Source organism: Thioclava sp. 'Guangxiensis' (assembly GCF_045348365.1).
Taxonomy (GTDB): Bacteria; Pseudomonadota; Alphaproteobacteria; order Rhodobacterales; family Rhodobacteraceae; genus Thioclava; species Thioclava kandeliae.
Map to the genome: position 1 here is coordinate 1140001 of NZ_CP155822.1, position 54748 is coordinate 1194748.

General features: G+C 60.4%; 56 protein-coding genes, 1 tRNA gene and 2 rRNA genes (2 of these 59 running past the window's edge). 26 read left to right on the top strand and 33 right to left on the bottom strand.

Features of this window, described 5'->3' with window-relative positions; genetic code table 11:
• The 3 genes from ABEB22_RS05645 to ABEB22_RS05655 all read left to right on the top strand — a co-directional run.
• Positions 1 to 1674 (top strand): 23S ribosomal RNA (locus tag ABEB22_RS05645); it begins 1157 nt to the left of the window's first position.
• 78 nt (positions 1675 to 1752) lie between these two features.
• Positions 1753 to 1867, top strand: a 5S ribosomal RNA gene (gene rrf / locus ABEB22_RS05650).
• 58 nt (positions 1868 to 1925) lie between these two features.
• Positions 1926 to 2002: transfer RNA gene (locus ABEB22_RS05655), tRNA-Met, on the top strand.
• A gap of 193 nt (positions 2003 to 2195) precedes the next feature.
• On the opposite strand, the gene ABEB22_RS05660 is transcribed toward ABEB22_RS05655, so the two are convergent.
• The 6 genes from ABEB22_RS05660 to ABEB22_RS05685 form a co-directional block, all read right to left on the bottom strand.
• Positions 2196 to 2504, bottom strand: coding sequence for a hypothetical protein (locus ABEB22_RS05660; protein WP_406871018.1), 309 nt, complete (start codon positions 2502 to 2504; stop codon positions 2196 to 2198).
• Positions 2494 to 3678 carry a recombinase family protein gene (locus tag ABEB22_RS05665; protein WP_406871019.1) on the bottom strand — a complete coding sequence of 395 codons (1185 nt, stop codon included), beginning with the start codon at positions 3676 to 3678 and terminating at the stop codon, positions 2494 to 2496. The genes ABEB22_RS05660 and ABEB22_RS05665 overlap by 11 nt, the downstream gene beginning before the upstream one ends.
• Positions 3675 to 3875 carry a hypothetical protein gene (locus tag ABEB22_RS05670; protein ID WP_406871020.1) on the bottom strand — a complete coding sequence of 67 codons (201 nt, stop codon included), beginning with the start codon at positions 3873 to 3875 and terminating at the stop codon, positions 3675 to 3677. Before ABEB22_RS05670 ends, ABEB22_RS05665 begins: the two co-directional genes overlap by 4 nt.
• A gap of 395 nt (positions 3876 to 4270) precedes the next feature.
• Positions 4271 to 4708 (bottom strand): hypothetical protein, encoded by a 438-nt coding sequence (locus ABEB22_RS05675; protein ID WP_406871021.1) that lies wholly within the window; start codon positions 4706 to 4708, stop codon positions 4271 to 4273.
• Positions 4705 to 5247, bottom strand: a complete 543-nt coding sequence (locus tag ABEB22_RS05680; protein WP_406871022.1) for a type II toxin-antitoxin system PemK/MazF family toxin — start codon at positions 5245 to 5247, stop codon at positions 4705 to 4707. Before ABEB22_RS05680 ends, ABEB22_RS05675 begins: the two co-directional genes overlap by 4 nt.
• A gap of 620 nt (positions 5248 to 5867) precedes the next feature.
• On the bottom strand, positions 5868 to 6464 hold the full coding sequence (locus ABEB22_RS05685) for a hypothetical protein (protein ID WP_406871023.1): 597 nt from the start codon (positions 6462 to 6464) through the stop codon (positions 5868 to 5870).
• A 123-nt stretch (positions 6465 to 6587) separates the two neighbouring features.
• Between ABEB22_RS05685 and ABEB22_RS05690 the strand changes: the two genes are divergently transcribed.
• Positions 6588 to 7562: a hypothetical protein gene (locus ABEB22_RS05690; RefSeq protein WP_406871024.1), complete on the top strand. Its 975-nt coding sequence runs from the start codon at positions 6588 to 6590 to the stop codon at positions 7560 to 7562.
• A gap of 22 nt (positions 7563 to 7584) precedes the next feature.
• Here ABEB22_RS05690 and ABEB22_RS05695 read toward each other — a convergent pair whose 3' ends face one another.
• A complete protein-coding gene (locus ABEB22_RS05695) occupies positions 7585 to 8421 on the bottom strand; it encodes an Eco29kI family restriction endonuclease (protein ID WP_406871025.1) in 837 nt (278 codons plus the stop codon).
• On the bottom strand, positions 8421 to 9629 hold the full coding sequence (locus ABEB22_RS05700; RefSeq protein ID WP_406871026.1) for a DNA cytosine methyltransferase: 1209 nt from the start codon (positions 9627 to 9629) through the stop codon (positions 8421 to 8423). Before ABEB22_RS05700 ends, ABEB22_RS05695 begins: the two co-directional genes overlap by 1 nt.
• A gap of 209 nt (positions 9630 to 9838) precedes the next feature.
• Here ABEB22_RS05700 and ABEB22_RS05705 point away from each other — a divergent pair, with 209 nt between their 5' ends.
• Positions 9839 to 11221, top strand: coding sequence for a Pre (Mob) type recombination enzyme (locus tag ABEB22_RS05705; protein ID WP_406871027.1), 1383 nt, complete (start codon positions 9839 to 9841; stop codon positions 11219 to 11221).
• A gap of 141 nt (positions 11222 to 11362) precedes the next feature.
• Positions 11363 to 11728 (top strand): hypothetical protein, encoded by a 366-nt coding sequence (locus ABEB22_RS05710; protein ID WP_406871028.1) that lies wholly within the window; start codon positions 11363 to 11365, stop codon positions 11726 to 11728.
• On the opposite strand, the gene ABEB22_RS05715 is transcribed toward ABEB22_RS05710, so the two are convergent.
• From ABEB22_RS05715 to ABEB22_RS05730, 4 genes are all read right to left on the bottom strand, one after another.
• Positions 11641 to 12291: a DNA-binding protein gene (locus ABEB22_RS05715; RefSeq protein ID WP_406871029.1), complete on the bottom strand. Its 651-nt coding sequence runs from the start codon at positions 12289 to 12291 to the stop codon at positions 11641 to 11643. The two genes, ABEB22_RS05710 and ABEB22_RS05715, sit on opposite strands and share 88 nt — an antisense overlap.
• A gap of 243 nt (positions 12292 to 12534) precedes the next feature.
• Complete coding sequence (gene lpxK, locus ABEB22_RS05720) at positions 12535 to 13512, bottom strand: tetraacyldisaccharide 4'-kinase (RefSeq protein WP_406871128.1); 978 nt, start codon at positions 13510 to 13512, stop codon at positions 12535 to 12537.
• Complete coding sequence (locus ABEB22_RS05725) at positions 13512 to 14699, bottom strand: glycosyltransferase N-terminal domain-containing protein (RefSeq protein ID WP_339113852.1); 1188 nt, start codon at positions 14697 to 14699, stop codon at positions 13512 to 13514. Before ABEB22_RS05725 ends, lpxK begins: the two co-directional genes overlap by 1 nt.
• A 9-nt stretch (positions 14700 to 14708) precedes the next feature.
• Positions 14709 to 14966 carry a DUF4170 domain-containing protein gene (locus ABEB22_RS05730; protein WP_339113851.1) on the bottom strand — a complete coding sequence of 86 codons (258 nt, stop codon included), beginning with the start codon at positions 14964 to 14966 and terminating at the stop codon, positions 14709 to 14711.
• A gap of 117 nt (positions 14967 to 15083) precedes the next feature.
• Between ABEB22_RS05730 and zapE the strand changes: the two genes are divergently transcribed.
• Positions 15084 to 16181, top strand: coding sequence for a cell division protein ZapE (gene zapE, locus ABEB22_RS05735; RefSeq protein WP_406871030.1), 1098 nt, complete (start codon positions 15084 to 15086; stop codon positions 16179 to 16181).
• Between the two features lies 1 nt (position 16182).
• Positions 16183 to 17112, top strand: a complete 930-nt coding sequence (locus tag ABEB22_RS05740) for a hypothetical protein (protein ID WP_406871031.1) — start codon at positions 16183 to 16185, stop codon at positions 17110 to 17112.
• On the opposite strand, the gene ABEB22_RS05745 is transcribed toward ABEB22_RS05740, so the two are convergent.
• From ABEB22_RS05745 to ABEB22_RS05760, 4 genes are all read right to left on the bottom strand, one after another.
• Entirely contained in the window at positions 17109 to 18146 is a 1038-nt protein-coding gene (locus ABEB22_RS05745) for an LLM class flavin-dependent oxidoreductase (RefSeq protein WP_406871032.1), read from the bottom strand. The two genes, ABEB22_RS05740 and ABEB22_RS05745, sit on opposite strands and share 4 nt — an antisense overlap.
• A 103-nt stretch (positions 18147 to 18249) precedes the next feature.
• The gene (locus ABEB22_RS05750; protein WP_406871033.1) at positions 18250 to 19521 is read right to left on the bottom strand and encodes a bifunctional folylpolyglutamate synthase/dihydrofolate synthase; all 1272 of its coding nucleotides are present in this window, start codon (positions 19519 to 19521) and stop codon (positions 18250 to 18252) included.
• 134 nt (positions 19522 to 19655) lie between these two features.
• A complete protein-coding gene (gene accD / locus ABEB22_RS05755) occupies positions 19656 to 20624 on the bottom strand; it encodes an acetyl-CoA carboxylase, carboxyltransferase subunit beta (RefSeq protein ID WP_406871034.1) in 969 nt (322 codons plus the stop codon).
• 73 nt (positions 20625 to 20697) lie between these two features.
• Positions 20698 to 21582 (bottom strand): CPBP family intramembrane glutamic endopeptidase, encoded by an 885-nt coding sequence (locus tag ABEB22_RS05760; protein WP_350938446.1) that lies wholly within the window; start codon positions 21580 to 21582, stop codon positions 20698 to 20700.
• A gap of 142 nt (positions 21583 to 21724) precedes the next feature.
• Between ABEB22_RS05760 and ABEB22_RS05765 the strand changes: the two genes are divergently transcribed.
• The gene (locus tag ABEB22_RS05765; protein ID WP_339113844.1) at positions 21725 to 22483 is read left to right on the top strand and encodes a TSUP family transporter; all 759 of its coding nucleotides are present in this window, start codon (positions 21725 to 21727) and stop codon (positions 22481 to 22483) included.
• Here the strand turns inward: ABEB22_RS05765 and ABEB22_RS05770 are convergent, their stop codons facing one another.
• Positions 22484 to 24367, bottom strand: a complete 1884-nt coding sequence (locus ABEB22_RS05770) for an acyl-CoA synthetase (protein ID WP_406871035.1) — start codon at positions 24365 to 24367, stop codon at positions 22484 to 22486.
• 298 nt (positions 24368 to 24665) lie between these two features.
• Here ABEB22_RS05770 and ABEB22_RS05775 point away from each other — a divergent pair, with 298 nt between their 5' ends.
• The gene (locus ABEB22_RS05775; protein WP_339113842.1) at positions 24666 to 25190 is read left to right on the top strand and encodes an invasion associated locus B family protein; all 525 of its coding nucleotides are present in this window, start codon (positions 24666 to 24668) and stop codon (positions 25188 to 25190) included.
• Here ABEB22_RS05775 and ABEB22_RS05780 read toward each other — a convergent pair.
• Entirely contained in the window at positions 25150 to 26250 is a 1101-nt protein-coding gene (locus ABEB22_RS05780; protein ID WP_339113841.1) for a Hint domain-containing protein, read from the bottom strand. The genes ABEB22_RS05775 and ABEB22_RS05780 overlap by 41 nt on opposite strands.
• A 214-nt stretch (positions 26251 to 26464) precedes the next feature.
• Here ABEB22_RS05780 and rlmN point away from each other — a divergent pair, with 214 nt between their 5' ends.
• The 4 genes from rlmN to ABEB22_RS05800 all read left to right on the top strand — a co-directional run bounded on the left by rlmN (position 26465) and on the right by ABEB22_RS05800 (position 29846).
• On the top strand, positions 26465 to 27646 hold the full coding sequence (gene rlmN, locus ABEB22_RS05785; RefSeq protein WP_350938440.1) for a 23S rRNA (adenine(2503)-C(2))-methyltransferase RlmN: 1182 nt from the start codon (positions 26465 to 26467) through the stop codon (positions 27644 to 27646).
• A 119-nt stretch (positions 27647 to 27765) separates the two neighbouring features.
• Entirely contained in the window at positions 27766 to 28095 is a 330-nt protein-coding gene (locus ABEB22_RS05790) for a DUF3140 domain-containing protein (RefSeq protein WP_339113839.1), read from the top strand.
• A gap of 63 nt (positions 28096 to 28158) precedes the next feature.
• Positions 28159 to 29133, top strand: coding sequence for an amidoligase family protein (locus tag ABEB22_RS05795; RefSeq protein ID WP_406871036.1), 975 nt, complete (start codon positions 28159 to 28161; stop codon positions 29131 to 29133).
• Positions 29130 to 29846 (top strand): gamma-glutamyl-gamma-aminobutyrate hydrolase family protein, encoded by a 717-nt coding sequence (locus ABEB22_RS05800; protein ID WP_406871037.1) that lies wholly within the window; start codon positions 29130 to 29132, stop codon positions 29844 to 29846. Before ABEB22_RS05795 ends, ABEB22_RS05800 begins: the two co-directional genes overlap by 4 nt.
• Positions 29847 to 29853: 7 nt before the next feature.
• Here ABEB22_RS05800 and ABEB22_RS05805 read toward each other — a convergent pair whose 3' ends face one another.
• Positions 29854 to 30702, bottom strand: coding sequence for an LOG family protein (locus ABEB22_RS05805; RefSeq protein ID WP_339113836.1), 849 nt, complete (start codon positions 30700 to 30702; stop codon positions 29854 to 29856).
• Between the two features lie 140 nt (positions 30703 to 30842).
• On the opposite strand from ABEB22_RS05805, the gene dapD reads away from it, so the two are divergent.
• Positions 30843 to 31670 carry a 2,3,4,5-tetrahydropyridine-2,6-dicarboxylate N-succinyltransferase gene (gene dapD, locus ABEB22_RS05810; RefSeq protein ID WP_339113835.1) on the top strand — a complete coding sequence of 276 codons (828 nt, stop codon included), beginning with the start codon at positions 30843 to 30845 and terminating at the stop codon, positions 31668 to 31670.
• A 75-nt stretch (positions 31671 to 31745) separates the two neighbouring features.
• Here dapD and ABEB22_RS05815 read toward each other — a convergent pair whose 3' ends face one another.
• Positions 31746 to 32354, bottom strand: coding sequence for a hypothetical protein (locus ABEB22_RS05815; RefSeq protein WP_406871038.1), 609 nt, complete (start codon positions 32352 to 32354; stop codon positions 31746 to 31748).
• A gap of 194 nt (positions 32355 to 32548) precedes the next feature.
• Between ABEB22_RS05815 and ABEB22_RS05820 the strand changes: the two genes are divergently transcribed.
• The 4 genes from ABEB22_RS05820 (at position 32549) to ABEB22_RS05835 (ending at position 35303) form a co-directional block, all read left to right on the top strand.
• Positions 32549 to 32800, top strand: coding sequence for a GlsB/YeaQ/YmgE family stress response membrane protein (locus ABEB22_RS05820; protein WP_339113833.1), 252 nt, complete (start codon positions 32549 to 32551; stop codon positions 32798 to 32800).
• Between the two features lie 105 nt (positions 32801 to 32905).
• Complete coding sequence (locus ABEB22_RS05825) at positions 32906 to 33289, top strand: hypothetical protein (protein ID WP_350938429.1); 384 nt, start codon at positions 32906 to 32908, stop codon at positions 33287 to 33289.
• 170 nt (positions 33290 to 33459) lie between these two features.
• The gene (locus tag ABEB22_RS05830) at positions 33460 to 34692 is read left to right on the top strand and encodes a lytic murein transglycosylase (RefSeq protein WP_406871039.1); all 1233 of its coding nucleotides are present in this window, start codon (positions 33460 to 33462) and stop codon (positions 34690 to 34692) included.
• 35 nt (positions 34693 to 34727) lie between these two features.
• Positions 34728 to 35303 carry a DUF4202 domain-containing protein gene (locus ABEB22_RS05835; RefSeq protein WP_339113830.1) on the top strand — a complete coding sequence of 192 codons (576 nt, stop codon included), beginning with the start codon at positions 34728 to 34730 and terminating at the stop codon, positions 35301 to 35303.
• 26 nt (positions 35304 to 35329) lie between these two features.
• Here the strand turns inward: ABEB22_RS05835 and ABEB22_RS05840 are convergent, their stop codons facing one another.
• From ABEB22_RS05840 to ade, 4 genes are all read right to left on the bottom strand, one after another.
• Positions 35330 to 36241 (bottom strand): DMT family transporter, encoded by a 912-nt coding sequence (locus ABEB22_RS05840; RefSeq protein WP_406871040.1) that lies wholly within the window; start codon positions 36239 to 36241, stop codon positions 35330 to 35332.
• Between the two features lie 76 nt (positions 36242 to 36317).
• On the bottom strand, positions 36318 to 36605 hold the full coding sequence (locus ABEB22_RS05845) for an HU family DNA-binding protein (RefSeq protein ID WP_339113828.1): 288 nt from the start codon (positions 36603 to 36605) through the stop codon (positions 36318 to 36320).
• A gap of 172 nt (positions 36606 to 36777) precedes the next feature.
• Positions 36778 to 38253, bottom strand: coding sequence for an AMP nucleosidase (locus tag ABEB22_RS05850; RefSeq protein WP_339113827.1), 1476 nt, complete (start codon positions 38251 to 38253; stop codon positions 36778 to 36780).
• Complete coding sequence (gene ade, locus ABEB22_RS05855; RefSeq protein WP_406871041.1) at positions 38250 to 40043, bottom strand: adenine deaminase; 1794 nt, start codon at positions 40041 to 40043, stop codon at positions 38250 to 38252. Before ade ends, ABEB22_RS05850 begins: the two co-directional genes overlap by 4 nt.
• Before the next feature lie 89 nt (positions 40044 to 40132).
• Between ade and ABEB22_RS05860 the strand changes: the two genes are divergently transcribed.
• The 4 genes from ABEB22_RS05860 (at position 40133) to ABEB22_RS05875 (ending at position 42757) form a co-directional block, all read left to right on the top strand.
• Positions 40133 to 40435, top strand: a complete 303-nt coding sequence (locus ABEB22_RS05860; protein ID WP_339113825.1) for a SelT/SelW/SelH family protein — start codon at positions 40133 to 40135, stop codon at positions 40433 to 40435.
• On the top strand, positions 40432 to 41307 hold the full coding sequence (locus ABEB22_RS05865; protein ID WP_406871042.1) for an SDR family oxidoreductase: 876 nt from the start codon (positions 40432 to 40434) through the stop codon (positions 41305 to 41307). The genes ABEB22_RS05860 and ABEB22_RS05865 overlap by 4 nt, the downstream gene beginning before the upstream one ends.
• 76 nt (positions 41308 to 41383) lie before the next feature.
• A complete protein-coding gene (locus ABEB22_RS05870) occupies positions 41384 to 42079 on the top strand; it encodes a phosphatase PAP2 family protein (RefSeq protein ID WP_406871043.1) in 696 nt (231 codons plus the stop codon).
• A 21-nt stretch (positions 42080 to 42100) separates the two neighbouring features.
• Positions 42101 to 42757: an outer membrane protein gene (locus tag ABEB22_RS05875; protein WP_406871044.1), complete on the top strand. Its 657-nt coding sequence runs from the start codon at positions 42101 to 42103 to the stop codon at positions 42755 to 42757.
• 30 nt (positions 42758 to 42787) lie between these two features.
• Here ABEB22_RS05875 and ABEB22_RS05880 read toward each other — a convergent pair whose 3' ends face one another.
• The 6 genes from ABEB22_RS05880 to ABEB22_RS05905 all read right to left on the bottom strand — a co-directional run bounded on the left by ABEB22_RS05880 (position 42788) and on the right by ABEB22_RS05905 (position 50100).
• Positions 42788 to 44020, bottom strand: a complete 1233-nt coding sequence (locus ABEB22_RS05880; RefSeq protein WP_339113821.1) for an MFS transporter — start codon at positions 44018 to 44020, stop codon at positions 42788 to 42790.
• A 128-nt stretch (positions 44021 to 44148) separates the two neighbouring features.
• Positions 44149 to 45324: a TIGR03862 family flavoprotein gene (locus tag ABEB22_RS05885; RefSeq protein WP_406871045.1), complete on the bottom strand. Its 1176-nt coding sequence runs from the start codon at positions 45322 to 45324 to the stop codon at positions 44149 to 44151.
• The gene (gene holA, locus ABEB22_RS05890; protein WP_339113819.1) at positions 45321 to 46343 is read right to left on the bottom strand and encodes a DNA polymerase III subunit delta; all 1023 of its coding nucleotides are present in this window, start codon (positions 46341 to 46343) and stop codon (positions 45321 to 45323) included. Before holA ends, ABEB22_RS05885 begins: the two co-directional genes overlap by 4 nt.
• Before the next feature lie 30 nt (positions 46344 to 46373).
• Entirely contained in the window at positions 46374 to 46871 is a 498-nt protein-coding gene (lptE, locus tag ABEB22_RS05895) for an LPS assembly lipoprotein LptE (RefSeq protein WP_406871046.1), read from the bottom strand.
• Positions 46858 to 49413, bottom strand: a complete 2556-nt coding sequence (leuS, locus tag ABEB22_RS05900; RefSeq protein WP_350938411.1) for a leucine--tRNA ligase — start codon at positions 49411 to 49413, stop codon at positions 46858 to 46860. Before leuS ends, lptE begins: the two co-directional genes overlap by 14 nt.
• A gap of 150 nt (positions 49414 to 49563) precedes the next feature.
• Positions 49564 to 50100, bottom strand: coding sequence for a DUF3576 domain-containing protein (locus tag ABEB22_RS05905; RefSeq protein ID WP_339113816.1), 537 nt, complete (start codon positions 50098 to 50100; stop codon positions 49564 to 49566).
• Positions 50101 to 50426: 326 nt separating this feature from the next.
• On the opposite strand from ABEB22_RS05905, the gene ABEB22_RS05910 reads away from it, so the two are divergent.
• The gene (locus tag ABEB22_RS05910) at positions 50427 to 51368 is read left to right on the top strand and encodes a porin (RefSeq protein WP_406871047.1); all 942 of its coding nucleotides are present in this window, start codon (positions 50427 to 50429) and stop codon (positions 51366 to 51368) included.
• Between the two features lie 127 nt (positions 51369 to 51495).
• Positions 51496 to 52152, top strand: a complete 657-nt coding sequence (locus ABEB22_RS05915; protein ID WP_406871048.1) for a YggS family pyridoxal phosphate-dependent enzyme — start codon at positions 51496 to 51498, stop codon at positions 52150 to 52152.
• Here ABEB22_RS05915 and ABEB22_RS05920 read toward each other — a convergent pair.
• Positions 52149 to 52679, bottom strand: a complete 531-nt coding sequence (locus ABEB22_RS05920) for a L,D-transpeptidase (RefSeq protein WP_406871049.1) — start codon at positions 52677 to 52679, stop codon at positions 52149 to 52151. The genes ABEB22_RS05915 and ABEB22_RS05920 overlap by 4 nt on opposite strands.
• Positions 52679 to 53752 (bottom strand): GTP cyclohydrolase II, encoded by a 1074-nt coding sequence (ribA, locus tag ABEB22_RS05925; protein WP_406871050.1) that lies wholly within the window; start codon positions 53750 to 53752, stop codon positions 52679 to 52681. Before ribA ends, ABEB22_RS05920 begins: the two co-directional genes overlap by 1 nt.
• Before the next feature lie 184 nt (positions 53753 to 53936).
• Here ribA and ABEB22_RS05930 point away from each other — a divergent pair, with 184 nt between their 5' ends.
• On the top strand, positions 53937 to 54623 hold the full coding sequence (locus ABEB22_RS05930; protein ID WP_339113811.1) for a response regulator transcription factor: 687 nt from the start codon (positions 53937 to 53939) through the stop codon (positions 54621 to 54623).
• A gap of 84 nt (positions 54624 to 54707) precedes the next feature.
• Here ABEB22_RS05930 and ABEB22_RS05935 read toward each other — a convergent pair whose 3' ends face one another.
• On the bottom strand, positions 54708 to 54748 hold the 3' end of the coding sequence (locus tag ABEB22_RS05935; protein ID WP_406871051.1) for a hypothetical protein. It continues 922 nt past the right edge of the window; 41 of the gene's 963 nt are visible here — the last part of the coding sequence; its start codon lies off the right edge, out of view; the stop codon is at positions 54708 to 54710.

The following is a 54748-nucleotide window of genomic DNA, read 5'->3' on the forward strand; positions in this document are numbered from 1 at the left end:
ACGGGGCTCAAGCCACGAGCCGAAGCTTTGGATGCACTGTGAAGTGCGTGGTAGCGGAGCGTTCTGTGATATAGAACGCTGCCTCCTTATCTCCTTCGGGAGTATTGGAGGCAATGTTCTGACTGTGAAGCCGGGCTGTAAGGCATCCGGTGGAGTGATCAGAAGTGAGAATGTTGACATGAGTAGCGACAAACAGGGTGAGAGACCCTGTCGCCGAAAGTCCAAGGGTTCCTGCTTAAAGCTAATCTGAGCAGGGTAAGCCGGCCCCTAAGGCGAGGCCGAAAGGCGTAGTCGATGGGAACCAGGTTAATATTCCTGGGCCGTGAGATGGTGACGGATCTGAACCGTTGTTCGACCTTATCGGATTGGTCGGGCAGCCTACAGGTCCCTGGAAATAGCCTCTCTATAAGACCGTACCCGAAACCGACACAGGTGGACTGGTAGAGAATACCAAGGCGCTTGAGAGAACCACGTTTAAGGAACTCGGCAAAATGCCTCCGTAAGTTCGCGAGAAGGAGGCCCCATCTGTAGGCAACTATAGGTGGGGGGCACAAACTAGGGGGTGGCGACTGTTTACTTAAAACACAGGGCTGTGCGAAGCCGTAAGGCGACGTATACAGTCTGACGCCTGCCCGGTGCCGGAAGGTTAAAAGGAGGGGTGCAAGCTCTGAATTGAAGCCCCGGTAAACGGCGGCCGTAACTATAACGGTCCTAAGGTAGCGAAATTCCTTGTCGGGTAAGTTCCGACCTGCACGAATGGCGTAACGATCTCCCCGCTGTCTCAAACGTGGACTCAGCGAAATTGAACTGTGTGTCAAGATGCACACTACCCGCGGTTAGACGGAAAGACCCCATGAACCTTTACTACAGCTTCACACTGGCATCAGGATTGTGATGTGCAGGATAGGTGGTAGCCTTTGAAGCCGGAACGCTAGTTCCGGTGGAGGCATCCTTGAGATACCACCCTTCGCACTCTTGATGTCTAACCGCGGTCCGTTATCCGGATCCGGGACCCTGTGTGGCGGGTAGTTTGACTGGGGCGGTCGCCTCCCAAAGAGTAACGGAGGCGCGCGAAGGTGGGCTCAGACCGGTCGGAAATCGGTCGTTGAGTGCAATGGCAAAAGCCTGCCTGACTGCGAGACTGACAAGTCGAGCAGAGACGAAAGTCGGCCATAGTGATCCGGTGGTCCCAAGTGGGAGGGCCATCGCTCAACGGATAAAAGGTACTCTGGGGATAACAGGCTGATGGTGCCCAAGAGTCCATATCGACGGCACCGTTTGGCACCTCGATGTCGGCTCATCTCATCCTGGGGCTGGAGCAGGTCCCAAGGGTACGGCTGTTCGCCGTTTAAAGAGGTACGTGAGCTGGGTTTAGAACGTCGTGAGACAGTTCGGTCCCTATCTGCCGTGGGTGTAGGATACTTGAGAAGAGTTGCCCCTAGTACGAGAGGACCGGGGTGAACGGACCACTGGTGGACCAGTTATCGTGCCAACGGTAGTGCTGGGTAGCTATGTCCGGACAGGATAACCGCTGAAAGCATCTAAGCGGGAAGCCCCCTTCAAAACTAGGTATCCCTTGAGGGCCGTGGAAGACCACCACGTCGATAGGCTGGAGATGTAAGTGCAGTAATGCATTCAGTTGACCAGTACTAATTGCCCGATTGGCTTGATTTGATCCAGTAGTAGACAGACACTCCTACAGATCAAAATCATGCATACGAACACAACTTGACTTGGACGCTCTTTATTCGGTTTGGTGGTCATAGCGCTGGCTATACACCCGGTCCCATTCCGAACCCGGCCGTTAAGGGCCAACACGCCAATGGTACTGCGTCTCAAGACGTGGGAGAGTAGGTCACCGCCAAACCTAATAAAGAGCGTCAATCATCTCTATAACGATACCCCCCCAATCAGACACATCCTTACGCGGGATGGAGCAGCCCGGTAGCTCGTCAGGCTCATAACCTGAAGGTCGTAGGTTCAAATCCTACTCCCGCAACCAGCTTTAGCGAACGAGAGTTCGATACATAGCCCGCCTCTCCGGCGGGCTTTGCTTTTATAAGCATCTCCAACAGCTTGCCTGATACGTCCAGCTCATGATGCTGCTGCTCCGCGTCCCAAGTGACGACGACCCGGTCGATCAAGCCATGCAGTTCATCCGCCGCAGGCCCCGAAACCGTATCATCCATCAGGGTCTAGGATAGGTTGTCGACATAACGCCGATAATGGGCAGGAAGGTCCGGCGGCAGCGTTACCGGTACGGGGACAAGGCTGTCGCGCGCGGTGCGTAGCGTTTTGAGATCCTTAGCCGCGCTGTCGAGTGCGTCGGCGATGGATTCCGAGTATCTGCCGTTCTTAACTGCCTTGAGCAGGTTTGCGTGCTCTTTCTCCAGATCCTTGATCTTCCTGTCATGTGCCTTCAGCGCTTCGCGGGTCTCTTTCTGGCCCTTTAGCAGGTGCGCTTCGAACTGTGTCGCAAAGCGTTCATAGGCTTCATCCTGCATCAGCCCATGCCGCAATCCGCTGAGCAGCGCTACGGCCGCAGAAGCTTCCTTGACGCCGGGCATTCCGGTGCAGACGGACGCGCCCTTCTCCTTGGCGTTGGCACAGTAGTAGCGACGCCGTTCGCCTTTGCCGGCAACGGGTCATATTGCCCCCGCATTGGCCGCAAGTGAGCAAGCCGGACAGTAGATACTTCCGCCGACGCGCCGCCTGCGCAGCACCGGCCCCGCGTTTGCCTGTCGCTTCCGCCTTGGTGCGACTATTGTCGATCAGGTCTTGCTGTCCCTTCACGCGCTCCCAGAGATCTTTCTCGATGATCCGCAGATCGGGCTGTTCGGTAATGATCCATTCCTCACGCGGGTTCGGTTTGGACACACGCCGACCTGTCTCCGGATGCTTGTGATAGCTGAGCCGGTTCCAGACCTGATGGCCGATGTAGAGTTCGTTGTTCAGGATGCCGGTGCTGCGGGACCGGTTGCCATAGATGGTATTGGTCCTCCAATGGCCGCTCCCTGCGCCGCTTCCACGCGGGGAAGGGATGCCACGGAGATTTAAGTTCGCTGCGATCTCGCGTGGGGACTTGCCTGAGGCATAGTGCTCGAAAATCTCGCGGACGATCGCCGCTTCAGACGGGACGATCTCCATCACGCTGCCGGTACCTTTACCGTTAACCTCGGGCAGGGGGACGGAGCGGTAGCCATAGGCGCGACCCCCGGTATTCTTGCCCGCTTCGACGCGACCTTGGAGGCCGCGGCGGGTCTTCACCTTCAACTCTTCCAGGAAAAGTTGGGCAAAGGTACCGAGGATGCCGATATCAAAGAGGCTAAGCTGGCCGCGATGCAGTTGGTGGAGCTCCACGCCTGCGTAGCGCGCGCGCTTGTCGAAGGTCATCAGGAATTCCAGGTCACGGGCCACGCGGTCAAGGTGCTCGAAGAGCACGACATCACATTCCCCGCGCGCCACGAACTCTACCAGTGCATCAAAGCCGTGGCGGTCCTTGATGGCACCGCTAATTGCGACGTCATCAAAGACTTGTACCACGACCCATCCGTCCTGCCGATCCGCGTAGCGGCGGCATTCGCGGGTCTGATCCTCAATCGAGGTCGGCTTTTGGTGGTCGCTGGAGTATCGCGCGTAAATTGCCACGCGCTTCGGGGCAGAGAAATGGCTCGTCATGCAAAATCCTTCTCCGGGCACGGCCGGTGTTGCAGGTATAGACGCTTAAAAAGCTTACGAAATTCTTGTGGCCAGACAGGGGATGTCGCGTCATGTTGGGACATCGCTTTTGGCGTTGCTTCTTTTGCTTCCCGTTCCTGGATCAGCTTGCGGGCAGCGGCTTCGGCGATCAGCTCGATAAGTCTGTCGAGGGGCATCGGCGGCGTCCTATCCTGTTGGGGGCATGAACATTCCGACACGGCGGACACCCACCCGGGGCCATCGACACTGTCCCGACCGAACAGGCCCGCAGGTACGCCCTGCGGGCCTTTATGATTTAGTGAAAGAGTAGAGCAAGATGCACCAGCAGCAGTGCCGTCAGCGCGACGCGGACTGTCAGGTTCGGGTTGCGCAGGAGCGTGGCTCGTAGGCGCAGGAAGAGTGTGATCATCGGAAATGGCTTTCGGGAAAAGGGGGAGGGCGCGCCGGTAGGGACAAGCAGCAAGCGGAGCATGTTGGCACCGGCGCGCCAGAAGGATGGTGATCCAATCCGTCCCTCTCGGGCCCAGTAGACCCTCAAGATGAAGCGCCCCGAAATGGGGCGCTGTAGTCGTCAGTCGTCGATGGTGAGGCGCGCGCTGATGCGTTGCGCTTCGACCGCATCGAGGACGCTGTGGATCGTACTGTAGAGCGCCCGGATGCGTTCCAGAGCCTGATTGAGGCGTTTGGCCTTCGGCGACAGGATCACTTCCATATACGCGCGATCAGGGTGGCCCTCATGTGGCTGACAAACCTCATAGGACCCCTCGGAGATCTCGGAATTTAACTGTCGGATCAGGGACTCGAGATCGTCGAGGACGTGGGTCGTAAACAGGCTCCGGGATCTGAGATGGCGCAGCACATGTTCACCGCAAAGGCGCCGCGTGGGCGGCAGCTCGGGAATGACGATATCGCTGAGGCTCTCGGCGCAGAGACGGCTCTGCCCGAGAGCTCGTGCGACAAGCTCTGTCACTCGGTCGGCGGGCGAAAGGATTGAGGTTTGGTCGGTCATGCGACGTCTCCTTTGATAATAGTTTTGCGGCGGGGGGTGCGGTGTTCGACGGAAAAACTGTTGCGCCGCTCGCGGCGGCGTTCTTCTTGCCGGTCCCGGGCCATATCGCGATCGGCTTGAATGCGGGCGCGAACGTGCAACAGGCGCTCTGCGGGTTGACCTGATAAGCGGCCAAGGACGGGGGAGCAGGTCTTGCGGAAGCTGTCGAAGGACGGATTGTCGAGAGCGACCATGATCGTTCGTTTGCCAATGAAGCGGGTCGTACGATCGAGCCCGAAGCGCGTGTAATCCTCGGGCTGGAAGGCATGCACTTCGTAGCCCGAATTTGCTTTGCGGGGCGAGCTCGTGCCGTATGCGAGAAGGGCGAACTGTTTGCCTGCCCATTCTTCGACTTCGATGACCAGACATGGACGCGGCTTCGGCTGTTCGCTCTCGTTGGCTTTCCGGATCGGGAAGCGGAAAGTTACGATGTCGCCGGGCGAAATGTGGTCCTGCCAGGCAGACGTCATCGTCAGCGGCAAGTTTGGATTGTCGAACATAGTCGGGTCCTTTTAATATTGTTGGGATACCGACGCGCCAACCTCCCTTCCTCTTTCTCGGCCGGGATCGTCTGTCATGCGCGTCACAAAGCGCGCGCATGACTGAGGAGCCTGGCCCTGCTCCTATGCCTGATGATCTACGGATATGTGCTGCCAGAGCGCGGAGATGGGTTCGGGAAGAGAGGCGCTACGCTCTTCCCGGGAGCGGGGGAGGTTCGGAGGCGAGCGCGGAGCGGCCCTCCGAGAACTGGGGGTCTCGGGGAAGTGTGGAACGTCACCCCGAGCCCGTCGGGCAGACGCCAGCAGGGGTGCAGGGGATCGTGGCGAACATTCCCCTGCCTTGGGAGTCCAGAGGGGCAGGGCACCCTCAGGTCCGGCTGAAGGCCCCGGGCGGGTTCGGGAGGGCGGAGCACATCCCGAGCGGCGCGCAAGCGTCGCCGGGGTTCGGGGGCTGTGCCCCCGACGAACGCGTAGCTGGAGCAAGGACCGAAGGGACTATGCGCCAGCTACTTAGTGAGTAAAGGGAGGGAGAATATATACCGGGATAAGCTCTTCGGTGGAAGTAAGGTCCTAAAGGGCACTCGTCAGCACCAAGAGAGAACTCTGGGGGACGCTGCGAGCTAAATTTTCAATTGGGAGGCGGGAACAATTGTGAAGCTATGATTTTCATTGCTCACGTCCGCAGGATACATGAGCAACCAAGCAGCAAGCATAATAAAAACAATTGTGACTATAAATGCCGCGCGTTTTATAAAGAGATATGATGCCTCGCCGCGCTTTACTCGCTTCCACTCAAGTTTAAGCAGTTTGCTGGCATCGCGGATGAAGTCGTCCTCAATTTTTCTGATATTTTCAGGGGTTAAATCGCCTCCTGACATGGCTAATTCTTCAAACCGTGCCATGGAAGCAAGGATTTCCTTCGCAGGTGCTTCAGTCTCGTTTATTCTGAAGCGTATCCCGTGATTGGCGCTGTTTAGTTTTATATGTAGATCAAGCTGTTTGTCTGGCGCGATTGTATTGCCTTTATTTTTAAGTCGAGTCGCGTCACAAACTGCATTAATCTGCACGAGGTAATCTGAGAGGCATTGACGCAAGTCATTAATCCATGCCTGCCGAAACTCAGAGATTTTTTGCTCTTTGCTGATTACCAAGCCTATTATAGAGATGAGCCCTGCAATAATAGCAGCTCCCACGGCTCCTACACTTATTTCCCCCATCGGATATATCTTAGCTCCTCGATCTTAAGCTGCTTGGCGATTGTGTCTCTGATTATCTTGTTGCTAATGCACTAATATTTCTGACTATTATTTTTTAATTGAAATGGCTTAGGGTTTGATTCGGTGCGTAAGAGAAAGTTAACTTTCCATTTTGAAGGCTCATTGGCTGACCAACATACAATGAATTTTTATGAGGTAGCGCGTTTTCAGTATGCTGCTTCACGTCTTCTCGTAAAGCTTGACCACTTTCGTCGTACGGGTAAGGTGCCTGACCGCATCACCGACACCGGCAATGCGGCAATCAATGTGATGCCTCATTCTGCTGGGTCATTCAATATTGACGTCTCCGATATGTGCTCAGATACCGAAGAGAAGTTTATCGATGCAGGGTTAGATGAGCTACTTTCCTATTTAGGCGAGCGGCTCGTGGGAAAGGTTGATGAGGATACGCTTAAGAACTCTACAGTTAAAGACATGCCTGTTTTATCCAGTCAAACATCAAGAAGTGAAGTGGCAATTGACGATATTGCACATGCCTTGATTTCTAAAGAGATTAGCATGTCCGACGTGCCTGATATGCTTCATGACCTGCTTAGAAAGCGTGTCGCAGAAATCTGCAGGGATCAGATGTTGACTAAAAGAAGTAAAATGGTTTCCAAAATTGATGAGAGCCATGAGCAAAAATTGGTAGGAATGGCCGCTCCCTTGGTAAAAGAAATGGCGGTTGCGCTTCGTAGAAGTGCTGAGACATTAGAAGTTGTCAGTCACTCAAATGGGAAGTCAAATTCAATAATATATCTCGACGCGGATATGGCGAAAGATATTGAGGCAGCAAGGGTTGATCAGAAAATAACCACCCTGCTTTGTGATGTCATTCAATTTAATAAGGACAATGGCTGGGGCAAGGTGAGAATCGAGGGCGGCACTAAGACTGTGAGCTTCAGTATTCCTTCAGACTTGCTGCCAAAAATTAAACAGCAACTTATTGATACCATGAAAAAAGATGACGTTAATCTCCAAGCCTATATCGTCAGAGATCGGAATCAAGAAATAAAGAGACTCATCGTTGCGGGAATTATTAAGACGCCGAAAGTATAAGTATGATTTCCAAGCCGGATTGTTATTCAATCATAGTTCTATCTGCTCGCCTGATGCCGTCTGCAAATGCCGAGAATACGTTCTCGGTAGATTGGAATATATGGGATCTTTCAAAATGCGCCGTGACCTCGGCGTAAATCGTATCAATCGTTTTAGCCTCAGGGTTACCCACAGCCCACTTTCTGCCAGGATGTACTGTATCCCAAGGAGATTTATTATTGGAACGTGTCGAGGCCGCGTCACCATGCTTGCCTAAGCCGAAGAGTATCTTCGTTTCATTGTTCCAGATCGGTCGAAATAGGTTGATTAGATGACTCTCTGCGGCGGCTTGATAGCCGCTTTGGACGGCCAATGCACGATATTCAAAGTCTGCGAGATTTATTCCGGCGACTTTATCGATATTTTTTCGGTGTTCATTTAGTCTGCCATACAGTTTAGTCTCTTGCGCTGTGATTGTCGCAGCTCCGGCAGGAGGGTCCGCCTTGCCTACGTAAATCGGTGTTTCTGTACTTGATATGGGGGCATACAGCCCTTCTGGGCCAGTATAGTAAATTGCATAGACGCCAGAGCCATAAAATGGCTCGATTGAATCAAGGCGCTTGCGTTCTTGAGAAATCAACGCCAATGCAACAAAGTGCCCAATGAGCCGTGGTTCAGATGGGTCAAAAAAAGCATCGGGCAGCTTGACTGGATCAATGTTTCGTTCAAGTGCGTCAAGCTTATCTCTTAAAGTGGAGATGGCCGCCAGTACTCCCTTTCGCGAGTAGGTTGTCATCTCAGCTGTACGCACTTCTGTGGAGAATTGGTCTAATCTCTCGACAGTGATTTCTGCTGATCTTAGTTCGGGACGTTTTGCCATTACGCTGCCTCAGAACTTTCCAAACGCAAGGCTACGCTTTCTCCCACAACTCGTGCGAGCTCTGCAGGCACAGCGTTACCAAGTTGGCGCATGCATTCCGACCAAGCTCCATGGAACTTATAAGTATCTGGAAAGGTCTGGATTCTCGCGCTTTCTCGGATAGTAAAATAGCGAACTGATCCATCCGCTCGACGCAACATGTTCTCACCACCTGGAACTCCATGCACTCCAGCCTTTAGTGTCTTGGAGGGATCATCGAGGTAGCTTCCAGTGTGTCCAGGATAGGTTCGAGCATTCGGCTGGAATCTATGGTTCGAGACGAAGTTTTCTGTTTCAGGATCTGGTAGATCGCTAATTGCGTCACGCGTGGTTCGCCAAGGGAGTGTGTCGGGCTTTTCTGTCACGGATAGGCGTTTTGATATCTGTAGCGAACGTCCTTCCAGAACACGATCTTTTAAAGCAACCTTATGTCTGTCCCAATAATCTCCGTAGAGTTGATCCCAAACCAAAGCTTCTTGGGTGTAATCTCCGGAATCAAACGACCAGCGCGCATCGACATCATCTCGAAAGCCCACGAAAAGAACACGTTCTCGTTTTTGAGGCACTCCGTAGTTTGCGGAGTTTAGGAGTTTAGTCACCACGCGATAGTGTAAGTCTGGGCGATTTGTGGAAGTATGGTGCTGTTCAAGCCGCCGTAGGTGATCCTCCCACGCTTCATCAGCAAGAGCAACGAGCTCTGGGTGCTCCAGTTGCAGCTTCACATACTCGAAATATGGCAAGAAAGAAGCTCGGGTCAGTCCCTTAACATTCTCAAACACGAAAGCCTTTGGCTTTGCCTCGCGAACCGCTCGAACTGCCTGTGGAAACATATCCCGAGCGTCATCATAAGCGCGGTGCCTCCCTCCGAGTGAGAAGGGCTGACAAGGAGGACCGCCGCTTACGAGGTCCAATTTGTTTTCAAATGGACGAAAGTCGACCAGGCGAACGTCACCTTCCTGCACTTTCCATGGATGTTGGCTTTCCGATGTGTCGTCATCGAGAAGAACAGTATGGTTTTCTCTCAGTGTATCGCAGCACCATTTATTGAACTCGACCACCATTTCCGGCACGAAACCGGCCTGCGCTAAACCTATACCAAGGCCGCCAGCGCCAGCAAATAGCTCGACGGATTTTCTTGTTTTTATAGAAGAAAATTGCTGCTCGGGCATTTTGATCTCAGTTGCTTTGGTTTTGTTTTCTTTAGCACAAGTGCCATGTGTAAACGCAAGAACGAAGTGATGACAGTCTCAATGTCTCTGTAGGAGGATGATTGCAGAGATGGCTTGACGCAATTTTCTTTTACGTCCTTGCTAAAATTTTCGACGCGATCGTTTCGATCAGACCCAATTCCTGACCTCCACCATCAAGGAGGTCAAAAATGGATGGATCACCCTCACCGAAATACCCTGTCGTACTGCGCTTTGCGGGGATGTTTCCCCACCAGCTCGGCAAGTTCCAGATGCACGGTCGCCGTGAGGGCGGCGACCTTGGGCATATCGATATGTCCCGCTTTGATCCCAACCGGCCGCCGCTGATCGGTGGCGTCGACTGGCTTGAAAAGGCACATGCCGAGGTTGAATGGATGCGTACTGAAAACTTTGCAGACGAATTGGCATCGCTCGAAAAACGTAGGCGCAAGGCTGACGTCATTAGACGGACGAGCGAGGGCCCCAAGGACCCTTGGCGCGCATCAAGGCATGGGCCAATGCGTGAGGTGATCTTGACCGCCAACAAAGAATTCTTTGGCGACGGTCTGGAGAATTTTTTTGGCGAAACTTCTAACGTTGATAGCTTTCGCGAGCTTGCGGTCAGTTGGCTAAAGGAAAACTTCGGCGAAGACTGCATCCATGCGCGAGATGATCTCGACGAAGAAGCCTACCATATTCACGCCATCATCATGCCCCGCGTCAATGAAGTGATGACCCGAAAAGCTAAGAATGGTGAGGTGCAGAATATTGCGTCTCGATATATGCTTCAACCTTCCAAACATCCGTTGATCAAAGATTACGAGGCCGCACAGGACAGTGTGGGTATCTGGTTTTCTGGCATCGGTCTGGTGCGCGGAGAACCGCGAAAGAAAGCGTGGCGTGACGCGGTGGCGAAAGGGGAGGAACCGCCAAAGAAGCGACAGCATGTAAAGCCGCGTGTCTGGCGTGAGCAGGAAGAGGCGCGTCTGGATGCCAAGCGTACAAGGGCAGATGAGAGAAAGGCGGAGCTTGATCAGCAGCAGCGGATCACGGCGCAGCGTATCGAGGCGGTCACGCGGCGGGAGACGCAGGTTGCCGAGCGGGAAGCCGATGCCGAGGCCATCCTGACAGTTGCCGAGGCGGTCGCGCAGGGAGCGATGCAAGTAGATGAGGCGGGGGCGGTGAAATGGCGACCCTCTGAAAGGTCACGCCCCGAGGTTGCTTCAGCTATTGCAGCCGGCCAGCGGCGTCCGAAGGCGGTAAAGCGGTTGTTCGCAACCCTCGGCAAAGCCGTTGCGCGAATGCGCGGAGATCTCGCGACACAGATAGAAGCGGATGTGCGCTCTGAATATCAGGATGGGTTCGATGCTCTGTCTTCGGCACGCGAGGTCGCGGTTGATCTTGTGGCTACTCTTGAGCCAAGCCTCCGGCCGAGAGCTCAAAGTAAGCTGACCCTGCTCAAACAGCATCTCTCGGCGGCTGGCCACTTCGCCGCGCGTGTTATTGTCCGACGCGATCGTCAGGCTGAAAAGGGTCCACGCGCTACAAATGAAGATAAAAGAGATGATTTATAACAGTGTGTTATGCGTTTTCCGAAAAAACTTCGTCCATCTCGTTAGGTATTGATTTCACTCGAAGGCATATAATTTCCGAAGCCGGTGAATACGGCTTCGCTCCGCTAAAAAACAGGTTTTAAACCATTCAAGGATCACAGAATGACAAATACCAATCCGAGCGTTGACCAACTGAAAACCGCTGCTACAAACCGTGCGTTCGATACCTTTTTGCGAGCCGCACATAAGGAGTCGTGCAAGCTGAGCAAGGCAGGAGCCGAGTGGCAAAAGGCGTTCGGCGCGACCATGCCTACCTTTCTTGAAACGCTCGACGAGGAGGCGCTTGCGACTGGTCCGAACCGCCGTAAAATCGCGAGTTATCCGCTTCGCCCAAATGCTCTGATCGCACAATTGGATGCGGAGGCTAAAAAAGCTGGGGATCAGGAAGGTTTGGGCGGATCGCCCTTGGACAAAGGAATTTCCGGAAAGCCTTCCACAGGTGAAGCCGGTTCCACGGATCTCTCCTGACAGCCTTCGACTTGTAGTTGCTTGACGAGCTCCACCAGGTCATCGCGTTCTGCCAGACGCGCGGTCTTGTCCCGGAGCTTCTCGCGCAATTCTTCGGCCTCCATTTTAGCCTCTGAAAGCTGGACAATAAGTGCACCATTCTCGTTTTTCAGTTTTGTGACTTCATCGGTCAGGCTTTCTACACGGGCAGCTTCTTCGGCTAAATCCTCTTCATAAGCCTCGATTTCGGCACGGAGCGCGTTCAGTCGCGCCTGATAGCCGCTCCTCTCGTTATCTGCCGTCTGATCGGCTGCTTTCCAAGCCGCTTCCCAGATTTCTATAAGTAAGGGCTGCAATGACTCCGGAAGTGGAGGCATTGCAGCCCTTTCGCGTTCTTGCTCTGCAAGTTGGGCCTTCAGCCGTCGAACTGGCTCGGTCAGCAAATTCGGCGAAACACCGAGCTTCCCGCGGATATTGCGCAGCGACTCTGTCTTCCCTTCGGCCTTCAGCTCCTTCAGTGCTTTTACGATACGTGCTTCGAGCGCAGCGTCCGTGGGCGCTTGTTTCTCAGGATTTTCTGACATTTTCTCGCCAATCAGTACTAAATAACACTAATAACGATGATATCGGTTATTTTTAGGTTATTTTATCGAGTGAAATGCAGAAATCGCCAATGAATTAGCGCGATTCCACGGAGCGGAAGGGGATGGGTATCTGAGTTGTTCGCCAAAGGCCAATTCGAGCTCCCGCAACCAAATAAAAAAGCCGTCTCATCAGAGGCGGCTTCTCGCATTCTTGACACAGCAAAAATAGACCGGAAAATCCGCTCAGAAGAGCGAATGAAGACGGGCATCAAGAGCCTCCGCCTGCAAAATCTCCAGACGCACAGGCAATGTCAGCACCTCACCACGCAAGGATGAAGGCAAACGCGCAGCGTCCTTCTCCGTCGTCACAAGCTGTAAACCATCCGCCTGCGCATCATGCCAAAGACGCGACAACAGCGCAGCCGTGAAAGGCTGGTGGTCACCAAGTGACTCCGTCCGAACAACCGACGCACCCAAGCCTCGTAGCGTATCGAAAAACTTCTCTGGATAACCAATCCCCGCAAACGCCAAACACCGCAATCCACGCCAGTCCATACCAGTCGGCAACGGAGCCAGCTGGCCAGTAAAATGAGGGCAGGGAAGATAAGCGCCCCAGCGCGACGCAAAACGCTCTTGCGCCGCAGCCTCTCCGATCGAAACAACAAGATCAGCCCGCGATAGACCCGCAGATACAGGCTCCCGCAAAGGACCCGCTGGAAGGCAAAGCCCGTTCCCAAAACCACGACCCGCATCCACGACCACAATGCTCAGATCCTTCACAAGCGCAGGGTTCTGGTGACCGTCATCAAGCACAATAACATCCGCCCCCGCAGCACAGGCCGCAACACCGCCCGCCGCACGGTCCTTCGACACCCAGACAGGCGCAAAGGACGACAACAAAAGGGGCTCATCCCCGACAGCCGATGCATCATGCACACGCGCATCAACCCGCACAGGACCAATCAACCGCCCACCATGCCCGCGAGAAACAATATGCGGTGCATGACCGAGCGCCTGAAGGCGCTGCACAACCGCCATAACCGTCGGGGTCTTCCCCGTCCCGCCCGCATTGATGTTACCAACGCAGATAACCGGAATATTCAAACGCAACCCCTCACGACAAACACGACGAGAAGTCGCATAAGCCGTCAGGCAGCCGAGCGGGGACAAAGCAAGTGACAAGACAGAGAGCCTAGACCCCCAGAATAACGGAGCACGCATCAAGGCGATTTCAGACACTGGCACAATGAGGACACAAGATCCTCGAAGGCCCCCGCGCCCGCGGTTTCGATATCCCACGCATTATAGCTCAGGAATGCGGAGCGGTGGGGCGCAAGAAATTCGGTCACCGCTTCGGGGAGATCCTCGGGCTGCTGGAGCCGTTTACTTCCTTGGACTGCCTGCAACGACTGGTAGAGCGCCGGGTATCGCCCCGCCTCCGGCCCGTGTAGAATAGCCGAACCGAGAGACGCCGCCTCGTAGGGCGAGCGCGCACAGCCCGCAGCGGCAAAGCTCCCCCCGAAATAGGTCACCGGCGCAAGGCGGTACCATAGCCCGTAATCCTCGGCGTCATCGGCGATGAAAATCTGCGTATGCTGGTCCGGCTCGCCCTCGAGAGAGCGTCGCGCCACATGCCAGCCCTCCTCCGTGAGACGCTGCGCGAGATCGATCGCGTCGCCACTGGCTTCGGGAGCAAGGATCAGCAGCAGACGGTGGGCCTGCCGTAAAGCCTGCCGATGTGCCGTCAGAACAATCTCCAGCTCGCTTTCGGGAACCGAGGCCGCGAACCATGTCGGACGGTTCTGTAACAGGCTGCCCATTGCCGCAAGTTCCGCCCCCGAGCAGGGCAGAGGTGCGGGCGGCAGGGTGAGAGGGCCGCTCGTGATCAGCCGATTGGGGGGCGCGCCACGCGCGATCAGGCGCAATGTCTCGGGGCGGTCCTGTGCCAGAATAGTATGGAAAAGACGCAACAGACGGCCCGCATAGGGCGCATCCTCGGCACCTGTGCAGGCGGCAAGCATCACCGGAATGCCTGCAGCTTGCGCGCCGGAGATCAATCCGGGCGGCAAGGCACGCCCCAGAAGCAGCACGAGCGCTGGCTTCCACACTCCAAGCGCTGCGTGAATATCGCTGGCGGTATCGGCGGGATCAGGCAGCGGGTGGCAATCGCGCGGGAGCGCCAGGCGCTCGACCAGTGCGGCCGGACCCGTCACCACGAAAGGATGCTCGGGCAGGCGGGTGCTCAGAAGCTGCAGGACAGTTTCGATATCATGCTCGGGGGCGGCCTCCGAGACGCGGATCCAGATCGGCGCTGCCGGGCGGTCTGCGATGGGCGGCAGACGTTCCGGCAGGGCAGAGGGCCGGTTCAGCCCCGATAATTTCAGGTGCAACCAGAGCGGAACCGGCATGATAGGCGATCAGAATCCCAGTTCAGCGGTGGGGGCCGCTTCCATTTCCTCGTCGCGCAGACGGTGAAGATGCGCGATGAAATACCGCATATGGGCGTTGTCCACGGTGCGTTGCGCTTCGGATTTCCAGGCGTTGAAGGCTTCCGCATAATTGGGATAGATCCCGACGATGTGGATATCTTTGACGTCGCGGAATACGGTCTTCTGCGGGTCGATGAGTTCGCCGCCGAAGACGAGATGCAGACGTTGCGTCGGAGATTTGGGCATTTCGATGAACCTCTCTTGTGAGAATGTCGCGACCCTATGCCACATGGCGGGGTTTCTCAAGCTATGGGTTGCATTTGGCCGCTTTTCAAATGCGTGAGCAGGGGCTACCTAATTGCCATGACACAGACACTTACCCAGATCTACGAGGCCCGCGTGGCCGAGGGCGCTCTGCGTGGCGATGACGCGCAGCGGGCCGTTTTGCCGCTTCTGGAGCGCGTTCGCCGCGATCTGGAAACTCCTGCCGCCGCACCGCAGAAAACCGGTTTTTTTGCGAAATTCGCCAAGAAAGCCACGCCCGAGCGGATCAAGGGGCTTTATCTTTGGGGCGGGGTCGGGCGCGGGAAATCCATGCTGATGGATCTCTTCTGCGAGGCGGTAACGGTGCCCAAGCGGCGTGTCCATTTCCATGCCTTCATGCAGGAAGTGCAGAACGATATCGAGAAAGCCCGCAAGGCCAAGGTCGAGGATGCCATCCAGCCGGTCGCGAAACGAATCGCATCCGAGCTGAAGCTGCTGTGTTTCGATGAGATGCAGATCACTGATATTGCAGATGCGATGATCGTGGGGCGCCTGTTCGAGCTGTTGTTCGAGGCCGGTGTCGTTGTGGTGACCACCTCCAACCGCGTGCCGGAAGATCTTTATAAGGACGGGCTCAACCGCCAGCTTTTCCTGCCCTTTATCGCGATTTTGCGTGACAGACTGGAGGTGCACGAGATCACCTCGGTCAATGATTACCGTCAGAACCGTCTCTCCGGGAGCCAGGTCTATTTCACGCCCGCAGACCGCGAGGCGAAGGCGCAGATGGATGCGCTCTGGGATGAGCTGACGGGCGGTGCCGGCGAACCGCTGTCACTGGCCTATAAGGGCCGCGAGATCACGTTGCCACAATACCACAATGGCGTGGCGCGCGCGTCTTTCTGGGATCTCTGTGCCGCAAATTTGGGCGCAGGGGACTATCTCGCAATTGCAGAAAATGTTCGGGTTTTGTTTCTTGACGCGATTCCGCGTCTGGATTCATCGAACTTTAACGAGGCTAAGCGTTTTGTAACCATGATCGATGCACTCTACGAGGCAAAGGTCCGGTTGATCGCTTCTGCGGCAACCGAGCCGGAGCACCTCTATAACGAGGGCACCGGCAGTTTCGAATTTGAACGCACCGCCTCCCGTTTGCGCGAAATGCAGGCCGCGGATTGGGGGAAAACCGACGGAGACTGACATGCAGGCCCTAGAGCGCGATATTTCACAGATCGAAGAGATCGAAGCGGTTGCCCGTGATCTGAAACGCGCTCTGGAGCAGTTGCCCGGCTGGGCGGGTACCCGTGTGGAAGAGGTGCTGCGCCTGACGCCCGAACGGGCCGTGGTGGTCATCCGTCGTCGCGACGAATATTTCGTGCTCAAGCAGTTCTTCGGCGAGAAAGGTCCCGCAAGGGCGACGCTGATGGCCGAGGCGCTGGGGCATGCCGCGCATATGCAGGACGGCGCGTATCGGGTCGTGCCGCTGGTGGCCTCATATGCCACACAGGGCATTGTTATCATGGCCCGCACGCCGGGGCTACGGATGGACCGTATTCTGGCGGATGCCGTGTCCGAGACGCGGCTGCGGCTGGTGGGGGCGGCAGGTCACTGGCTGGCGCGCTATACCGAGCCCACCCGTGCCGAGGGGCGCTTCTATGCGACCTTCTGGCTACGCCAGATCGAGGATCTGCCGCATCGCCATATGCAGGGCGATGCGCGCGAGTTGTCCTTCCAGATCCTCGACAAGATGGCGCGCATGGCACCCGATCTGAACGGGCGCGCGGTAATTCGCGCCCGCAGCCATGGCGATTTCGTTGACCGTAACCTGAACGTTGCTCCCGATGGCGAAACACTCTGGGGTTTTGATATCGACCGCTATCCGCTGCAACCTGTGGCGCGGGACGCGGCGCGCTTCCTCACTTGGCGGGCGACCGACGGGATCGGGCATCCAGCAAAAGCAGGGCTGCCCAGAGACGAGGTATCCGCGATGGCCGCAACCGATCTGCTGCCGCAGGAAGAATGGCACGATATCGTGCCGTTCTTTGCAGGCGAGACCCTGATCCGGCGTTTTGCCGACCGCATGAGCGACATGGACCGGCTGGTCCCTGCCGCCCGCGCATGGCTCGCTTAAGCGGGCATCTCGGCGAGGATCTCGCGCACGCGCGGGATCACCTGCGTGCCATATAGCTCGACATTGCGCAGGATGGCCGAGGCTTTCTGCGGACCCGAGCTGTATTTCAGCTGGAACCGGCCCAGCCCGAGCGTAGCCACCGTCGAGGCGATCTTGGCGGCAACAGTTTCGGGGGAGCCCACATAGAGCGAGCCATGCTCGATCTCGCGCAGATAATCCTCGCGCCGCAGCGGCGGCCAGCCGCGCGAGGCGCCGATGGCGGCATGCATCTTCTGATAGCCTTCGAAATAGGTCTCGCGAGCGATCTCGTCGGTTTCGGCCACAAAGCCCGGGCTATGCACACCCACCTCTTTTGGTGTGGTGCCCATTTGCGCATGCGCGCGGCGATAGAGGTCCACAAGCGGTGCAAACCGCGCGGGCGAGCCGCCGATAATCGCGATCAGCAGCGGCAGGCCATGCGCCGCCGCCGAGATGATGCTATCGGGCGAGCCGCCCACACCGCGCCATGTGCGGATCGGCATCTCGGGGCGCGGATGGACCGTGGCGTTTTTCAGGTTCGGGCGGAAGCGGCTCTCGAAGCTCACTTTCTCGTCACGGATCAGCTTCACGAACTGCTCGAATTTCTCCTCGAACAGCGCCTCGTAATCATCGAGCGCGAAGCCGAAGAGCGGGAAGCTCTCGGTAAAGGAGCCACGGCCGAGGGTGACCTCGGCGCGGCCCTGCCCGAAGGCGTTCATCGTGGCAAAGCGCTGGAACAGGCGGATCGGGTCATCCGAGCTCAGCACCGTGACCGAGGTCCCGACCCTGATGCGCGAGGTCTGCGCCAGAATGGCGGACATGATTGGCTCGGGGCTCGAGATCGCGAAATCGGGGCGGTGATGTTCGCCCAGACCGATGAAATCCGCGCCTGTTTCTTCGGCCAGAATGCCCTCGGTAACAGTATTGCGGATCACTTGCGCGGGCGACAGGCGCGCGCCGGTATCGTCGGTGGTGATGTCCCCGAAAGTGTCGAGGCCGAGTTCGAGATGGGTCATGGGTTGGCTCCTTCGCTTGGCCGCAATCTATGCAAAAAGGGGCCGGTTCCCTAGCCCCTCCCAGCGCACAAGACCTGTTCGGCCCGAGAGATCAGCCGAGAGATCAGCCGTTCTCGCGCAGGATATTGCCCGCTAGATAGAGCGAGCCGCAGATCAGCACGCGGGAATGGGGGGCTTTTGCAAGGATGCGCGCCAAGGCCTCGGTCACACTCGCCGCCTGTGCGACATGGCCGAACCCCGCCCGTGTCGCGGCCTCTGCGGTGGCCTGCGAGGGCAGTGTGTTCGCCTCATTGGGGATCGACACGGCGGTCAGGCTTTCGGCGCGCTTGGCCAATGGGCGCAGATAGCCCACAATATCCTTGGTGTTGAGCATGCCGCAGATCAGGTGCGTCGGGCGATTGCCCATCCGGTCGAGCGTCGCAGCGATCATCTCTCCGGCGGCAGGGTTGTGCCCGCCATCGAGCCACAGCTCCGCATCCTGTGCAGCCTCGACCAGCGGGCCGGTCTTCAGGCGTTGCATCCGCGCGGGCCATTCGGCACGGGTGACAGCCGCCTCGCAGGCCGCCTCGTCACAGCCAAGGAACCGCAGCGCTGCCAGAACGGTACCGGCGTTCATCACCTGATGGGGGCCGGGCAGATTGGGCAGCGGCAGATCCAGAAGGCCGGTCTCGTCCTGATAGACGAGCCTGCCGGCTTCCTCGCGCACATGCCAGTGCTGGCCATAGGCCAGAACCGGCGCACCCAGACGCGCCGCGCGGGCCTCGATCACCTCCAGCGCCTCGTCATGCTGCGGGCCTACGATCACCGGCACCCCGCGCTTGATGATACCCGCCTTCTCGCCCGCAATCTCTGCCAGAGTCTCGCCCAGATACTGCTGGTGATCGAGATCCACCGGCGTGATGATCGACAGCGCGGGCGTGATCACATTGGTCGCATCGAGCCGCCCGCCGAGCCCCACCTCCAGCAAGGTGTAATCGGCCTGATGGCGCGAGAAGGCCAGAAACCCCGCGCAGGTGGTGATCTCGAAGAAAGTGATGTTTTCGCCGTTATTCTTGGCCTCGCATTCATCGAGCATGGCCGACAGCTCCGCCTCGGAGATCAGCTCTCCGGCCAGACGGATGCGTTCGTGGAAACGTGCCAGATGCGGCGAGGTATAGGCATGGACGGATTTGCCCGCCGCATCGAGCCCCGCGCGGATCATGGCCTGGGTGGAGCCCTTGCCATTGGTGCCTGCGATATGGATCGCCGGCGGGATCTTGGTCTGCGGCTCGCCAAGCGCGGTCAGCAGACGCTCCATCCGGTCCAATGTCAGGTCGATGATCTTGGGATGCAGCCCCATCAGACGCTGCAGGATGATATCGGACGTGTCACTCATGGAAGCCCCCTAAGGCATAGGCAATCAGGGTGCGCCAATGGCGCATCCCTGCGCGGGGGCGGGGGCTCGATGCCCGCGGCGCCGCGACCCGCCGATATCGTCACAACTGTGCCGCGTCGCTACGGCACGAACCCTCAGCTTCTGGCTGCGGCTTTGGCAGGTGTCTCGGCAGGGGCCGCCGCTGCAGGCGCGGGCGCCGCCTCGGGGATGTCCGCCTTGATCTCGGGCGCGGGCAGGTCGGCTGCCACAGCAGGCGGCATGTTCATCATCATGCGGATGATGGTGATCAGCTCCTCGCGCAGTTCCTTGCGCGGCGTCACGCGGTCAAGCATGCCGTGATCCAGCAGATATTCGGCGCGCTGGAAGCCCTCGGGCAGCTTCTCGCGGATTGTCTGCTCGATCACGCGGGGACCGGCAAAGCAGATCAGCGCATTGGGTTCGGCAATCTGCACATCGCCCAGCATCGCGTAGGAGGCGGTCACACCGCCGGTTGTGGGATGGGTCAGCACGACGATATAGGGCAGGCCCGCCTCGCGCAGCATATCCACGGCCACGGTCGTGCGCGGCATCTGCATCAGCGACAGGATCCCTTCCTGCATCCGCGCGCCACCGGCGGCCGAGAACAGCACCAGCGGGCGGCCCAGTTTCACCGCGCGCTCGGCGGCGGCCACGATGGCATTGCCGACATACATCGACATCGAGCCACCGATGAAGCTGAAATCCTGACCGGCAGCCACAATAGGCGTGCGGCCGATCTCGCCCTCGACGACCAGCATGGCTTCTTTCTCGCCGGTCTTCTTCTGGGCAGATTTCATCCGCTCGGGATATTTCTTCTGGTCCTTGAAATGCAGCGGATCGACGATCGGCTCGGGGACTTTCACCTCGGTGAAGATACCGCCATCAAACAGCGCCTCGAACCGCTTGCGCGGGCTGATCGCCATATGGTGGTTGCAATTCGTGCAGACATTCAGGTTCTGAGCCAGTTCGCGGTGAAACAGCATCGACCCGCATTCCGGACATTTGGTCCAGAGATTTTCCGGCGTGTCCCTACGCGAGAAAAGCGAGTTGATCTTCGGGCGGACGTAGTTCGAGATCCAGTTCATGTCTTTGCGGCCCCTTTGGCTCCTATTGCGGTCCAGATAAGACGGGTCGAACAGAAATGCAATCAACGAGCGTTCAAACCCGCAGGCTGAGCCGGATCAAAAGCCATGAAACCGTAATTGACGCACCATCGACCAACATAAGCGGGGCGATTGTGTTAAAATCTTGGAGATTTGCGACCACACTGAACAGCGAGATCCCGTCGAGATGGCCGTAATAGCTGATCAGCAGGATCGCCGAGAGGTTATTGACGAAATGGAAGGCCAGCGCTGCCCCCAGATTTCCGGTGCGCGCTGTCAGATCGGCCGCCAGCAGCCCGTAGAACGCCGCCCAGACCACCGGCCAGAAGGACATCGCGCCAAAAGTCGTCCCGTCATAATGAAGCGCCCCGAATAGCAGCGAGGGCAGGCCCATCGTGATCCACAGATTATTGCCCGACCACGCGCCCAGCTGCTGCATCAGATAGCCGCGGAATAGCACTTCCTCGGCGCCGATCTGGAGGAAGACCAGCGGGATGATAAGCGGCCACCAGGGTAATGCCGCCGAAAGCGCTGTGGAATGGCCGACATCGGGGGCCATCGAGGTGAACCATGCCAGAATGATGGTGAGCGCGAGAAGCGGCCAGAAGGCACGACGGAAATCCGACCCCGTGCCCTTACCCAGAAGGCTGCGGGGCGTGCGTTTGCCCAGATATTGCGTGACGGTCATCACGCCCGCCACCAGCGGCAGGAAGCTGCCCAGCAACACTGCCACACCAAAGGGGCTCGAGCCGTTCGCGATCTCCTGCAGCCGGAACATCCGCGCCAGCCCGCTGGTGTGGGCGAGGCTCGTCCCCACCAGTATCGAGGCACCCAGCCCGTAGATCACCACGATCGCGATCAGCCCGATCAGCGTCCGCCACAGGGCACAATGGGCACGGGCCGGTGCAGTGAAGCGGTCAAGAAGCGGGTAATGCGGCACGGTCTATCCGTTCGGTTGAGGTCGTGGCCCAAGCTAAGGGCTGCGCGGGCGGTTGTCACGCTGATCGGTGTGGGGCTTTCTCTTTACATTTACGCGGGTCGGGCAGATGGTCGCGTTCTCGTTACTGCCCTCAGGAGGTCCCATGTTTGAAGTGTCACTCGATCTGGCCATGCTGCTTCTGGGGGCGGCCTTCTTTGCGGGGTTTGTCGATGCCATTGCGGGCGGGGGCGGGCTGATCACCGTGCCGATCCTGATCATGGCGGGGGCCTCGCCGCTTCAGGCGCTGTCCACCAACAAGGTGCAGGGTGTGTTCGGTGCGGCGACCTCGGCGCTTTCCTATGCGGGTTCGGGCCATGTGGACCTGCGCAAACAGTGGAAGGCGGCGCTCCTGTCAGGGGTCGCGGGGCTCGCGGGCGCTATTCTGGTCTCGAAAATTCCGACCGATGGTCTGCGCTATGCGCTGCCGGTGGTGCTGATCGCGATCGCGGCCTTCTTCGCCTTCCGTCCGGGGCTGGGCGACGAGGACCGTGTCGAGCGTATCCGCCCCGCAGCCTTCACCGCCTTTGTCGTGCCGCTGGTTGGTTTCTATGACGGGTTGATCGGTCCGGGGACGGGCAGCTTCTTCATGATCGGGTTCGTCATGCTGGCGGGCTATGGTGTGCTCAAGGCCACAGCCCATACTAAACTGCTCAATTTCGCCTCCAATGTCGGCGGTCTGATCGGCTTTGCCGCGATGGGCGCGCCGTGGTGGGTGATGGGCCTGTCGATGGGCGTGGCACAGATCTTCGGGGCGCGGCTCGGCTCGCACATGGCCATGAAGAATGGCGCGAAACTGATCCGTCCGCTGCTGGTCGCGACCTCGAGCATTCTGGCGCTGAAGCTGATCTGGGATCTGCTCTGATCAGCCCCGATCAAAGGCCATATCATAGGGGAGCGCGAATTCCTCTAGCGTCTGGCGCAGGGCCTCGCGGTCACATCCCGCCTCCGCACGGATGACGGCCACCAGTCCGCGCGTGCGGTCCTGACGCACCTCTGTCACCTTCGCGGCCAATCCGCGCTCGGTCAGCGCGCCCGACAGCACCCGCCCGATCGCCCGACGGCGCAGCTCGGGTTTGTAGATCTTGCCGACAGCGGTCTTGGGCAGTTCGGGCAGGATCTCGATATGTTTCGGGATCGCGGCACGTTCGTGGACATTTGCGCGCAGATAGTCGAGCAACTCCTCCTCGCGGACCTGATGGCCCTCGCAGAGTTCCACATAGACGCAGGGCAACTCGCCCGCAAAGGCATCGGGCTGGCCGATGGCCCCCGCATTGGCGATGGCCGGATGGCGCGCCAGTGGCTCCTCGATCACGGCGGGGTCGATATTATGGCCGCCACGGATGATCAGATCCTTGGCGCGACCGGTGATCCACAGATAGCCATCGGCATCGACGCGGCCCAGATCGCCGGTGCGCAGGAAGCCGTCCTCGGTATGATGGGCCTCGCCATTGGGGCAGGTATCGCGCGCGACACCCGGACTGCGCACACAGATTTCGCCGATCTCGTCCACCGCGCATTCGATGATGTCGCCGAATTCCTGACGGCGGATGGAGACATCGGTATAAGGCATCGGGATGCCGATCGAGCCGATCTTCTTCACCCCGTCCGGCGGGTTGACCGACACGAGGCAGGTGGCCTCGGTCAGCCCGTAGCCCTCGGTGATCTCCACGCCGGTGGCGGCGGTGAAACGGTGATACAGCTCGCGCGGCATCGGCGCAGAGCCCGAGATCGCAATTCTGAGCGAGGAGATATCGGCATCCACCTTGCGCTGCATCAGCGCCGAGGAGGCCGTGGGCACGGTGATCAGGAAGGTTACCTTCCAGCGCGCGATCAGTTTCCAGAAATTGTCGAAAACGCCTTCGCCACGATAGCCCGCAGGCGTGGGATAAACGATATGCGCCCCGCTCGCGATGGCCGACATCAGCACCGGATAGGCGGCGAAGACATGGAACATCGGCAGCGGGCACAGGAGCACATCCTGCTCGTTGAACAGCATATGCCCGCCCAGCCAGCCGTTATAGACCATCCCCGAGACCCGATGCCGCGCGATCTTGGGTGTGCCGGTGGTGCCGCCCGTGTGGAAGATCGCAGCGATCCGGTCCTCGGACGGGTCCTCGAACTGCAGCGTCGTGGCTTGGTCCGCGCAGGCCGCGTGGAAATCGTGATAGGTCCGGCCTTCGAGACGCGGCACCTTGGAGCGGATCATCGGCACGACGAGCCGTTTGAGCCCGCGCAGATAGCGTGTCAGATCGACCTCGATGATATCGGTCACCTCGGGCGCGTCCTTCAGGGCTTGCGCCACTTTCTGCGCGATATCGGTCTTGGGGAAGGCGCGCAGGGTGATCACCGCGCGGGCGCCCGTCTCGCGCAGCAGGCTCGCGATATGCGCGGGATCAAGGAGCGGGTTGATCGGGAAAACGGTCGCGGCCACGGTGCCTGCCAGAAAGCTGACCACCGCCTCGTTACAATTGGGCAGGATATAGGCCACGCGGTCTTCGGGCCCGAGCCCGCGCGCGCGTAGCAGATTGGCCAGACGGGTGACCTGAGCGTGCAGGCTGGCCCAATCGAGCGTCTCGGCCGGTGCATCGGCCCCGGAGAATAGCTGGAAGGAGATCGCCGGACGGGCGGGATGCGCCTGTGCCGTCTGCGACAGGAAGCGGTAGATGGTGGAAGGTCTCGGGCGCGCCTGCCATGGCATTTCGGCCTCGACCGCGATCCGGTCCTCTATCGTTCTGAAATGTTTCATATCGCGGGGTCCTGCTTGTCGCGCGGAATCTGGGGCCTGAGCCTGAGTGGCGTTGCACCATATGTAGACAATCCGGCGCGGCAAATCCATGATCTCTCGCATCGGCGGGAGAGGCGCATCGAGGGGGATTTGCGGGAGATTTCCAACAATGATGTGAAATCCGGTAACAGGGGCTTTCCTGTCAGGTCAATTCTGCGCTATTATCCCCAGATCGAGTTCAATTACGTTTCGCGCTGAGAATAAAGAGCATAAGCCGTTCTGGCGGAACCGAGGCACCAAGCAGCTGGAGGCTGTATCTATGATGAATTCCGTTCTGCGCAGCACTGTTGCCGCCGCGATGACCTGCGCAGCCATGAGCCTGCCCGCCGTCGCGCAAGAGACGACCAACCGTGTTGCCGCCGAAACCGACTGGAGCGTCTTTGTCGAGGGCAATCCAAAGGAATGCTGGGGCGTGTCTGCCCCCAAGACGACCGTCAACAGCAAGGATGGCCAGCCGGTGCAGGTGCGCCGCGGTGATATCCTCCTGTTCGTGACCTACCGTCCGGGCAAACAGCCCGAGATCTCCTTCATGGGCGGCTACCCGTTCGAGGGCGGCTCGACCGTTGATATGGATGTGGGCGGCAAGAAGTTCACGTTGTTCACCGATGGCGAAGGCGCATGGGCGGGCTCCGCTGATGAGGATAAAAAGATCATCGCTGCGCTGAAAGCCGGTGCCGATGTCACGCTGACCGGCCACTCGGGTCGCGGCACGCAGACCAAGGATACCTTCTCGCTGATGGGCTTTACCGCTGCGATGGGCGAAGCGGAGAGCCGCTGCAAATAAGCGGTTGCTGACTGTGATTTGAAACGGGCCCGTCGAGGCCCGTTTTTTCATGCGCGGTGTCAGGGGCGGCCTTGCTGGCAGCGGGCTGACCTTTGCGTGACTGGCGAAGCAGTCTGCGCGCCTCTCCCGGACGGAGCACGGGGAGGGCGGGCTGCGGATCGGACATGCCGTGCAGCTCGGGATGGGTCTTGATCACTTCTGCGCCCGGAAACAGGCTTTCTACCGTCGCACCATTCACGAAAAGGATGCTGTGTTTCGGTAACAGGATATTCCGCATTTCGACTGCTTTGGCCGTCGAGGTCACACGGATCTGCTGGTCGGTCCGGCCGGCGTTGCACGCGCGACGGTGGGGACAGTCGCGCAGGGCGCAGATATCGGGATGGCAGCCATGTTTGGCGGCGGTCAGGAAATGCGGCAGATCGGGGTGCGGACCGCTGAGGGCCAGCCTGTGCTGCGGCGAGAGATGGAGCGGATGATAGGGACGATGCGTATCGAAATGGTGTCGTGGCACCCTGACGACCGGATCGCGCCTCGGTCTGAGCAGGCTGGTGCCGATCCAGAGGACCCTTTGCGGCCCGTTATCTTGTGTATCGACCAGATCACCTACGCGTAGGGATGCAATCGGACGGTCCCGCCCGCACGCACGGATAAAGGCATGACTGTCGATACACAAAATGCTCTGGCTTTGAATATTGTAGCCGACCGGCGCCGCATCGACCACGAGTGCAATGGCGCCGGTCAGATTGGGGGCACCGTCGGGATAGATGAAATAGATTTGTCCGCCCGCATCGTGCGCGATGATCAGATCGACAGCTGTGCCAGTCGGTATGATGACACTCATGAAACTGACGCCGGGCTGGGCCAGCCCCGAACCGATCATGGTCAATGTCTTGCCGCCGGAGATGAAGGTCTCGCCAACGGTCAGCAAATGGTCCTCGTCCGTAAGGGTTTGACCGGTCTGTAGTGCGCCGAAATTGCCCAGAAGGATTGTCTGGTTCGAGCTCATCAGATCATTCAGGACGAGCCCACCATTATAGGTCTGTTGGGAAACTATTGGCATCGGTGAGTGATAAACGTCAGGGTTGATGTGGCGTAGATGAGTCTTCCTTGGGTTGATGATCTTCCTACAAAGATAACGAATGGTTTATGATACTCGGATACTTTTGCATGTGGCACAGGGCGGCCTTGTAGGAAGCGGGACGCCGCGGCTGCCTTTGGTATTTGTTTTTTTCTACGAATCCTGTATAGGGGCCACTCATTTTCAGGAAATCGCCATGACCGACGCATCCGCACCGATCACGCAGGACGTGCTGACGATCCCGCGCAAAGACCTCCAATCCGACAAGATCAATCTTGTCGGTCTGACCCGCCCGCAGCTGCGCGCGGCGCTGATCGAGGCTGGCACGCCCGAGAAGCAGGCGAAGATGCGTGAGGGCCAGATCTGGCAATGGGTCTATTACTGGGGTGTGCGCGATTTCCACGCCATGACCAATCTGGCCAAAGCCTATCGCGAGATGCTGGAGGCAAAGTTCGAGATCCGTCTGCCCGAGGTGGTCACGCGCCAGATCTCGGAAGACGGCACCCGTAAATATCTGCTGCGCATTCAGGGCGGGCATGAGGTCGAGGCCGTCTATATCCCCGAAGAGGGCCGCGGCACGCTCTGCGTGTCAAGCCAGGTGGGCTGCACGCTGACCTGCTCGTTCTGCCATACCGGCACGCAGAAACTGGTGCGCAACCTGACTGCAGGCGAGATTGTGGGCCAGCTGATGCTGGTGCGCGATGATCTGGGCGAATGGCCCGAGCAGAATTCGCCGAAAAACGAACAGCGCCTTGTGTCGAATGTCGTGCTGATGGGCATGGGCGAGCCTCTGTATAACTTCGACAATGTCCGCGATGCGATGAAGGTCGTGATGGATGGTGAGGGGCTCTCGCTCTCGCGCCGCCGGATCACCCTCTCGACCTCGGGTGTGGTGCCGGAGATTGCCAAGACCGCCGAGGAAATCGGCTGTCTTCTGGCGATCAGTTTCCATGCCACCACCGACGAGGTGCGCAACAAGCTGGTGCCGATCAACAAGCGCTGGAATATCGAGACGCTTCTGGATGCGCTGCGGGAGTATCCGCGCCTGTCCAATTCGGAACGCATCACCTTCGAATATGTGATGCTGAAGGATGTGAACGATACCGATGCGGATGCGCGCCGTCTGGTGAACCTGATCAAGGGCATTCCTGCCAAGATCAACCTGATCCCGTTCAACGAATGGCCCGGTGCGCCCTATCAACGCTCGGATTGGGAGCGGATCGAGCGTTTTGCCGATATCATCTACAAGGCGGGCTATGCCTCGCCGATCCGAACGCCGCGTGGCGAGGATATCATGGCCGCCTGTGGCCAGCTGAAATCCGCGACCGAGCGGGCCCGCAAATCCCGCAAGGAAATCGAGTCCGAAGCAGGGCTTTGAGCAAAAGGCCGCCCATCGGGGCGGCCTTTTGCGTTCTGCATGACGGTTGTGTGAACCTGTCAGGAACCGCGCGCGGCAACGCAGCGTTTTGGCCCCATCAATAATGGATGGAGCGGACAATGACGCGGACCGAACAGCGCGATATTCTCGACGATTGGCATGACCTGATGAACATGAGCCCCGCCGAGCTGGAGGCGTGGCTCGAGACCGAGGAAAGCCGCAGTGCCTGTGCGATGGTGGGCCGGAACAGCCAGTTGACCGCGTTGAAGGTGCTGGAGCTGGCACGGTTGAAGCCCACCGACCTGACCGCAGCCGAATGGGCCAAGATGCGCGAGATCACCTTCGATATCGAGCGGTCACTTGCCGCAGGCCGCCCTTCGGACGCTGCCGCCCAAACCGCATGGCGTTATGCGCTGATGAATTACGGGCATGATCCTCTGCGCTATTGAGGCGTCACATCGGGGGAACATTCCCGTGATCCGCTGCGTTGGCAGTCCATGACGGAGACCCCCATGACCGATGTGACCATTGCCGCCCCCGAACCGTTTGCCCTTTTGCCGCAGATGCGGACGCCGGATGGCAAAGCCCGCCGGATCGGGGTGGAGATCGAGTTCTCGGGCCTCGACGAGGCCCGCACCGCGAAACTTGCCGCCGAGTTTTTTGGTGGCGAGGCGCATCAGACGGATGGTGCGGATTGGGACGTGCGTGGCAGCCGGATCGGGGATCTCGAGATCTATCTTGATATCGCTCTGCGCAAAACGCTCTCCGGCCCTTTGCGCGATCTGGGGATGAAGATCGGGCGCGAGGTGGTGCCTGTCGAGATCGTGACCCAGCCGCTGAAGCTCGACCAGATGGCCGAGTTGTCGGAGTTCATGTCCATGCTGCGCGAACATGGGGCGCTGGGCAGCGAGGCGAGCGCGGTCTACGGGTTCGGGATCCATTTCAACCCGGCAATTGCCGGGCCAGATCAGGTGGTGCGTCCGCTCCTGGCCTATGCGCTTCTGGAGCCGTGGATGCGCCGCGCCCTGCCGATCGAGACGACGCGGCAGGCGTTGCCCTTTACCGACCGCTATCCCGAAAAACTGGTGCGCCATTTGGTGGAGCTGGGCATGGATACCAGTCTGCCCGATGTAGTGCGCGCCTATCGTGAGGCCACTCTGTCGCGTAATCACGGGCTGGATATGCTGCCGGTCTTCGTGGAGCTCCATCCCGAGATCATCGCGGCGACGGATGGCAAGGGCGGCACGGTGAAACCGCGCCCCGCCTTCCATTTCCGTCTGCCCGATTGCCGCATTTCCGACCCAGACTGGTCGCTGGATTACGAATGGCGCCGCTGGTGGCTGGTGGAGTCGGTGGCCGGTAATGATGCCGTGATGCGCCGGTTGTGCCGTGATTGGGAGAAGGAGCATTCGGGGATGAATTTCCTCGGACTTGGCTGGCCCGAACGGGTTGGCGCGATTTTGCGCGGGGCGGGCCTGATTGCATGAGACGACCGCTGATCGGCGTGACGACCTCGGTGAAAACCGGCTGGCGTGTGTTCCCCTTCATTGCCTTCGGCGTGTGGCTGGCCGGTGGCCGCTCCATCCGCTGGAGCGCGGGCGACGAGGCCGATGCGGCATCGGTGGACGGCGTTATCGTGGGGGGCGGCGATGATATTTCGCCCGAGCTTTACGGGGGCGAGCTGGTCACCACCGCTGTGCTGGATCCTGCGCGCGATGCGCTGGAGGCGGGGCTTGTGGCGCAGGCTTTCGGGCTGGGAAAGCCTGTGCTGGGGATCTGTCGCGGCTCGCAGATGCTGAATGTGGCTCTGGGTGGCAACCTGCATCAGGACGCCTATAGCCATTACGGCGCGCGCAAACATTCGACCCTTCTGCCCAAGAAAGACGTGCAGGTGGTGGACAACACCCGCCTTGCGCAGCTGGCTGGCACGGCGCCGATGCGGGTCAATGCGCTCCATTCCCAAGCGGTAGACCGCTTGGGCGAGGGGCTGGTGGTGGCCGCACGCGACCCCTCGGGCATGGTGCAGGCGATCGAGCGGGTGTCCGAACCCTTTGCCTTGGGTGTGCAGTGGCACCCCGAATACCTGACCTATGCCCGCCGCCAGCGGGCGCTGTTCCGCGCGCTGGTGGCGGCGGCTCGCGCCTGCTGCGAGGACCGCGCCCAGCTCGAGGAGGTCAGCAACGAGGCGCTGAAACCCTAAGCGGCCATCAGCACTCGCAATCGGGCTGGAACCCGTCAAGCGCCGCCATCGCCTCTTCGGCGGTTTCCACGAAAGTGATCAGATCCAGATCGTCGCGCGCGATGGTGCCGGCCTCGGCCAGCGCCTCCCAGTTGATGATCTTTTTCCAGAACTCCTCGCCAAAGAGGATGAAGGGCACCCGCTTCATGCGTTTGGTCTGGATCAGGGTCAGCGTCTCGAACATCTCGTCGAGCGTGCCGAAACCACCGGGGAAGACGACCACCGCTGCCGCCCGCATCAGGAAATGCATCTTGCGGATCGCGAAATAGTGGAAGTTGAACGAGAGCGAGGGCGTGACATAGGCATTGGGGGCCTGTTCATGCGGCAAGAGGATATTGAGTCCGATGGATTCGCCCCCTGCCTTATGCGCGCCCTTGTTACCGGCCTCCATTACCCCCGGACCGCCGCCGGTGCAGACCACCAGCTCGCGGCCATAGGCCGCCAGCGAGCGGGCGGTGACCAGCTCGGCAAAACGTTCGGCCTCGGCGTAATATTTCGTGAGCTCACCCAGGTAGGGCGTCTTGGCGGTATCCTTCTTCTCGGGCGAGGGGATGCGCGCGCCGCCGAACATTACCACCGTCGAGGTGATCCCGCGCTCGTCCATGACAAGTTCGGGCTTGAGAAGCTCGAGCTGCAGCCGCACGGGGCGCAACTCCTCGCGCATGAGGAAGTCCTTGTCGGTAAAGGCGAGTTTATAGGCAGGCGAGCGTGTCTGCGGCGTGTCCGGCACCCGCTCGGCAAAGCGCGCATCCTCGGCGCTGTCGCGCAGCGTCGAGTTATGGGGCTCTGGAAAGTCGGGGTTGTAATCGGTGGCCATGGGGAACTCCTGTCACTGGTTGCACTGAATCTAGGCGGTTTATGAAGGCTTCGCCAGTGTCGCAGGATAACGGTTTGGCATTGAGAATTTCCAAAATCGCTGGCATTACGTGACCCGAACAGAAATGCTTGGAGAAGACCATGTCGAATGCACAGCTTGAAGCGGCGATCGAAGCCGCTTGGGAGACCCGCGACACGATCACGCCCGCAACCACCGGCGAGACCCGTGAAGCCATCACCGATACCCTCAACGCTCTCGATTCCGGCGCGCTGCGCGTGGCCGAGAAACAGGCAGATGGTAGCTGGCATGTGAACCAATGGGCGAAGAAAGCCGTGCTGCTGGGCTTCCGTCTGAAAGACATGGAAATCCACGAAGGCGGCCCGCAAGGCAGCGGCTGGTGGGACAAGGTCGACAGCAAGTTCAAGGGCTGGGGAGAGAACCAGTGGAAAGCCGCAGGCTTCCGCGCGGTGCCGAACTGTGTCGTGCGCCGCTCGGCCTATATCGCCAAGGGCGTGGTCCTGATGCCCTCCTTCGTGAACCTCGGCGCCTATGTCGATGAAGGCACCATGGTCGATACCTGGGCCACCGTCGGCTCCTGCGCCCAGATCGGTAAAGGCGTGCACCTGTCGGGCGGCGTCGGCATCGGTGGCGTGCTCGAGCCCATGCAGGCCGGCCCGACCATCATCGAGGATAACTGCTTCATCGGTGCGCGGTCCGAGGTTGTCGAGGGCGTGATCGTCCGCGAAGGCTCGGTTCTGGGCATGGGTGTCTATATCGGCCAGTCGACCAAGATCGTGGATCGCGAGACCGGCGAAGTTATGTATGGCGAAGTGCCGCCCTATTCGGTGGTCGTGTCGGGTTCGATGCCGTCGAAAAACGGCGTGCATCTCTACTGCGCGGTTATCGTGAAGCGCGTGGACGAGAAGACCCGCTCGAAAACCGGTGTGAACGAACTGCTGCGCGACTGATCGCGGGACAGCTAACAGAAAAAGGGCTGCTCTGCGGAGCGGCCCTTTTTTAGTGCGGTCGGGGCAGGCAGGCGTTTATTGCGCGTAGCTCCCGATGATCTGGCGCAGACGGATCAGCGCTTCCTCGGCCTTTTGGGCAGAGTCTTCCAGCCCCGCGGCGATATTCTCTTTCAACGACTCATCCAGCGCTCCGTTCCGGCGCAGCATTTTGGCACCGCATCCGATCACGGTGGTGATATTGGCAAGCGTATGGGCGATCTCTTGCAGATCCTGCTGCGGATCGGGAAGGCTTTCTGCGGTCAGGCGGGTGGCGCATACGAGGATATTGGAGACCGTCTCCTCGCGGTTTTTCAGCGGGATCAGGGTGATGGACCATGAGGTCTCATAGCCCGGACCCTGCCAGACCGTCTCGAACGCGCAGCGCTGGCCCGAGAAGGCCAGATCCACACAGTTGCGGGCCATCTCGCCATCAACGCCCATCAAGACATCACGCCATGCGCGGGAACATTTCTCGACAAAGCCATGGTCTGGCAGGGCCAGACCCTGCCGGTGGGCGGCCACGACCTGCCTCTCGCGGTCGATGATGATCGCACTGGTCAGGGCTGTTTCGGTGGGCAGTGCCTGCAGATGGCCTGACGGTGCCGGAAGAGCCTGATTTTGCGTGAATTCTTCCGTGAAAAGCATATGAGATTCTCCAATATCGATCATCTCTTGGCCGACAGTATCAATAGAACAGATCAATCATGCATGATTTTTGTATATTGTAAAGGATCCCGGGAACGACGCATGCCGATAGTTACAGGTTTTTACGATTTCACGGAACCCGATCTCGATATGCGGTGTTGTGCCTCCAAACGCATTAAGCATGGAGTAAACACATGGCCGGACTTGGTTGGATTGCCGCAATTATCGTGGGTGGCCTTGCAGGGTGGATCGCTGAGAAGCTGATGCATTCGGATATGGGCCTGCTGATGAACATCGTTCTGGGGATCGTCGGCGCTGTCGTGCTCAACTTCATCCTCGTCGCGATCGTCGGTACCACGCTGGGTGGCTGGATCGGTCAGCTGATCGTGGGTGTCATCGGTGCCTGCATCCTGATCGGCGGTTACCGCATGATCCGCCGCGCATAACCTGCGCCGCACCTCATTGTCTCGGAAGAGCCTGCCCCTCGGGGCAGGTTTTTTCGTTTGACGGCAGGGCGCGCGCTTTCTAAGCGGGAGCAAAGGAGCGCCATCATGCCAGATACCCCCGCCGACAAGCCTGCCGAGAAGCCCGCCGACAAAGCCGGGATCAAAAAGCCCAAACGCCCGCAGGAGGTCTATACTCTGGTCGTCGAGGTCGGGCGCTGTGCCAATGACGGGCTGCCCAAAGGGGCTACCGGCGGCGCACTGATGTGCTTTGCGTCCGGCGTGGACGAGGCCGAGGCGGTGCGTGAAACCGTCGCCATCCTGAAGCAGGCCGAGCTGGCACCGCTTGATGTCAACAGCTATGGCACGTTGGCCGAGCGCGAGGCACAGGGCCATGAGGTGAGCGAGGACGAGCGCGCTCTGATGCAGCGGGCGCTTGACGAGAATTCGGTCATCGTGGCGCAGATGACACCGTTCTACAAAGACAGCTGAGGCGGCGGAAAGCTGCTGGGCACGAGGAAATTCACACTCGATCACAGCGGCTTCATTGCAACCTATCGGCGGCCTGCTACACTGTAGGGAAGGCGGCGCGAAGCCGCATTTCCGAGCAGATAAAAGGGACGCCCATGTATCGCGCCGCTAAAGTGACTTTGATTTCCCTGATGGCTTTTTCCAGCCTCTCGGCCTGTGCGGGGCCGGTCGAGGTCTCGCCCCGCCCGCTGATGCGCGGGGCCGATCCGGTCGCCGATCCGGTGCCAGATACCGATCCTGCGACACAGGCCCGTTTCGAAGCATGGGTAAACAACTTCCGCGCGCGCGCCCTTTCGAACGGGATCTCGGCCGGGACATGGGATCGCGCCACCCGTGGCATCAAATATAACCCCAAGGTGATCGAGCGCGACCGCTACCAGTCCGAGTTCACCAAGTCGATCTGGGATTATCTCGACAGTGCCGTCTCTGACACCCGCGTGAGCAATGGCCGTGCCGTGCTTTCGGAAAACCGCGCGGCCCTGACCCAGATCGAGGCGCGCTATGGTGTGCCCAAAGAGGTAGTCGTGGCCGTCTGGGGGATGGAATCCAATTATGGCGCCAATCGTGGCAAGATGGCGGTGATCCCGTCTCTGGCGACGCTCGCCTATGACGGGCGCCGCGGCGAGTTCTTTGCCAAGCAGCTGATCGCCGCGCTCCAGATCATCGATGCGGGCGATATCGATGCCGCGCATATGACCGGCTCGTGGGCGGGGGCGATGGGGCATACCCAGTTCATCCCGACCTCCTATCTGACCTATGCGGTCGATTTTACCGGCGATGGCCGCCGCGATATCTGGTCGAGCGATCCAACCGATGCGCTGGCCTCCACCGCCTCCTATCTGGCGAAATCGGGCTGGCAGCGGGGCGTGGAATGGGGGCGCGAAGTGGTTCTGCCCGCAGGCTTCAATTACGGTCTGACCGGCAAGGGCACCCGTAAATCGGCGTCCGAATGGGCGGCGCTGGGTGTGCGTGATGCGAATGGCCGCAGCCTGCCCGATATGGGGCCGACATCGATCATCGTGCCGGCGGGGGCCAAAGGGCCCGCCTTCCTGATCTCGGGCAATTTCCGCGCGATCCTGCGCTACAACAACGCCGATAGCTACGCGCTGGGCGTGAGCCATCTTGCTGACCGTGTCGCGGGCAAGGGGCCGTTTGTGCAGGACTGGCCGCGCACCGGCAAACCCCTGACGCAGGCGCAGAAAGTCGAACTGCAGGAGCGCCTGACCGCACGCGGTTTCGATACGCAGGGGACCGATGGCAAGATCGGGGCCAATACCACCGAGGCGATCGTGGCCTATCAACGCTCGGCGGGGCTGTCGCCTGATGGCTATCCCACGCTCGAGCTCTTGCAGACGCTGCGCTAACGCGCTTTCATGGCGGGACCAATCAGGAGCCCGCCATGACATCCTCGCCCGTGACTGCCCCGCTACAGACGGCCTTTGCTGCCATTGATGCCGCGAATGCCCAAGACCCCACCCTTGAGGACGGCCAACCTGCAGCGTTGCTATATGGCCAGCGCATGAGCGCCGAGCAGGAGGGGCTGTTCCCCGACGCCTCCGACCGTCTGAAGATCGCGGCCCGTGGCCAGCATATCGAGCGCTGGACCCTGCCGCGCAGCGATTATCCCGAAGGCCGCGCCGGATATCTGGAATGGCGCCGCGAGCAGGGCCGCCGCCATGCGGCGCGCGTGGGCGGCATCATGGCCGATGCAGGCTATGGCGAGGAGGATGTGGCGCAGGTCGAGAAGATGCTGCGCAAGGAAGGTCTCAAGCGCGATGCGGAGGTGCAGGCGCTGGAGGATATCATCTGCTTCACCTTCATCCGCCATTATCTGGGCGATTTCGCACAGACGCAGGAGGCCGACCAGCTTCTGTCTATTGTGCAGAAGACCGCCCGCAAGATGTCTCCCGAGGCAAGGGAGAAGGCTCTGGCGGCCTTCGAGATGCCGCCAGCTTTTGCCGAGGCTTTTATCTGAAAACCCCGACCGAGCGGACGGCTGCCTCAGGCAGCCGTTTTTTCCTCGATGGTGGGGGTCAGTTTCAGCTGTGACGGGCTGCGCTTGGAATATTGCACCGTAATGATGCCGAGGGTGATGATGATCACCCCGATGAAATCGCTCACGCCCAGCGGCTCGTGCAGGACCACGGCCGCAATGGCCACCCCGAAGAACGGGTTGAGGAAATGGAAGGTCGCGGCCTTCACGGCCCCCATACGCTCCACCAGCAGGAACCAGACGAAGGTCGCGAGCACCCCTGGCACCAGCGCCGTATAGAGGAAGGCCACCACAAGCTGCGGCGTATAGGTGATGTCATGCGGCTCGAAGAGCGCCGAGAGGAATGCCAGAGGCACCGCACCCACGAACATCTGTAGCCCCACTGTCATCAGCACATTGCCGCCCGAGGTTGCCCCGCGCACGGCGAGCGTGGCCACGGCGAGCGCCATCGCGCCCGCAAAGCACAAAGCGACGCCCATCGGGCTGACCCCGTCCGAAAGACGCGCCCCCATGATGATGGCAACGCCCGCGATCCCGAGGATCAGACCGGCAAGGCCCAGAGGTTTCATCCGGTCGCGCAGAACGATCCAGCTGAGCCCCGCCACGATCAGCGGCATGGTCGAGGCGATGATTGAGGCGACAGAGGCGCCCACCCATTGCATGGCAATGAAATTGAGCCCCAGATAGATCGCATTCTGGCACAGGCCGAAGATGATGACGCCGCGCCATTGGACCGCCGTCAGCTTCATGCTCTGTCCCATCAGCAGGGCGATGCCGCAGCCCACCACCCCAGACACGAGGAACCGGGCGGCCAGCGCCGCCATCGGGGGCGCTTCGGTGACAATTATCCGCGCCGAGGTAAAGGCCGAGGACCACATCAGGGCAAAAGCCAGCCCCATCAGAATTGCCCGAATATCCATGCTCTATCCATTCCAAACAGAAAGGGGGCCGCGCGATAACCGGCGACCCCCTTCGAGATGTCGTTTATCGACCCGATCAGACGTTGACCGAATCCTTCAGCGCTTTCGCGATGGTGACTTTAACCTGACGGTCAGCCGCTTTGGTCATGGTCTCGCCGGTTGCGGGATTGCGGACCTGACGCTCGGGGCGGTCTTTGCACATGAACTTGCCCAGACCCGGAAGGGTAACTGCACCACCTTCGGAAACTTCTTTGGTCACGATTTCGCTGATCGCGTCCAGAGCTGCCGATGCAGTTTTCTTATCCGCACCCATGGTTTCTGCCAGCGCGGTTACCAGCTGGGTTTTGGTCATCGGTTTCGACATCAAATATTCCTCTTTGTCGCCCCGCTTTTGCGGGATCAATTATCAGGCGCGAAAATCGCTCGTGGGCCTTGTAACACACGGTTTTCAGGCCGCCTGCAAGAGGTTTTCGGATCCCGCGCGCGAAAAATCGCGCGCGGGCCATGAATTTTGCATGATCGAAGGCAGGGCCGCTTCAGAGGAAGGCGGTTTCCTCGAAACTGCGCAATTTCCGGCTATGGATACGCGAGAGCGGCATATCCGAGATCAGTTCCATTGCGCGCACCCCGATCTGCAGGTGGTTGGCCACCTGTGTGCGGTAGAATTCGGTCGCCATCCCGGGCAGTTTCAGCTCGCCATGCAGCGGCTTGTCGGAGACGCATAGAAGCGTGCCATAGGGCACACGGAAGCGGAACCCGTTGGCGGCGATCGTGGCGCTTTCCATGTCGAGCGCCACCGCGCGGGACTGGCTGAGCCGTTGCACGGGGCCGGTCTGGTCACGCAGCTCCCAGTTACGGTTGTCGATGCTCGCCACGGTGCCGGTGCGCATGATACGCTTCAGCTCGTAGCCTTCGAGCTTGGTCACCTCGGCCACCGCATCCTGTAGCGCCACCTGTATCTCTGCCAGCGGCGGGATCGGCACCCAGAGCGGGAGATCGTCATCAAGGACGTGATCCTCGCGCAGATAGGCATGGGCCAATACGAAATCGCCCAGTTTCTGCGAGTTGCGCAGCCCCGCGCAATGGCCCACCATCAGCCAGGCATGCGGGCGCAGCACGGCGATATGGTCGGTCGCGGTTTTGGCGTTCGATGGCCCCACCCCGATATTGACCAGCGTGATCCCCTGACCATCGGGTTTCTTCATGTGGTAGGTGGGCATCTGCGGCAGTTTGGCCAGACCCGGGATCTCGCCCTGTGGATCGGTGATCTCGAAATTGCCGGGGGCGACAAAGCTCGTATAGCCCGAGGACGGATCGGACAGTTTCTCGCGCGCCATCTTCTCGAACTCGTCCACATAGAACTGGTAGTTGGTGAACAGCACATGGTTCTGGAAATGGTCGGCGGCGGTGGCGGTGTAATGCGAGAGCCGCGCCAGAGAATAATCCACACGCTGGGCCGTAAACGGCGCCAGAGGTTTGGTGCCATCGGGGCCGATGGTGAAGGTGCCGTTGACGATATCATCGTTCATATTGGCCAGATCGGGCACGTCGAAGACGTCACGCAGCGAGAAATCCAGCGCGCCTTCCTGCGGGATCGTGACATCGGGGCGCGAGGCCACCGCGAAATGCACAGGCATCGCGGTATCGGATGGGCCGACCTGCACCTTGATGTCGTGATTGCGGATCATCAGGTCCAGTTGCTGGGTCAGATAGTTGCGGAAGAGATCGGGCCGGGTGATCGTGGTGGCGAAAGTGCCCGGCACCGGCACATGGCCGAAGCTCAACCGGCTGTCATGCTTGAGATGCGAGGCCACGGTAATCCGGACCTCCGGATAATAGGCGCGGTAACGCATGCCGGCCCTGCCGCTTTCGAGCGTGGCGTTGAACTTCTCGAGGAGAAAGCTTGTGGCCTCGTCATAAAGCGCCTCGACACGGGCCACGGCAGCGGCGGCATCGTCAAAGAGTTCAGGCTCCGCAGAGGCCGGCATCTGGATTTCTAGGCGCTCACTCATTCAAAAAGCTCCGTCAGTTCGAATTTCGTCACATCCACAAGGCCAAGGTCAGAGATCCGGATCTCGGGGATCACGACAAGGGCCAGCAGGCTGTGCTGCATATAGGCGTTATTGAGGGTGCAGCCACATTCCGCCATGGCCTGCACCATCGCATCGGCACGCTTGGCCACGGTGGCGGCCGGATCATCCGACATCAGCCCCGCAATGGGCAGTGGCACCGAGGCCAGTTCGGCGCCATCCTTCCAGACGGAAATCCCGCCGCCCATCTCGCCCAAGCGGTTCGCGCAAAGGGCCATCATCTCGCGGTCGGTGCCCACCACGATCATATGGTGGCTGTCATGGGCCACGGTGGAGCCCATCGCCATCCGCCCCGTATAGCCGAAGCCCGAGACAAAGCCGTTGGTCACCTTTCCGGTGGCGCGGTGCCGCTCGACCAGCGCGATCTGGGCGACCTCGCCATGCGCCTCCACGCGGCCCTCGGTGACGGGCAGGGTGGCGGTCAGTGCGCGGGTAGGCGCTTGGTTTTCCACGACTCCGATCACGCGGGCGGTAACCTCATTGGCGCCCTCAGGCGCTTCGATGATGAAATCATCGGCCTCGAGCCGTTTGCCCAGCTTCACCGTCTGGCGTGCCGCAGGCGGCCAGTCGTAATGCGGGCACTCGACCATCAGCTTGCCATCCATCGCCACGGTCTGACCGCGGGCAATGACATGGTCCACCGGCAGGGTCTTCAGATCCGAGGACAGGATGATATCGGCACGCCGCCCGGGCGTGATCGAGCCCAGCTCGCGTTCCAGCCCGAAATGGGTGGCGGTGTTGATTGTGCACATCTGCAGCGCCACCAGAGGATCTGCCCCGCACTCCACCGCATGACGGTAGACGCGGTTCATATGGCCCTCGTTCACCAGAGTGCCGGAGTGGCAATCATCGGTGCACAGGATGAAGTTGCGCGGGTCCAGACCTTTCTCGGTGATGGCCGTGATCTGGCTTTCCACATCATACCAAGCAGACCCGAGCCGAACCATCGCGCGCATTCCCTGTCGCATGCGGGCAATGGCATCGGCCTCGCAGGTGCCCTCGTGGTCATCGGCAGGGCCACCCGCCACATAGGCGCGGAAAGGCGCCCCCAGATCGGGCGAGGCATAATGCCCACCTACCGTTTTGCCCGCCTCTTGGGTTGCGGCGATCTCGGCCAGCATCTTGGGGTCGGCATTCACCACGCCTGGGAAATTCATCATCTCGCCGAGGCCCACGATGCCCGGCCATGTCATGGCCTCGGCCACATCCTCGGGCGAGATCTCGAAACCCGTGGTCTCGAGCCCCGGAGCCGAGGGCGCGCAGGAGGGCATCTGGGTGAAGATGTTTACCGGCTGCAGGGCCGCCTCGTCATGCATCATCCGCACGCCCTGAAGGCCCAGCACATTGGCGATTTCGTGCGGGTCGGTGAACATGGTGGTGGTGCCATGCGGGATCACGGCTGCGGCAAATTCGGCAGGCGTCAGCATCCCGCTCTCGATATGCATATGCGCGTCGCAAAGCCCGGGCAGCATGAAGCGCCCCTCGGCCTCGATCACCTCCGTTTCAGGGCCTATGCAGGCTGTCAGATCGGGGGCTATGGCCGCAATGCGGCCATCGGCAATCGCGATATCGTGGCCGTCCAGCACCTCGCGGGTGTGGACATTGACCCATTTGCCCTGACGGATCACCAGATCGGCGGGCGCGCGCCCGGCGGCGACGGCGATCAGGCGCGTGGCGGCTTCGGGCCATGTTTTCAGTGTGTTCATATCCATGTCCCACTGTGCATTCGGATTTGATACAACGCAAGATGGTGCGAACATCGCGCGTTGTTTTGACGTTTCGTCCGCGCTACATCTTGCACATGACACAGATGCGAAAACCCAAGATCTCGATCACATATTGCACCGGTTGCAACTGGCTTTTGCGGGCCGGATGGATGGCGCAGGAACTTCTGCAGACCTTCACCGAGGATCTGGGCGAGGTAGCGCTGGTGCCCGGCTATGGCGGGGTCTACGAGATCCGGCTGGAGGGCGAGCTGATCTGGGAACGCAAGCGCGATGGCGGCTTCCCCGAACCCAAGGAGATCAAGCGCCGCATCCGCGACGTGATCTTCCCCGGGCGTGATCTGGGCCATATCGACAAACACAGCGAGGCAAAGCCATGAAAACCCTTCTTTCCATCGGCCATGGCTATTCGGCCCGTGCCATCGCGCCTGCGCTCATCGAGAATGGCTGGACGGTCTATGGCACTGTCCGCACGGAAGAAAGCGCGGCTCTGGCCGAGGCGCAGGGGGTGAAGCCGATTATCTGGACCGCGCCTGATGATCCGTCGGTGCTGCCTTTGGCGGAGGTCACGCATATCCTGTCCTCGGTCGCGCCCGAGCGGGGCGAGGACCAGATGGACCCCGTTCTGGCCTGTGCCGCGATGGAGATCGCCCATGCGCCGATGCTTGAATGGATGGGCTATCTGTCCACCATCGGGGTCTATGGCGACCGTGAGGGCGGCTGGGTCGATGAGTATTCCGAGCGCACGCCCTCGACCGCGCGGGGCCGCGCAAGGCTGCAGGCCGAGGAGATGTGGACACGTCTGGGCCAGATCGCCGATATTCCGGTGAACCTGTTCCGGCTGGCGGGGATCTATGGTCCGGGCCGGGGGCCGTTTGAAAAAGTGCGTCAGGGCAAAGCGCGGATTGTCGACAAGCCCGGACAGGTGTTCTCGCGCATCCATGTCGAGGATATCGCGCAGGTGGTCCATGCCGCGATCATGCGCCGCGATCTGTCGGGGGCGTGGAATGTCTGCGATGATTGCCCCATCGATCCGGGCGAGGTGCTGGCCTATGCTGCCGAGCTGCTGGGCATGCCCAAGCCGCCGGTCGTGGCCTTTGATGAAGCCTCCATGTCGCCCATGGCGCGCAGCTTCTATTCCGAATCGCGTCGGGTGAAGAATGACCGGATCAAGGACGAGCTGGGCGTGACGCTGAAATATCCCAATTACAAGGTCGGGCTACAGGCGCTGCTGGCGCAGTCCGAAGGATAAGTTTCAAGAGCCCGTCATCTGGCTGTAAGGTTGGTTTTGAAAACTCTCCACAACGTCCTTCGTTGTGGAGACCTCCATGATCCTCTCGCCTTTGCGCTTCTCGGCCCTGTCATGGGGGCGTAGCCGTCTGCACGCCCGCCGCGCGCCTTTTCTGGTGATGGTGGTGCTGGCGCTCGTCGTGGCGCTCAGCCCGCCCGAGCCGCGGCGCTACGGGGATCACCTGCAGATCGCTCTGCCGGTTCTGGCGCTGGGCTGCGAGATCGCCAATGGCAATGGTTGGGAATATCTGGGCCGCTATGCGGTGCTCTTTGCCGGTATCCACGGGTCGAAACGCTCTCTCGGGGATATTCCGCTCAACACGCGGCCCAATGGCAAGCCCTATGGCTTCCCCTCGGGCCATACCGCCACCGCGACGTTCGGCGCAGCGAGCCTCGTAAACAGCTGCCTGCTGTCGAGCCCCGTGGCCAAAGGCGCGGTCATTCTGGCTGCCGCCTTTACCGGCGCGAGCCGCATCCAGTCGCATAACCATGACATCTGGCAGGTTCTGGCAGGTGCGATCTGGGGCATCTTCTGTAACGGAGCCTTCCGGCGCGACAGCTTCATGCGGCGCGGGATCGCGCGCGGGCTGCGCGCTATGGGACGCGGCATCACGCGGGGTGGCAAGGTGGTGGCGCGGGGCACCCGCCGCTGGCTCCGGCTGCAGGTCGGGTTGGGTGTCGAGTCCCTGTCGCGCAAGCGTCTCCAGATCAGGAAAGCAGAAAAGGTAATCTGATCCATGCGACGACATAGCGTCATGGCCGGCCTCCTCATGGCCGGTTTTTCCATATCCGCACCGGCGCTGGCCGAGACGGAGATCTCGCTCTATTCGGGCGCACAATCGGCGCCGCGTTCGGGGGTCGATATCTCGGACCATATCGATCTGGGCGACCGCCACATCACCGCAGGCTGGGAGGGGAGATCCTTCAGCAAACCCTATTATTGGGGCGCGCGGGTGACCCGTTGGGAAAATCCGAATTTCGGCTGGGGGGCGGAGTTCACCCATACCAAGGTCTATGCCGATAAGGACACGCTCGCTAAGGCGGGCATGTCGCATTTCGAGTTCTCGGATGGCGAGAATATCGCGACGATCAATGCCATGTATCGCTGGCCCGGCCTCTGGCGTGATCTCTGGCGGCGCGAGATCACACCCTATGTCTTGGGCGGGATCGGGATCTCCGTGCCGCATGTGGAGACGGTGACGGCACATGACCGCACATGGGGCTATCAGCTGGGTGGTCCTGCGATACGGCTGGGGGCAGGGGTGAGCTATGCCATCAGCACGAACTGGTCGGCCTTTGGCGAATACCAGATGACATGGTCGCGCAATGATGTGGAGTTCGATACCGGCGGCAGCCTGAAGACCGATATCATCACCAATGCGGTGAATATCGGGGTGAGTTACCGGTTCTAAGAAAGCCCCGCGTGAGGCGGGGCTTTCTTTTCAGGCGGATTGCAGGTTGAGCGGGCGCTCGCGCACGGGGAGGTGGATGATGGCCGACAAAAGCCCGACCCCCACGCCCACCCACCACACGGCGGTGTAATTGCCATACATGTCGTAGAACCTGCCGCCGAGCCAGACACCCAGAAACGCGCCCAGCTGGTGGCTGAAGAACACCACCCCGTAAAGCGTGCCCATATAGCGCAGCCCGTAGATCTGGGCGACGAGCCCCGAGGTGAGCGGCACCGTGGCCAGCCATAGTGCACCCATCACCAGCGAGAAGATCAGCACGCTGGCGGGAGTGATGGGCAGGAGGATGAAGGCACCTGCCGCGATGGTCCGGCCCAGATAGACGGCGGCGAGCAGATATTTCTTTGACCAGCGATGGCCCGCCCAGCCTGCGAATACGGTGCCTGCGATATTGGCCAGACCGATCACGGCGATGGAGACGGCACCGAGCGCCGAAGTGGTCTCGATCCCGAGATTGGCGAGCATCGAGCCCGGAGCGATAGCGCCGCACATCTCGGTGACCATGGCGGGGAAATGCGCGGTGATGAAGCCCAGCTGGTAGCCGCAGGAGAAGAAACCGATGAAAATCAGCGAATAGCTCGGGTCGCGGAAGGCCCGCCCCAGCACTTGCCCCATGCTCTCGCTCGGGCCGGGGCTGGCGGCTTCGGGGGCGCGCAGCATGGGCAGCAGCGACAGGGTGGCAAGGATCATCAGCGCGAAGATCAGGAAGACGCTCTGCCAGCTCATATAGGCCAGAAGGATCTCGGCCAGAGGCGCGCCGAAGACCTGCCCTGCCGAGCCTGCCGCGGTGGCGATACCAAGCGTCAGCGAGCGGTTCTTGTCGGAGCTGGCGCGCCCGACGATGGCAAGGATGACGCCGAAGCCCGTGCCTGCGATGCCGAAGCCCACCAGCGTCTCGAGGAACTGGTGTTGCAGCGGCGTGGTGGCGAAGGACGAGAAGACGAGCCCCCCTGCATAGAGGAAGGCGCCCAGAATGATGGCGCGGCGGTCCCCGAAACGCTCGGCAATGGCGCCGAAGATCGGCTGGCCGATGCCCCAGAACAGATTCTGGATGGCGATCGCCAGCGAGAATTCCGCGCGGGGCCAGTCGAATTCCTCGGCAATCGGGATCTGGAAGACCCCGAAGCTTGCGCGGATGGCGAAGCTGAGCATCAAGATCACGGCGGATCCGACGAGGATCGGGGTGAAAAGGCGTTGGTTATGCATGGTGGCTCCTGTCTTGCGGACAGGTTTGGCAGATCGCATGATCGCGTCAAGCGGCGGCTTGTGATGGATACAATCGAAAGGGGCGCTGCCCCTCTGGCCCGTTCCGGGCCATTCACCCCGGGATATTTCTAGACGCTGGAAGAGAGGCGCTCTGCGGCGGCCCGTCCTGCCGCGAAGCCCGTGGCAAAGCAGGCGGTCAGCAGATAGCCACCCGTGGGGGCCTCCCAGTCGAGCATCTCGCCCGCCGCGAAAATACCCGGCAGGGCGCGGAGTTCGAGATCGGAGGTCAGGGCGCGGGCGCTGATGCCGCCTGCGGTGGAGATGGCTTCCTCGATCGGGAAAGGGGCGCCCAGGGGCACGGGGAGATGTTTCAGCAGCGCCGCGAGGGCTTCGGGGTCCTGTGGCAGCGGGCGGGCCCATTCGTTGAGCAGTGCCAGTTTCACGGGATCGAGCCTTGTCGCTTTGCGCAGATGGTTCGAGAGGCTCTCCTTGCCGCGGGGACGGGCGAGGCGGTCTGTCAGCGTGGCGATGTCGGTATCGGGCAGGAGGTCGAGAGCGAGCGGGTAGCCGTTGCGCAGTTTGGACGAGATCTCGTAGATCCCGCCGCCCTCGAAGCCACGGGCGGAGAGGATACATTCCGCGCGCAGGCTCTGCGCTCCGACCAGAAAGGCAATGGATTTGAGCGGCTTGCCGAAATGGGGCTGCATATGGGGTGACCATGCAACATGGAAGCCCATATTGGCAGGGCGGAAGGGGGCGAGGTCTATGCCCTTGATCGCAAGCAGGCCCGCCCAATGACCGGTGGAGCCAAGGCGGGGCCAGGAGGCACCGCCCAGAGCGAGCACGCAGACCTTGGCGTCAACGGGCTGCGGCCCTTCGGGCGTGTCGAAGAGGAAGGCGCGGCCCTCCCATCCGGTCCAGTGCCAGCGGGTGTGGCGCTGGACGCCGAGCGCGTCGAGGCGGGAGAGCCATGCGCGCAGGAAGGGCGAGGCTTTCATGCCGGTCGGGAAAACGCGGCCGCTCGAGCCGGTGAAGATATCGATACCCAGATCGCGGGCGAAGTCCTGCATCTGGGCGCTTCCGAAAGCGGTCACATAAGGGTGGATCCACGTTTCGGGATACTGCGCGGCAAGGGCCTCGGGCGGTTCGTCCTTGGTGAGGTTCAGCCCCGATTTTCCCGCCATCAGGAATTTGCGCGCAGGTGTGGGCATGGCATCGGCCAGAATGACCTTATGGCCCGCACGGGCGATCTGTTCGGCGGCCATCAGCCCTGCGGGGCCTGCGCCGATCACGAGCGCGGTCATCGTCTGGCCATCATCGAGAGCCGCAGGAAGGCGCGTTCGATCAGTGCCATCTGCGGCGCGCGCGAGGCCGAGCGAAGCGTGAGGTCGGTCTCGATCAGGATCTGGAGGGCCTCCTCGAGGCGGAACATGCCCCAGCTTTGCGCCTGTCTCTGCATCCGGTCGCGGCGCGGGCCGAAAATCGGCGGGCGCATCTTGGCGATACCTGCTCCCGGACCACCCGGATCGGAGGCCGCGGCATGGAGCGCGCGGAAATGGCGTAGCGCCTGGATGGCGAGCGCCACCGGCTGGATGCCCTGACCGGTGAGACGGGTCATCATCGGCCCGAGCTCGTTGGCACGGCCTTCTGCCACGATATTGAGCAGATCATCGGTGCCTGCCTCGATCGTGGCGGGCGCACAGGCATGGATATCGGCGGGCGTCACCGGCGTGTTCTCGCCATGCATATAGAGCGCGAGCTTGTCCACCGTTTGCCGGAAATCCCCCGGATCGAGGGCACGGGCGAGATTGTGCAGATCGGTTGTCGCCTCGGGCGTCATCTGGGCGATGCCCGCGCGTTTGAGAATATCCTCGATTTCCTCGCGCGAGGGCGGGTCATCATAGATGCCGATGGCATAGGCGTTCTGGTGGGTCTCGAAAACCTTGCGCAGCTTGGATTTGGCGGTGAGCGAGCCGGCGGTGACGATGATCTGCGCATCGCCGCCATGCCAGTCCTTTACCGCCCCCGCGATGGTATCGGCCAGCCCGTCGGTCGCCTGCTCGACAAAGACCGCGCGCGGGCCCGGGAAAAAGCCCACGGCCTTCACCGCATCTGCCAGCATCGCACCATCACGGCGCAGCTCGGAGGCCTCGATCCGCGTAAGCCGCATCTCCTCCTCGGCCGTGGGGCCAAGGAGCGCCTTGATCACCTCCTGCCGCCGCAGGGCCACCCGCATCGCATCGGCCCCGAAAATCAGGAGCCCCATACGGTCGGGGTCGGGCTTGGCAAAATAGCGCGTGGCGGCAATGCCGGTGAGTTTCATGCCGGTCTCTCTATCAGCCTTGTCAGAGGCCTATTCGGGAAGCGATCCGGCCTGTGCCAGAAGGCGTGTCACGGTCTGGTCGGCCAGAATGGTCATCAGCCGTTTATGGGCATCGCGCTCGGCGGTCTGGGTGGCCACGATCGTGCCGGTGGCCGACCAGCTGGTGAAGGAGGCCACGCGGCCCGTCAGCAGCACCGCATTGCTGGCAGTGTTGTAGAGCCGGTAGGTGGCCGTGCCGTTGAGCGAATAGCGGTTGGTGACGTCATCGCGGCTGATCGCCTGATCCATCACATCGGTCGTGATGGTGTAGGACAGCCGGTAGCGCGGGGAGGTGGCGGGATTGAGCCGCTCCGAGATGCGCCGGACATAGGCGAAATCATCCGTCGTTTGCGGGGCATCCACCTCGACGCCCGACAACAGCTTGGCCCCGCCTCCCTTGGGCCCATAGGCGGGGGTAAAACCGCAAGCGGCGAGTGCGGGGGCGGCAAGCGCCCCCAGCAGGAAGGTTCGGCGGTTAGATGACCACATTGACGATACGCCCCGGAACAACGATCAGTTTCTTGGGCTGACCACCGGCCAGCGCCTTTTGCACATGCTCGTCTGCCAGAACCAGTTTTTCAACCTCGTCTTTGGGCATATCCTTCGGCACGCTCAGTTCCGAGCGGCGTTTGCCATTGATCTGGATCGGCAGGGTGACATTGTCATCCACCACCAGTGCCGGATCGGCCTTGGGCCATGCGGCTTTGACAACGAAGCCCTCGCCGCCCATCAGCGCCCAGATATCCTCGGCCAAGTGGGGCACCATCGGCGACATCAGCTGGGCGGTCAGCTTCATCGCCTCACGGCGCGCGGCGTTGGAGGCGTTCGTCTTCGACAGGGTATTGGCCTGTTCGTAGAGTTTCGCGATGGCCTTGTTGAAGGCGAAGCCCTCAATGGATTTCGTGATCTCGTCGATGGCCTTATGGGTCGCGCGCAGCAGATCCTCGTCGGCTTTCGCGTCACCATCAACCCCTTCGGCAATGTCATTGGCGATGCGCCAGACACGGGCCAGGAACTTCGAGGCCGCTTCCGCACCCGCAGCCGTCCATTCGACATCACGCTCGGGCGGGCTGTCGGACATGACGAACCAGCGCGCGGTATCGGCGCCGAAATCGCGGATGATATTCATCGGGTCCACGACATTGTTCTTAGATTTCGACATCTTGGCCGAGGGCACCACGGTGACCTTTTCGCCGGTGGCCTTCACATAGGTGCCATCTTCACGCTCCTCGACCTGTTCGGGATAGTGATAGACAGGGCGTCCATCGGCACCGGTGGTCTTGAAGATCGCATGCGTCACCATGCCTTGGGTGAACAGCGCGTTGAAGGGCTCGCGGGCGCTGTCGGGCAGGTGGCCCGTCTCGTTCATCGCACGGGCGAAGAAGCGCGAATAGAGCAGGTGCAGGATCGCATGCTCGATGCCGCCGATATACTGGTCGACATTCATCCAGTATTTGGTCTCGTCGGTGGTGGGCGTATCGGCGCGCGCGCAAGTGAAGCGCGAGTAATACCACGAGCTGTCCACGAAGGTGTCCATCGTGTCGGTCTCGCGCTTGGCCGCCGTGCCACATTTCGGGCAGGCGCAATCGCGCCATGTCGGGTGACGGTCCAGCGGGTTGCCGGGCACATCAAAAGTGACGTCATCGGGCAGGCGGACGGGCAGGTTGGCCTTCGATTCGGGAACCACGCCGCAAGTCGGGCAATGGACAACCGGAATCGGGCAGCCCCAATAGCGCTGGCGCGACAGGCCCCAGTCGCGGAGGCGGAATTTGGTCACGCCTTTGCCGAAGCCCTTGTCTTCCGCAACCTTGATGGCAGCCGCCACAGCTTCTTCACCAGTCTGGACTTCGGCGCCCGCGAAACCGCGGATGTAGCGGACCTTCTCGGTCTTGGCGGGCACGAAGGCCTCGGTCAGCGCCGTCTCTTCCGCGCCCTCGGCTGCGAAGACCGGCGTGATTGGCAAGCTGTATTTGGTGGCAAACTCGAAATCGCGCTCGTCATGGGCAGGGCAGCCGAAGATCGCGCCGGTGCCATAATCCATCAGGATGAAATTCGCGACCCAGACCGGCAGTTCCCAATTGGGGTCCAGCGGGTGTTTCACGCGGATGCCGGTATCGCGGCCCAGCTTCTCGGCGGTCTCGATCGCTTCTTCGGTGGTGCCGCCCTTGCGGCACTCGGCGAGGAAAGCGGCAAATTCGGGGTTGCCCTTCTCCAGCTCTTTCGCCAGCGGGTGATCGGGCGAGATCCCCACAAAGCCCGCACCCATCAGCGTATCGGGGCGGGTGGTATAGCACTCGATGGTTTCAAAACCCGCAGGCGCGTTCAGCGTCTCGAAGCCGAATTCCAGACCCTGCGACTTGCCGATCCAGTTGGCCTGCATCAGGCGCACCTTCTCGGGCCAGTCCTTCAGATTATCGAGGCTGTCCAGGAGATCGCCGGCCATATCGGAGATCTTGAAGAACCATTGCGTCAGTTCCTTACGCTCGACATCTGCGCCCGAGCGCCAGCCCTTGCCGTCGATCACCTGCTCGTTGGCCAGAACCGTCATATCGACCGGATCCCAGTTCACGATGGCGTTCTTGCGGTAAACCAGACCCTTTTCGAGCATATCAAGGAACATCGCTTGCTGCTGGCCGTAATATTCGGGGTCGCAGGTCGCAAATTCGCGCGTCCAGTCCAGCGAGAAGCCCAAGGGGCGCAGCTGGCCCTTCATCGTCTCGATATTGGCATAGGTCCAGTCTTTGGGATGGCCGCCCGAAGCCATCGCCGCATTCTCGGCGGGCATCCCGAAGGCATCCCAGCCCATCGGGTGCAGCACGGCCAGACCGCAGCTCATCTTGTAGCGGGCAACCACATCCCCCATGGTGTAGTTGCGCACATGGCCCATATGGATGCGCCCCGACGGATAGGGGAACATCTCGAGCACATAGTATTTCTCTTTATCGGCATCCGGCTTGGCGGTGAACACACCGGCCTCCGCCCATGCGTCTTGCCATTTCTGTTCGGATTGGCCCGGTGCGTATTGCGCCATGTCTCGCCCCTTGAGCTGCGAATAACTGTCTTTGGGTGCTTGCTACACTGTCCACAGGGCCAAGGTCCAGACAGCTTGGGGAGAAAGCATGGCTGCAATGCAAAACGCCCGACACTGTGGCCGGGCGTCTGTCGGGGATGTCGGGAAGCTTTACAGCTTCGAATCGGCCACACGGATCTGGCGGGCACGGGTCAGGATCGCATCCTCGACCGCCTGCACGGTTTGCGCCGAGACCGCGCCGCCGCGGCTTTCCAGCGAGACTTTCAGCGAGCGCGCATCGAGGGCCGGATCGGTCACATGGATCGTGGCGCGGTAAGCGCGCCCACCACCCGGAGGGGTGCCATAGCCCGTCACGATCACGCCGGTGAAGGGATCGACCGACTGGATCGGCAGGAAGTCGAGCACTTCGAGGCTGGCTTGCCAGATGTATTTATTGACCTCGACGGTCACATTCGGGTCATCATTGTTCTTGAACAGATCGAACAGGGTCGAACGGGCACCACGATCTGCGGGGTCGGTGCGGACTTCGGTCCCGACATCACCACTGATATGCGATTCCGAGGCTACATCGCGATAGCCACCTTCGGGCGCGTTTTTCTGATTCCATGCAATGCCTTGGCCGCAAGCCGCCAGAGACAGGATAAGGCCGCCGAGTGCCGTCATACGGATGGTCTTTTGGATCGTCATCAAAACGCTGCCCCCTGATCGCCTGCCACGCACTCTATATACATGTGCAGGATCTAGTATCGTCCAATGATTTTGTCCTTATCTTATGGGTCATGGGCGGACAAGGCATTTCCCTGCAATCATTTGTCATCTGGCGGCGGTCCCGCGGCGGGGATCCGCCCGATGGCTCGCAAACAGGGTGTGGCAAGAGTGCACCACGAAAATGTGCCTGTGCTCACGGGGCTTTGCTTTTCGTTGCAATGCGGACTGGGGGAGGCGAAAAGACTGCATACCCAATTCGGATTTCCCTGAGTTGGGATTGACCTTAGAGACAATGAGGGAAAACGATGAAAAAGGTTCTCTTCGCGACGACCGCTCTGGTCCTGTCCGCAGGCGTCGCAGCAGCAGAAGTTTCGCTTTCGGGCGACGGCCGTATGGGTGTTGTCTATGACGGCGACAACGCAAACTTCAACTCGCGCGCTCGTGTGAAATTCACCCTGTCGGGCGAATCCGACTCGGGTCTGGCCTTCGGCGGCGCATTCCGCGTTGACCAAGAAGACGAAAACGGCGGTTCGGCTTCGCAAGGCGCAGCTGGTTCGGTCTTCGTTTCGGGCGCCTTCGGCCGCGTTGAAATGGGTGACGTTGTTGGCGCACCGGAAGCTCTGTTCGGCGACTTCTACGAAGTTGGCTACACCGACCTCGACGGTAACGGCGGCAACGACATCGGTTACCTGACCGGCGACAGCGCGAACTTCACCGAAAACAACAACCCGGAACTGCTGTACACCTACTCGACCGGCCCGGTCTCGCTGGCAGCATCGTTCTCGGACGGCACCAACCCCTCCGCTCCGGTTGATGGCCAAGAGATGGCAATCGCTGGTGCGTACACCTGGACCAACTACACCTTCGGCGCAGGCTACGAGTACATCGACGGCGGCGACACCGGTGTTGACGCTGGCCAAGTTGACCTCGCAATGGTTGCCGCTCTCGGCGCGACCAACGTGAAAGTCTTCTACGCAACCGGTACGCAAGACTCGACGCTGGACAACAACTTCGGCATCGGCGCTGACTACACCATGGATGCATGGACCTTCGGCGGCTACGTTCAGTACACCGACCTCGACGGCGCGACCTTCGCAGGCGACACCGCAGCTGACAACGCTGTTTGGTACGGCGTTGGCGCTTCCTACGATCTGGGCGGTGGCCTGTCGGTTAAAGGCGGTATCGCTGACTCCGACCTCAAAGACACCGACATGATCGCCGACCTCGGCATGAAGTTCTCGTTCTAATCCTTTCAGGATCTGAACCGGACTACGGAAGAGCGGGCCTTGTGCCCGCTCTTTTGCATTTGGGCTTTGCCTTTTGGCGCTGCACATGGTGTTTTGCCCCCGAACCTATCCGGGAAAGGGCAAGATCATGGGGCTTGAAGAGATTATCGAGCGGATCGCCACCGCAGAGAAACGCGCAGGCCGCGCGCTTGGCTCGGCCAAGCTGATCGCGGTGTCCAAGGTCCAGCCGCCAGAGCGCGTCGAGGCAGTGCTGGAACAGGGTCATCGTCTGTTTGGCGAGAATTACGTTCAGGAAGCGCAGGGCAAATGGCCGGCATGGCGCGAGGTCTATCCCGATGTGCGGGTGGAAATGATCGGCCCGCTGCAATCGAACAAGGCGAAACTGGCGGTGGAGCTGTTCGAGGCGATCCATTCGGTGGACCGCATGTCGCTGGCGAAAAAGCTCGCCGGTCTGGCGCAAGAGCGTGGCCAGACGCCCGATCTTTTTGTGCAGGTGAATACGGGGCGCGAGCCGCAAAAGGCCGGTATCCTGCCCGAGGATCTGGACGGGTTCATCAAGGATCTGATCGCGATGGACCTCCCCGTGCAGGGGCTGATGTGCATCCCGCCCGAGGGCGAGCCCGCCCGCCCGCATTTCGATGCACTGGCCGAGATGGCGCGCCGCAACGGGCTGTGGGGCCTGTCGATGGGCATGTCATCGGATTTCGAAGAGGCGATTGCCGCAGGGGCGACCCATGTGCGCGTCGGCTCGGCCATTTTTGGCGCGCGCGACTATAAGGCCTAGGCCTTATCGCGCTGTTTCGCAGTGCGAATTTGCGGATAACAGGCAAGGGGCGGGATCAGAAGTGTCTCGCCCTGTTGCACAGTCCGCGCCAGCCAGATCAGGTGATCGCGCCGGAACGCCAGACATCCCGCCGTGGGATAGCCCGCACGGCGGCGCTGATGCAGGAAGATGGCCGAGCCTTTGCCCGCCTCCGCCTGCGGGTAGTTCCAGCTGGTCAGCAGGATGATATCGTAAAGCGGATCGGCACGGCGCAGGACCTCGTGGCCAGGCCCGAAGGGTGCGCGGACCTGCTGGTTATAGGCGGGATGATCTGACGCATCACACCACAGATCGCGCGGGCCTATAGGCGTGGCCCAGGGCTGGGGGGCGGCCATCCGGTCGGCGCGGTAGCGCATGCCCATGATCTGCAGCGCGGCAATCGGGGTCGCGCCATCGCCCTCGCGTTTGTTGACCGACAACCCGCCGCGCCCGATCTCCACCGGCAGGGTCCGCCCGCGCATCAAAAGCCCCGCAGGCGTGAGGCGCATCACAGGATATGCCCCGATTTGGCGGCTTTGGTGGCCAGATAATTGGCGTTGAAGCGGCTCATGCCCACCTTCAGCGGCACCCGCTCGACCACCTCGATTCCGTGGCTTTGCAGCATATCGACCTTCTTGGGATTGTTGGTCAGCAGGCGGGTCTTGCTGAAGCCGAGCCGTTTCAGAAGTGCCGCGCCGATGCGGAAATCACGCTCGTCATCCTCGAAGCCCAAGCGGTGATTGGCATCGACTGTGTCGAATCCCTGATCCTGCAGTGAATAGGCGCGCATCTTGTTGGCCAGCCCGATCCCGCGCCCTTCCTGATTGAGATAGAGCAGAACACCCGCCCCGTTCTCGCCCATCTGGCGCAGGGCGGCATCGAGCTGCGGGCCGCAATCGCATTTGAGCGAGCCCAGCACATCGCCGGTGAAACAGGCCGAATGGAGCCGCGCGAGCACGGGCTTTGCACGGTCTGGCGAGCCGATCTCGATGGCGTAATGTTCCTCGGCGCCGTTATCGGGGCGGAACACATGCACGCGGCCTGCCTCGGAGGCCCGCATCGGCACCCGCGCGGCGGATACCGGCGCGAAACGGGCCTCGGCTGCGAGGTTTTCCATCGCTTCTGCGCTCGCCAGACGGGTAAGCCCGTCGGGTGCTTGCGCCACGCTGACCAGCAGCGCCGAGGGCAGAAGCTGTGCCGATTTAACCAGCTGGATCGCGGTGCGGGCAATCTGTGCATCGCCTTCGCGCAGGGTTTTGAGCGGGCCTTTCATCGGGGTCGCCAAATCATCCGCCGGATCGGCGATGGCACGCAGCCAGCGAAGATCGGCATCTGCGGGCACCCAGACGCGGGCGAGATCCTCGTCATAGACGCGGGCCTTGAGCGTCTCGGCCCGCCATGAGGTGATCGCAAGCGTCAGTGGACCCAGCTCCCGCATCGCCGCAAGGCGCGCCGGATCGAGCGTCTCGACCGAAGCGGCGAGCGTCGTGTCATCAAGCACGACCGGCAGGCCCATACGCAGATCGGCGCGGGCGCGGTTGAGTCGTTCGGCAGGCGAGGGGCATAGAGAACCGGTCATCATGCGGAACTGATAGCCAAGACTGAAACAAATTGAAACATATCTTGGCGTTTCGACACGTCCGCGTGAGAAAGATTTCACCCCCCTTGTCGTTTTGTCACTTCGGAACAATGTCTAACCCGAGCAACACGAGACTTGGCGGTGCCGCGACCCTTTCGGGGGCCTGTCCGCCGGAACGGAGGCATGAATGTCAGGTTTGAAGAAAATCCTTTTGGTCGATGACGACACCGATCTGCGCGAGGCACTGGCCGAGCAACTGGTCGCCACGGAGGATTTCGATGTATTCGAGGCCGGCACCGGCGCGGAAGCGGTCGAGAAGGCGAAAGCCGGACTGTATGATCTGGTCCTTCTGGATGTGGGTCTGCCCGATACCGATGGCCGCGAGCTGTGCAAGAAGCTGCGCAAGCAAGGCGTGAAATGTCCGATCCTGATGCTGACCGGCCATGACACCGACGCCGATACAATTCTCGGTCTCGACTCGGGCGCCAATGACTACATCACCAAACCGTTCAAGTTCCCCGTGCTTCTGGCCCGCCTGCGCGCCCAGCTTCGCACGCATGAACAGTCGGAGGATGCTGTTTTCCAGCTCGGCCCATATACTTTCAAACCCTCGCTCAAGCTGCTTGTCGACGATAAAGACAAGAAGATCCGCCTGACCGAGAAAGAGACCAATATTCTCAAATTCCTCTATCGGGCCCCCGATGGTGTGGTGCCGCGCGATATCCTGCTGCATGAGGTCTGGGGCTATAATGCGGGCGTCACCACCCATACGCTCGAAACCCATATCTACCGCCTGCGCCAGAAGATCGAGCCCGATCCCACCAATGCGCGCCTGCTGGTGACCGAATCCGGTGGCTACCGTCTGGCCGCCTGAGCCTTCGCCTTCCTCTTATTGTCTCTAAGGGAAATCTACGGCGAAACGGCCCTACCCGTCGCGGGGTGGGGCCATTTTATATGGTTACTTGGCCATACCCAAAGTCATATCCATGCAGAGCGGTG

Excerpts from the sequence above, each read along its gene's own strand:
- ABEB22_RS05660 (WP_406871018.1), bottom strand. The coding sequence starts at position 2,504 with ATGCAGGATGAAGCCTATGAACGCTTTGCGACACAGTTCGAAGCGCAC.
- ABEB22_RS05665 (WP_406871019.1), bottom strand. The coding sequence starts at position 3,678 with ATGACGAGCCATTTCTCTGCCCCGAAGCGCGTGGCAATTTACGCGCGA.
- ABEB22_RS05670 (WP_406871020.1), bottom strand. The coding sequence starts at position 3,875 with ATGCCCCTCGACAGACTTATCGAGCTGATCGCCGAAGCCGCTGCCCGC.
- ABEB22_RS05675 (WP_406871021.1), bottom strand. The coding sequence starts at position 4,708 with ATGACCGACCAAACCTCAATCCTTTCGCCCGCCGACCGAGTGACAGAG.
- ABEB22_RS05680 (WP_406871022.1), bottom strand. The coding sequence starts at position 5,247 with ATGTTCGACAATCCAAACTTGCCGCTGACGATGACGTCTGCCTGGCAG.
- ABEB22_RS05685 (WP_406871023.1), bottom strand. The coding sequence starts at position 6,464 with ATGGGGGAAATAAGTGTAGGAGCCGTGGGAGCTGCTATTATTGCAGGG.
- ABEB22_RS05695 (WP_406871025.1), bottom strand. The coding sequence starts at position 8,421 with ATGGCAAAACGTCCCGAACTAAGATCAGCAGAAATCACTGTCGAGAGA.
- ABEB22_RS05700 (WP_406871026.1), bottom strand. The coding sequence starts at position 9,629 with ATGCCCGAGCAGCAATTTTCTTCTATAAAAACAAGAAAATCCGTCGAG.
- ABEB22_RS05705 (WP_406871027.1), top strand. The coding sequence starts at position 9,839 with ATGGATGGATCACCCTCACCGAAATACCCTGTCGTACTGCGCTTTGCG.
- ABEB22_RS05710 (WP_406871028.1), top strand. The coding sequence starts at position 11,363 with ATGACAAATACCAATCCGAGCGTTGACCAACTGAAAACCGCTGCTACA.
- ABEB22_RS05715 (WP_406871029.1), bottom strand. The coding sequence starts at position 12,291 with ATGTCAGAAAATCCTGAGAAACAAGCGCCCACGGACGCTGCGCTCGAA.
- lpxK (WP_406871128.1), bottom strand. The coding sequence starts at position 13,512 with ATGCGTGCTCCGTTATTCTGGGGGTCTAGGCTCTCTGTCTTGTCACTT.
- ABEB22_RS05725 (WP_339113852.1), bottom strand. The coding sequence starts at position 14,699 with ATGCCGGTTCCGCTCTGGTTGCACCTGAAATTATCGGGGCTGAACCGG.
- ABEB22_RS05730 (WP_339113851.1), bottom strand. The coding sequence starts at position 14,966 with ATGCCCAAATCTCCGACGCAACGTCTGCATCTCGTCTTCGGCGGCGAA.
- zapE (WP_406871030.1), top strand. The coding sequence starts at position 15,084 with ATGACACAGACACTTACCCAGATCTACGAGGCCCGCGTGGCCGAGGGC.
- ABEB22_RS05740 (WP_406871031.1), top strand. The coding sequence starts at position 16,183 with ATGCAGGCCCTAGAGCGCGATATTTCACAGATCGAAGAGATCGAAGCG.
- ABEB22_RS05745 (WP_406871032.1), bottom strand. The coding sequence starts at position 18,146 with ATGACCCATCTCGAACTCGGCCTCGACACTTTCGGGGACATCACCACC.
- ABEB22_RS05750 (WP_406871033.1), bottom strand. The coding sequence starts at position 19,521 with ATGAGTGACACGTCCGATATCATCCTGCAGCGTCTGATGGGGCTGCAT.
- accD (WP_406871034.1), bottom strand. The coding sequence starts at position 20,624 with ATGAACTGGATCTCGAACTACGTCCGCCCGAAGATCAACTCGCTTTTC.
- ABEB22_RS05765 (WP_339113844.1), top strand. The coding sequence starts at position 21,725 with ATGTTTGAAGTGTCACTCGATCTGGCCATGCTGCTTCTGGGGGCGGCC.
- ABEB22_RS05770 (WP_406871035.1), bottom strand. The coding sequence starts at position 24,367 with ATGAAACATTTCAGAACGATAGAGGACCGGATCGCGGTCGAGGCCGAA.
- ABEB22_RS05775 (WP_339113842.1), top strand. The coding sequence starts at position 24,666 with ATGATGAATTCCGTTCTGCGCAGCACTGTTGCCGCCGCGATGACCTGC.
- ABEB22_RS05780 (WP_339113841.1), bottom strand. The coding sequence starts at position 26,250 with ATGCCAATAGTTTCCCAACAGACCTATAATGGTGGGCTCGTCCTGAAT.
- rlmN (WP_350938440.1), top strand. The coding sequence starts at position 26,465 with ATGACCGACGCATCCGCACCGATCACGCAGGACGTGCTGACGATCCCG.
- ABEB22_RS05790 (WP_339113839.1), top strand. The coding sequence starts at position 27,766 with ATGACGCGGACCGAACAGCGCGATATTCTCGACGATTGGCATGACCTG.
- ABEB22_RS05795 (WP_406871036.1), top strand. The coding sequence starts at position 28,159 with ATGACCGATGTGACCATTGCCGCCCCCGAACCGTTTGCCCTTTTGCCG.
- ABEB22_RS05800 (WP_406871037.1), top strand. The coding sequence starts at position 29,130 with ATGAGACGACCGCTGATCGGCGTGACGACCTCGGTGAAAACCGGCTGG.
- ABEB22_RS05805 (WP_339113836.1), bottom strand. The coding sequence starts at position 30,702 with ATGGCCACCGATTACAACCCCGACTTTCCAGAGCCCCATAACTCGACG.
- dapD (WP_339113835.1), top strand. The coding sequence starts at position 30,843 with ATGTCGAATGCACAGCTTGAAGCGGCGATCGAAGCCGCTTGGGAGACC.
- ABEB22_RS05815 (WP_406871038.1), bottom strand. The coding sequence starts at position 32,354 with ATGCTTTTCACGGAAGAATTCACGCAAAATCAGGCTCTTCCGGCACCG.
- ABEB22_RS05820 (WP_339113833.1), top strand. The coding sequence starts at position 32,549 with ATGGCCGGACTTGGTTGGATTGCCGCAATTATCGTGGGTGGCCTTGCA.
- ABEB22_RS05825 (WP_350938429.1), top strand. The coding sequence starts at position 32,906 with ATGCCAGATACCCCCGCCGACAAGCCTGCCGAGAAGCCCGCCGACAAA.
- ABEB22_RS05830 (WP_406871039.1), top strand. The coding sequence starts at position 33,460 with ATGGCTTTTTCCAGCCTCTCGGCCTGTGCGGGGCCGGTCGAGGTCTCG.
- ABEB22_RS05835 (WP_339113830.1), top strand. The coding sequence starts at position 34,728 with ATGACATCCTCGCCCGTGACTGCCCCGCTACAGACGGCCTTTGCTGCC.
- ABEB22_RS05840 (WP_406871040.1), bottom strand. The coding sequence starts at position 36,241 with ATGGATATTCGGGCAATTCTGATGGGGCTGGCTTTTGCCCTGATGTGG.
- ABEB22_RS05845 (WP_339113828.1), bottom strand. The coding sequence starts at position 36,605 with ATGTCGAAACCGATGACCAAAACCCAGCTGGTAACCGCGCTGGCAGAA.
- ABEB22_RS05850 (WP_339113827.1), bottom strand. The coding sequence starts at position 38,253 with ATGAGTGAGCGCCTAGAAATCCAGATGCCGGCCTCTGCGGAGCCTGAA.
- ade (WP_406871041.1), bottom strand. The coding sequence starts at position 40,043 with ATGGATATGAACACACTGAAAACATGGCCCGAAGCCGCCACGCGCCTG.
- ABEB22_RS05860 (WP_339113825.1), top strand. The coding sequence starts at position 40,133 with ATGACACAGATGCGAAAACCCAAGATCTCGATCACATATTGCACCGGT.
- ABEB22_RS05865 (WP_406871042.1), top strand. The coding sequence starts at position 40,432 with ATGAAAACCCTTCTTTCCATCGGCCATGGCTATTCGGCCCGTGCCATC.
- ABEB22_RS05870 (WP_406871043.1), top strand. The coding sequence starts at position 41,384 with ATGATCCTCTCGCCTTTGCGCTTCTCGGCCCTGTCATGGGGGCGTAGC.
- ABEB22_RS05875 (WP_406871044.1), top strand. The coding sequence starts at position 42,101 with ATGGCCGGCCTCCTCATGGCCGGTTTTTCCATATCCGCACCGGCGCTG.
- ABEB22_RS05880 (WP_339113821.1), bottom strand. The coding sequence starts at position 44,020 with ATGCATAACCAACGCCTTTTCACCCCGATCCTCGTCGGATCCGCCGTG.
- ABEB22_RS05885 (WP_406871045.1), bottom strand. The coding sequence starts at position 45,324 with ATGACCGCGCTCGTGATCGGCGCAGGCCCCGCAGGGCTGATGGCCGCC.
- holA (WP_339113819.1), bottom strand. The coding sequence starts at position 46,343 with ATGAAACTCACCGGCATTGCCGCCACGCGCTATTTTGCCAAGCCCGAC.
- lptE (WP_406871046.1), bottom strand. The coding sequence starts at position 46,871 with ATGTGGTCATCTAACCGCCGAACCTTCCTGCTGGGGGCGCTTGCCGCC.
- leuS (WP_350938411.1), bottom strand. The coding sequence starts at position 49,413 with ATGGCGCAATACGCACCGGGCCAATCCGAACAGAAATGGCAAGACGCA.
- ABEB22_RS05905 (WP_339113816.1), bottom strand. The coding sequence starts at position 50,100 with ATGACGATCCAAAAGACCATCCGTATGACGGCACTCGGCGGCCTTATC.
- ABEB22_RS05910 (WP_406871047.1), top strand. The coding sequence starts at position 50,427 with ATGAAAAAGGTTCTCTTCGCGACGACCGCTCTGGTCCTGTCCGCAGGC.
- ABEB22_RS05915 (WP_406871048.1), top strand. The coding sequence starts at position 51,496 with ATGGGGCTTGAAGAGATTATCGAGCGGATCGCCACCGCAGAGAAACGC.
- ABEB22_RS05920 (WP_406871049.1), bottom strand. The coding sequence starts at position 52,679 with ATGCGCCTCACGCCTGCGGGGCTTTTGATGCGCGGGCGGACCCTGCCG.
- ribA (WP_406871050.1), bottom strand. The coding sequence starts at position 53,752 with ATGATGACCGGTTCTCTATGCCCCTCGCCTGCCGAACGACTCAACCGC.
- ABEB22_RS05930 (WP_339113811.1), top strand. The coding sequence starts at position 53,937 with ATGTCAGGTTTGAAGAAAATCCTTTTGGTCGATGACGACACCGATCTG.